The sequence below is a fragment of the Serratia sp. NPDC087055 genome, from assembly GCF_044900985.1.
Classification (GTDB): Bacteria; Pseudomonadota; Gammaproteobacteria; order Enterobacterales; family Enterobacteriaceae; genus Serratia.
Genome location: NZ_JBJDOG010000006.1, coordinates 115,344 through 173,014, shown reverse-complemented (window position 1 = coordinate 173,014; position 57,671 = coordinate 115,344). Strand labels below are relative to the sequence as shown.

At 55.1% G+C, this 57,671-nt stretch carries 45 protein-coding genes (2 of these 45 cut by a window edge); 24 read left to right on the top strand and 21 right to left on the bottom strand.

Annotation, left to right across the window (positions count from 1 at the left end):
* Nucleotides 1-650: the final stretch of a peptidoglycan glycosyltransferase/peptidoglycan DD-transpeptidase MrcA gene (gene mrcA / locus ACI2J2_RS21685; RefSeq protein WP_404760836.1), read on the top strand. It extends 1,909 nt beyond the left edge of the window; 650 of the gene's 2,559 nt are visible here — the last part of the coding sequence; its start codon lies off the left edge, out of view; it ends in the stop codon at nucleotides 648-650.
* 50 nt (nucleotides 651-700) lie between these two features.
* Here the strand turns inward: mrcA and nudE are convergent, their stop codons facing one another.
* A complete protein-coding gene (nudE, locus tag ACI2J2_RS21680) occupies nucleotides 701-1,255 on the bottom strand; it encodes an ADP compounds hydrolase NudE (RefSeq protein WP_209639145.1) in 555 nt (184 codons plus the stop codon).
* 465 nt (nucleotides 1,256-1,720) lie between these two features.
* Here nudE and ACI2J2_RS21675 point away from each other — a divergent pair, with 465 nt between their 5' ends.
* The 7 genes from ACI2J2_RS21675 to ACI2J2_RS21645 all read left to right on the top strand — a co-directional run bounded on the left by ACI2J2_RS21675 (nucleotide 1,721) and on the right by ACI2J2_RS21645 (nucleotide 8,602).
* Nucleotides 1,721-3,853 (top strand): intracellular growth attenuator family protein, encoded by a 2,133-nt coding sequence (locus ACI2J2_RS21675; RefSeq protein ID WP_404760835.1) that lies wholly within the window; start codon nucleotides 1,721-1,723, stop codon nucleotides 3,851-3,853.
* Nucleotides 3,854-3,944: 91 nt separating this feature from the next.
* Complete coding sequence (gene yrfG / locus ACI2J2_RS21670; protein WP_209639149.1) at nucleotides 3,945-4,622, top strand: GMP/IMP nucleotidase; 678 nt, start codon at nucleotides 3,945-3,947, stop codon at nucleotides 4,620-4,622.
* The gene (gene hslR, locus ACI2J2_RS21665) at nucleotides 4,623-5,030 is read left to right on the top strand and encodes a ribosome-associated heat shock protein Hsp15 (RefSeq protein ID WP_209639151.1); all 408 of its coding nucleotides are present in this window, start codon (nucleotides 4,623-4,625) and stop codon (nucleotides 5,028-5,030) included.
* Between the two features lie 25 nt (nucleotides 5,031-5,055).
* Nucleotides 5,056-5,934, top strand: a complete 879-nt coding sequence (hslO, locus tag ACI2J2_RS21660; RefSeq protein ID WP_404760834.1) for an Hsp33 family molecular chaperone HslO — start codon at nucleotides 5,056-5,058, stop codon at nucleotides 5,932-5,934.
* A gap of 196 nt (nucleotides 5,935-6,130) precedes the next feature.
* Nucleotides 6,131-7,750, top strand: coding sequence for a phosphoenolpyruvate carboxykinase (ATP) (gene pckA / locus ACI2J2_RS21655; protein WP_112364261.1), 1,620 nt, complete (start codon nucleotides 6,131-6,133; stop codon nucleotides 7,748-7,750).
* A 118-nt stretch (nucleotides 7,751-7,868) separates the two neighbouring features.
* Nucleotides 7,869-8,126 (top strand): FitA-like ribbon-helix-helix domain-containing protein, encoded by a 258-nt coding sequence (locus ACI2J2_RS21650; RefSeq protein ID WP_209639157.1) that lies wholly within the window; start codon nucleotides 7,869-7,871, stop codon nucleotides 8,124-8,126.
* Nucleotides 8,123-8,602, top strand: coding sequence for a type II toxin-antitoxin system VapC family toxin (locus ACI2J2_RS21645; RefSeq protein WP_404760833.1), 480 nt, complete (start codon nucleotides 8,123-8,125; stop codon nucleotides 8,600-8,602). The genes ACI2J2_RS21650 and ACI2J2_RS21645 overlap by 4 nt, the downstream gene beginning before the upstream one ends.
* A 23-nt stretch (nucleotides 8,603-8,625) precedes the next feature.
* On the opposite strand, the gene envZ is transcribed toward ACI2J2_RS21645, so the two are convergent.
* Nucleotides 8,626-9,996 (bottom strand): two-component system sensor histidine kinase EnvZ, encoded by a 1,371-nt coding sequence (gene envZ, locus ACI2J2_RS21640; protein ID WP_209639161.1) that lies wholly within the window; start codon nucleotides 9,994-9,996, stop codon nucleotides 8,626-8,628.
* Nucleotides 9,993-10,712, bottom strand: coding sequence for a two-component system response regulator OmpR (ompR, locus tag ACI2J2_RS21635; protein WP_004709363.1), 720 nt, complete (start codon nucleotides 10,710-10,712; stop codon nucleotides 9,993-9,995). The genes envZ and ompR overlap by 4 nt, the downstream gene beginning before the upstream one ends.
* Before the next feature lie 416 nt (nucleotides 10,713-11,128).
* Between ompR and greB the strand changes: the two genes are divergently transcribed.
* From greB to ACI2J2_RS21610, 5 genes are all read left to right on the top strand, one after another.
* A complete protein-coding gene (greB, locus tag ACI2J2_RS21630; RefSeq protein WP_209639163.1) occupies nucleotides 11,129-11,602 on the top strand; it encodes a transcription elongation factor GreB in 474 nt (157 codons plus the stop codon).
* A gap of 157 nt (nucleotides 11,603-11,759) precedes the next feature.
* Complete coding sequence (locus ACI2J2_RS21625) at nucleotides 11,760-14,090, top strand: Tex family protein (RefSeq protein WP_265556040.1); 2,331 nt, start codon at nucleotides 11,760-11,762, stop codon at nucleotides 14,088-14,090.
* 648 nt (nucleotides 14,091-14,738) lie between these two features.
* A complete protein-coding gene (gene feoA, locus ACI2J2_RS21620) occupies nucleotides 14,739-14,963 on the top strand; it encodes a ferrous iron transporter A (RefSeq protein ID WP_209639167.1) in 225 nt (74 codons plus the stop codon).
* 71 nt (nucleotides 14,964-15,034) lie between these two features.
* Nucleotides 15,035-17,350 carry a Fe(2+) transporter permease subunit FeoB gene (gene feoB, locus ACI2J2_RS21615; RefSeq protein WP_209639170.1) on the top strand — a complete coding sequence of 772 codons (2,316 nt, stop codon included), beginning with the start codon at nucleotides 15,035-15,037 and terminating at the stop codon, nucleotides 17,348-17,350.
* Nucleotides 17,350-17,589: a FeoC-like transcriptional regulator gene (locus ACI2J2_RS21610; RefSeq protein ID WP_209639172.1), complete on the top strand. Its 240-nt coding sequence runs from the start codon at nucleotides 17,350-17,352 to the stop codon at nucleotides 17,587-17,589. Before feoB ends, ACI2J2_RS21610 begins: the two co-directional genes overlap by 1 nt.
* Before the next feature lie 44 nt (nucleotides 17,590-17,633).
* Here ACI2J2_RS21610 and ACI2J2_RS21605 read toward each other — a convergent pair whose 3' ends face one another.
* Nucleotides 17,634-17,918: a YdgH/BhsA/McbA-like domain containing protein gene (locus ACI2J2_RS21605; RefSeq protein ID WP_209639174.1), complete on the bottom strand. Its 285-nt coding sequence runs from the start codon at nucleotides 17,916-17,918 to the stop codon at nucleotides 17,634-17,636.
* A 247-nt stretch (nucleotides 17,919-18,165) separates the two neighbouring features.
* Complete coding sequence (gene bioH / locus ACI2J2_RS21600; protein ID WP_209639176.1) at nucleotides 18,166-18,960, bottom strand: pimeloyl-ACP methyl ester esterase BioH; 795 nt, start codon at nucleotides 18,958-18,960, stop codon at nucleotides 18,166-18,168.
* A 41-nt stretch (nucleotides 18,961-19,001) separates the two neighbouring features.
* Here bioH and gntX point away from each other — a divergent pair, with 41 nt between their 5' ends.
* Complete coding sequence (gene gntX / locus ACI2J2_RS21595; RefSeq protein ID WP_404760832.1) at nucleotides 19,002-19,685, top strand: DNA utilization protein GntX; 684 nt, start codon at nucleotides 19,002-19,004, stop codon at nucleotides 19,683-19,685.
* Nucleotides 19,686-19,752: 67 nt separating this feature from the next.
* Nucleotides 19,753-20,328, top strand: coding sequence for a Fe-S biogenesis protein NfuA (gene nfuA, locus ACI2J2_RS21590; RefSeq protein WP_012147309.1), 576 nt, complete (start codon nucleotides 19,753-19,755; stop codon nucleotides 20,326-20,328).
* A 188-nt stretch (nucleotides 20,329-20,516) separates the two neighbouring features.
* Here nfuA and malQ read toward each other — a convergent pair whose 3' ends face one another.
* Nucleotides 20,517-22,607, bottom strand: coding sequence for a 4-alpha-glucanotransferase (gene malQ / locus ACI2J2_RS21585; protein ID WP_404760831.1), 2,091 nt, complete (start codon nucleotides 22,605-22,607; stop codon nucleotides 20,517-20,519).
* Between the two features lie 9 nt (nucleotides 22,608-22,616).
* Nucleotides 22,617-25,022: a maltodextrin phosphorylase gene (gene malP / locus ACI2J2_RS21580; protein ID WP_265556043.1), complete on the bottom strand. Its 2,406-nt coding sequence runs from the start codon at nucleotides 25,020-25,022 to the stop codon at nucleotides 22,617-22,619.
* A 542-nt stretch (nucleotides 25,023-25,564) separates the two neighbouring features.
* Between malP and malT the strand changes: the two genes are divergently transcribed.
* From malT to glpD, 5 genes are all read left to right on the top strand, one after another.
* Nucleotides 25,565-28,279, top strand: a complete 2,715-nt coding sequence (gene malT / locus ACI2J2_RS21575; protein WP_404760830.1) for an HTH-type transcriptional regulator MalT — start codon at nucleotides 25,565-25,567, stop codon at nucleotides 28,277-28,279.
* Between the two features lie 83 nt (nucleotides 28,280-28,362).
* The gene (glpE, locus tag ACI2J2_RS21570) at nucleotides 28,363-28,689 is read left to right on the top strand and encodes a thiosulfate sulfurtransferase GlpE (RefSeq protein ID WP_020837374.1); all 327 of its coding nucleotides are present in this window, start codon (nucleotides 28,363-28,365) and stop codon (nucleotides 28,687-28,689) included.
* Between the two features lie 164 nt (nucleotides 28,690-28,853).
* A complete protein-coding gene (gene glpG, locus ACI2J2_RS21565; RefSeq protein ID WP_209639186.1) occupies nucleotides 28,854-29,690 on the top strand; it encodes a rhomboid family intramembrane serine protease GlpG in 837 nt (278 codons plus the stop codon).
* 36 nt (nucleotides 29,691-29,726) lie between these two features.
* Nucleotides 29,727-30,485: a DeoR/GlpR family transcriptional regulator gene (locus ACI2J2_RS21560; protein WP_020837378.1), complete on the top strand. Its 759-nt coding sequence runs from the start codon at nucleotides 29,727-29,729 to the stop codon at nucleotides 30,483-30,485.
* Between the two features lie 257 nt (nucleotides 30,486-30,742).
* Entirely contained in the window at nucleotides 30,743-32,251 is a 1,509-nt protein-coding gene (gene glpD / locus ACI2J2_RS21555) for a glycerol-3-phosphate dehydrogenase (RefSeq protein ID WP_278431632.1), read from the top strand.
* Between the two features lie 42 nt (nucleotides 32,252-32,293).
* Here glpD and glgP read toward each other — a convergent pair whose 3' ends face one another.
* The 6 genes from glgP to asd all read right to left on the bottom strand — a co-directional run bounded on the left by glgP (nucleotide 32,294) and on the right by asd (nucleotide 43,837).
* A complete protein-coding gene (glgP, locus tag ACI2J2_RS21550) occupies nucleotides 32,294-34,741 on the bottom strand; it encodes a glycogen phosphorylase (protein ID WP_404760829.1) in 2,448 nt (815 codons plus the stop codon).
* 350 nt (nucleotides 34,742-35,091) lie between these two features.
* Nucleotides 35,092-36,525, bottom strand: a complete 1,434-nt coding sequence (gene glgA / locus ACI2J2_RS21545) for a glycogen synthase GlgA (RefSeq protein ID WP_209639192.1) — start codon at nucleotides 36,523-36,525, stop codon at nucleotides 35,092-35,094.
* A gap of 253 nt (nucleotides 36,526-36,778) precedes the next feature.
* On the bottom strand, nucleotides 36,779-38,056 hold the full coding sequence (gene glgC, locus ACI2J2_RS21540) for a glucose-1-phosphate adenylyltransferase (protein ID WP_209639194.1): 1,278 nt from the start codon (nucleotides 38,054-38,056) through the stop codon (nucleotides 36,779-36,781).
* Nucleotides 38,057-38,071: 15 nt separating this feature from the next.
* Entirely contained in the window at nucleotides 38,072-40,054 is a 1,983-nt protein-coding gene (gene glgX / locus ACI2J2_RS21535; protein WP_404760828.1) for a glycogen debranching protein GlgX, read from the bottom strand.
* On the bottom strand, nucleotides 40,051-42,237 hold the full coding sequence (glgB, locus tag ACI2J2_RS21530; protein ID WP_404760827.1) for a 1,4-alpha-glucan branching protein GlgB: 2,187 nt from the start codon (nucleotides 42,235-42,237) through the stop codon (nucleotides 40,051-40,053). The genes glgX and glgB overlap by 4 nt, the downstream gene beginning before the upstream one ends.
* A 496-nt stretch (nucleotides 42,238-42,733) precedes the next feature.
* Nucleotides 42,734-43,837: an aspartate-semialdehyde dehydrogenase gene (asd, locus tag ACI2J2_RS21525; RefSeq protein WP_209639197.1), complete on the bottom strand. Its 1,104-nt coding sequence runs from the start codon at nucleotides 43,835-43,837 to the stop codon at nucleotides 42,734-42,736.
* A 182-nt stretch (nucleotides 43,838-44,019) separates the two neighbouring features.
* Between asd and ACI2J2_RS21520 the strand changes: the two genes are divergently transcribed.
* Nucleotides 44,020-44,613, top strand: a complete 594-nt coding sequence (locus ACI2J2_RS21520) for a YhgN family NAAT transporter (protein WP_209639198.1) — start codon at nucleotides 44,020-44,022, stop codon at nucleotides 44,611-44,613.
* 47 nt (nucleotides 44,614-44,660) lie between these two features.
* On the opposite strand, the gene gntK is transcribed toward ACI2J2_RS21520, so the two are convergent.
* The 4 genes from gntK to ACI2J2_RS21500 all read right to left on the bottom strand — a co-directional run bounded on the left by gntK (nucleotide 44,661) and on the right by ACI2J2_RS21500 (nucleotide 48,820).
* Nucleotides 44,661-45,188 (bottom strand): gluconokinase, encoded by a 528-nt coding sequence (gntK, locus tag ACI2J2_RS21515; RefSeq protein ID WP_209639199.1) that lies wholly within the window; start codon nucleotides 45,186-45,188, stop codon nucleotides 44,661-44,663.
* A gap of 150 nt (nucleotides 45,189-45,338) precedes the next feature.
* Complete coding sequence (gene gntT / locus ACI2J2_RS21510) at nucleotides 45,339-46,655, bottom strand: gluconate transporter (protein WP_037425035.1); 1,317 nt, start codon at nucleotides 46,653-46,655, stop codon at nucleotides 45,339-45,341.
* A gap of 342 nt (nucleotides 46,656-46,997) precedes the next feature.
* Complete coding sequence (gene gntR / locus ACI2J2_RS21505; protein ID WP_404760826.1) at nucleotides 46,998-47,993, bottom strand: gluconate operon transcriptional repressor GntR; 996 nt, start codon at nucleotides 47,991-47,993, stop codon at nucleotides 46,998-47,000.
* A gap of 131 nt (nucleotides 47,994-48,124) precedes the next feature.
* Nucleotides 48,125-48,820, bottom strand: coding sequence for a pirin family protein (locus ACI2J2_RS21500; RefSeq protein ID WP_209639201.1), 696 nt, complete (start codon nucleotides 48,818-48,820; stop codon nucleotides 48,125-48,127).
* A gap of 387 nt (nucleotides 48,821-49,207) precedes the next feature.
* Between ACI2J2_RS21500 and ACI2J2_RS21495 the strand changes: the two genes are divergently transcribed.
* Together ACI2J2_RS21495 and ACI2J2_RS21490 are read left to right on the top strand one after the other, a co-directional pair.
* On the top strand, nucleotides 49,208-49,726 hold the full coding sequence (locus tag ACI2J2_RS21495; RefSeq protein WP_404760825.1) for a GNAT family N-acetyltransferase: 519 nt from the start codon (nucleotides 49,208-49,210) through the stop codon (nucleotides 49,724-49,726).
* Nucleotides 49,723-50,901, top strand: coding sequence for a P1 family peptidase (locus tag ACI2J2_RS21490; protein WP_209639204.1), 1,179 nt, complete (start codon nucleotides 49,723-49,725; stop codon nucleotides 50,899-50,901). Before ACI2J2_RS21495 ends, ACI2J2_RS21490 begins: the two co-directional genes overlap by 4 nt.
* Before the next feature lie 57 nt (nucleotides 50,902-50,958).
* Here the strand turns inward: ACI2J2_RS21490 and iolE are convergent, their stop codons facing one another.
* The 4 genes from iolE to iolD form a co-directional block, all read right to left on the bottom strand.
* On the bottom strand, nucleotides 50,959-51,855 hold the full coding sequence (iolE, locus tag ACI2J2_RS21485; RefSeq protein ID WP_209639206.1) for a myo-inosose-2 dehydratase: 897 nt from the start codon (nucleotides 51,853-51,855) through the stop codon (nucleotides 50,959-50,961).
* 87 nt (nucleotides 51,856-51,942) lie between these two features.
* Nucleotides 51,943-52,827: a sugar phosphate isomerase/epimerase family protein gene (locus tag ACI2J2_RS21480; protein WP_209639209.1), complete on the bottom strand. Its 885-nt coding sequence runs from the start codon at nucleotides 52,825-52,827 to the stop codon at nucleotides 51,943-51,945.
* Between the two features lie 39 nt (nucleotides 52,828-52,866).
* A complete protein-coding gene (locus ACI2J2_RS21475) occupies nucleotides 52,867-53,880 on the bottom strand; it encodes a Gfo/Idh/MocA family protein (RefSeq protein ID WP_209639211.1) in 1,014 nt (337 codons plus the stop codon).
* A gap of 64 nt (nucleotides 53,881-53,944) precedes the next feature.
* Nucleotides 53,945-55,885, bottom strand: coding sequence for a 3D-(3,5/4)-trihydroxycyclohexane-1,2-dione acylhydrolase (decyclizing) (gene iolD, locus ACI2J2_RS21470; protein ID WP_404760824.1), 1,941 nt, complete (start codon nucleotides 55,883-55,885; stop codon nucleotides 53,945-53,947).
* Nucleotides 55,886-56,419: 534 nt separating this feature from the next.
* On the opposite strand from iolD, the gene iolC reads away from it, so the two are divergent.
* A protein-coding gene (gene iolC / locus ACI2J2_RS21465; protein WP_404760823.1) for a 5-dehydro-2-deoxygluconokinase crosses the window boundary here: on the top strand, nucleotides 56,420-57,671 show its 5' portion. The gene runs 677 nt beyond the window's last position; only the first 1,252 of its 1,929 coding nucleotides appear in the window; it begins with the start codon at nucleotides 56,420-56,422; its stop codon lies off the right edge, out of view.

The window sequence follows — 57,671 nt, the reverse complement described above, 5'->3', positions numbered from 1 at the left end:
ATGTCGCGACGTCGCAGGAAGGCAACAATGGCAACGTGCCAATGCCGCAATTGGAGCAAGTGACCCCAGCTCAGGTGCAGCAGGACGGCGATCAGCAATATGCGCCACACGTTATCAGCACGCCGCTGGCATTCCTGATGCACGATGCGCTGAACAGCAATATCTTCGGCGAACCGGGCTGGATGGGCACTGCCTGGCGTGCGGGTCGAGACCTTAAACGCCATGATATCGGCGGTAAAACCGGTACCACCAACAGCTCAAAAGATGCCTGGTTCTCCGGCTATGGCCCGAACACCGTGACATCAGTATGGATTGGCTTCGATGACCATCGGCGTGATTTGGGTCGTTCAACGGCTTCCGGCGCGATCCCGGATCAAATATCTGGTGGTGAAGGCGGTGCCAAGAGTGCACAACCGGCATGGGATGACTTTATGAAAATCGCACTGGAAGGTATCCCAGAGCAGAAGGTCACCCCACCACCGGGCATCATCAGCGTAACCATCGACAAGAGCAGCGGTAAGCTTTCAGGTGGTGGTGGCGGCAGTCGCTCCGAGTACTTTATCGAGGGGACTCAGCCGACAGACTATCCATCACGGGATACCGGCACAACGCTGACGGACCCCGGTGGCGAGAGTCACGAGTTGTTCTAACAAAAAATGGCCAGAGAAATCTGGCCCTTTTTTTATTTGGCTATCGGCACTTAACGTGAGCCGCGTAGAAATGCCTCGGTAAGGAACAGCGCACAAACATTGCGTGCCTCGCGGAAATCAGGCTCCGCCAGCAGCGCCATCATGTCAGCGATGGGCCAACGCACCTGCGGCAATGGCTCAGGCTCATCCCCTTCCAGGCTTTGCGGATAGAGGTCCTGTGCCAAGACGATGTTCATTTTGCTGGAAAAGTACGACGGCGCCATGGTCAATTTACTCAGAAAATCAAAGTTTTTTGCACCAAAGCCCACTTCTTCCATCAGCTCACGGTTGGCCGCTTCCAGCACACCTTCACCGGGATCAATCAACCCTTTGGGGAAACCCAGCTCGTAAGATTCGGTGCCCACTGCATATTCGCGGATCAGCAGTAAATCGTCACCGATCACCGGCACAATCATCACCGCCTCACGTTCTGAAGGCCGCATCCGCTCGTACACCCGCCGCACACCGTTACTGAATTCCAGATCGACCGACTCAACGTTAAATAAACGCGAACGTGCGACCGTTTCCACTTTCAGAATTTTAGGTTTTTGCAGGTGTTTATCCATGATTGCCTCAAATGAGTTATCCGGCGGTACGCCACAGCACCGGGCGTGATGAGACGGATAACCAGAATAATGACTGGTGTGACGCGCACTTCATATACGCTTAAACGCTGACCAAATCCGATCTTGATCACATTGTGCGTTAATGAGAACCTTTGCTGCAACGAGCACAAGCAGTAATTTACTTTTTTTTAACAAGCGTAGCCAGCACCCACCAACTTTCTATCTTCTTTAAGCAAAAAACAGGGCATTAAATAAGATAATGCCGATATCGATAGGGCAACCAGGTTGCTATCATCACGCAGGTAAGACACAACCATAAAACCAAGCGTTTTATGAAGAAATGAGATCCCGGTGGAGAATCTGTTCTCCCACGACTGTTCAGGGTGTCTCTTGGTCATTTGACTGCGTATAATGCGCCACGATTCATCAGGTTGGTGAGGTTCACGGGTACAGAATGGGGATAGCATGAGCACAATAGCGTTGATATTGGCCTTAGTGCTTGCCTGCCTGATTGCTGCCGGCCTGTATCTTTGGTTTAAAGCTCGCAATCAGCCGCTGCTGACGCGCGCCCTGCCCTTTATCAAACCTACTCACCGTAAGCTGACCGGCGAAGAACGCGCCGCTGTTGAGCACTATCTCGGCCGGCAAAATAAGCCGAGCAACAAGCTGTTGCCCGGCAGCACAGCGTTGCCGTCCGCCAAACTGGCGTTAACGCCGCAAAGCGACAACGTCTACCCCATTACCCACGCGATTACCCGCTACGGCTTGGCCAGCGATGAACCCAATAAGTGGCGCTATTATCTGGACGCTGAAGAGGTGCATCTCCCCCCGTTTTGGGAACAGTACATCAGCGCCGATAACCATGTCGAAGTGATTAAAACCCAAACGCTGCCGCTGGTGATCTCGCTCAATGGCCATTCACTGAAAGATCATATTCACGATCGGCCACAGCCGCCGGTGGTGAAGGCCGCGCCGAGCCAAAACGCATCGATCCGCAAGGAAGAAAGCGAGCACGTCGAGCTGGTCAATATCCGCAAGGAAACCCAGGAAGAGCATGCGCTAAATCGTCCGAACGGCATCAAAGAAGCCGCGATCATTTCAGCGGCCCTGCTACTGCTGTTCTTCAGCCTGATTAGCCCGGTCGTGGTCATCCCCTGGATGATTATCGTCGCCGTGCTGATGATCGCCTGGGGCTGTTGGAATCTGTTCCGCCGGCCATCTGCACGCGAGCTGAAAGAAGTACACTGCCTACGGGGCACGCCCAAGCGCTGGGGATTGTTTGGTGAATCCAACCAGGGGCAGATCAGCAACATCTCGCTCGGCATTATCGATCTGATTTACCCGCCGCACTGGCAGCCTTACATCACCCAGGACTTGGGTAAAACGACTGACGTAGACATCTATCTTAACCGCCAGGTGCTGCGCCAGGGGCGGTTCCTTTCGCTGCATGATGAGGTCAAAAACTTCCCGCTTCAGCAGTGGGGAAGAAACGCAGTGTTGATGGCCAGTTCGCTCTTGGTTCTGGTACTGTTGTTGACCTATATCCCACTGAGCCTGCCGCTCAAGCTAAGCATGGCTTGGTTACAGGGCGCGCAAAAAATTGAAGTGAACACCGTACAGGCACTGGAAGGTGCGACGTTGCGGATCGGGGATACCCTGAAAGCCCAAGGCAACGGTATGTGTTATGTGCCGCCGCTGGTCAATGGTGCGCGTGACGCCAACTTTATGCCTTTCGACTGTTCAGGTATTTACTGGAACAATGCCGCACCATTGCCGCAGCCAGAGTCGGAAGTCATCGACAAGGCCTCGGCACTGCTGGCAACGGTCAATGCCCAGTTACACCCTGACGGCACAGAACAAAAGCTCAATCCACAGTTGGCCAGCGCCATTGAAAAATCCGGCATGATCCTGCTGGATGACTTTTCCGATATTGTGCTGAAAACGCAGGATCTGTGCCAAACGGACAATGACTGCGTCCGGCTGAAGAACGCACTGGTGAATCTGGGCAACGTTAAAAACTGGGCCACGCTGGTGAAACGCGCCAAATCGGGTGCGCTGCAAGGCGTTAACGTGCTGCTGCGGCCGGTAAGTGCCGAATCCCTGGAAAGCCTGGCCAAAGTTGCCGCCTCGTCGTTTGTGTACAACGAAACGCGACAGGCTGCTGCTGCACTCAACAGCCCACCACCCGGCGGTTTTTTGATCAGCAGCGACGAAGGTAAGCAGTTGGTGAATCACCCGCAACCGACCGTGCCGCTAAACGAGTACAATGCACTTGACCAATGGAATGAGCTGCAGCGCCTGTCCAGCATGCTGCTGCACACGCCGTTTGAAGCGCAGGGCATCATCACCAATATCAGCGTAGATGCCAACGGCACGCGCCACATTGCGCTGCACAGCGAGCCGGATATTATCACGCTCTGGCGTTTTCTCGGCACCAGTCTGCTACTGCTCGCGGTCGCCGTCATTCTGGGTTACAACACCTGGCGACTCATAGAACGTCGCCGCAGCAATCAACACAGAATCACCGATATCCAGCGCTACTACGAAAGCTGCTTTAACCCGCAGCTCTCTCCGATGTCATTAAGGCCAATGCCCTAAACCACATTCGTCGGTCTGCGCTCTGTCATCTGCTTATGTTAGGCTATCCACTGTTCCTGCGGACCGCAGGCGGTTCGCCTATGGAGTTTTCATGGTTCCCAAATTTGACTGGTCAGAGATTGATACCGTACTGCTGGATATGGACGGTACTTTGCTCGATCTGGAGTTCGACAGCCACTTTTGGCTCAGTCTGGTGCCACAAGCCCTGAGCGAGCAGCGCGCGATTCCCTTTGAAGAAGCGCGTAGCATTATCCATCAGGAATATCTGGCGGTGCAGCACACCATGAACTGGTACTGCTTCGACTACTGGAGTGAGCGGCTGGATCTTGATATTTACCGCATGACCAGTGAAGTGGGCAGCCGCGCCCGTCTGCGTGAAGATACCGAACCGTTTTTACAGGCATTACGTGCGGCAGGTCATCAGACTATTTTGTTGACCAACGCCCATCCACACAGCCTGGCGGTAAAAATTGAGCATACCGGTTTAGATCGACACCTTGATTTATTACTTTCTACCCACACATTTGGTTATCCGAAAGAAGATCAGCGTTTGTGGCAGGCAGTACAGCAGCACACCGGTTTCGATCCTCAGCGCACGCTGTTTGTCGACGACGGTGAACCCATTTTGGATGCGGCCCGCACCTTCGGCATTCGCTACTGCCTGGGCGTACAAAACCCGGACTCCAGCATGGCGGAGAAAACCTTCCAGCATTACCCGTCAATGCGCGATTACCGCCTATTGATTCCGGCGCTGGCCAAGGGGGAGTGAATGAAAGATAAAGAAACACGTGAGGACAGCGTCCGGCTGGACAAATGGCTTTGGGCGGCACGTTTCTACAAGACCCGTGCGCTGGCGCGGGACATGATCGATGGCGGCAAGGTGCACTACAACGGACAGCGCGGAAAGCCGAGCAAGCTTGTTGAGCTCAACGCCGAGATCAAATTGCGTCAAGGTAATGAAGAACGCACGGTGATTGTACTGGCGTTAAACAGCCAACGGCGTGGCGCCGACGAGGCGCAGCAAATGTATCAGGAAACTGAGACCAGCATCGCCAACCGAGAAAAAGTGGCGCTCGCACGCAAGATGAATGCGCTGACCATGCCGCATCCGGACAGACGTCCAGACAAGAAAGAGCGGCGTGACCTGATTAAATTTAAATTTGGTGAGCAGGAATAAACCCTCACCGCAATGAGAGAAAACTATGTCTAACCATGACCAATTGCACCGTTACCTGTTTGAAAACTACGCGGTGCGCGGTGAGCTGGTTACCGTCAGCGAAACCTATCAGCAGGTTCTGAACAACCATGACTACCCGGCTCCGGTAAAAAAACTGCTGGGTGAACTGCTGGTAGCCACCAGCCTGCTAACCGCCACCTTGAAGTTCGACGGCGACATCACCGTGCAATTGCAAGGCGACGGCCCGCTGAAACTGGCGGTGATTAACGGCAACAACCGCCAGGAAATGCGCGGTGTAGCTCGCGTACAAAGCGAAGTCGCCGATGACAGCACGCTGCACCAGATGATCGGCAATGGCGTCATGGTGATCACCATCGCACCAACCGAGGGTGAACGCTATCAGGGCGTGGTGGCACTGGAAGGTGACACACTGGCGGAATGCCTCGAAGCCTACTTCCGTCAGTCAGAACAGCTGCCAACCCGTCTGTTCATCCGTACCGGTGAATCCGAAGGTCAACCGGCCGCAGGCGGCATGCTGCTGCAAGTGTTGCCAGCGCAGGACGGCAATGCCGATGATTTCGATCATCTGGTGCAACTGACCAACACGGTGAAAAGCGAAGAGCTGTTCGGCCTGCCCGCCAACGAAGTGCTGTATCGCCTGTACCATCAGGAAGAAGTCACCTTGTATGAACCGCAAGACGTGATCTTCCGTTGCACCTGTTCACGTCAGCGCTGCGCCGATGCATTAATCACGCTGCCAGCGGAAGAAGTGGCTCAGATGCTGGAGCAAGATGGCAACATTGATATGCACTGCGATTATTGCGGCAATCACTATGTCTTCGATGCCATGGATGTGGCCGCTTTGTACACCGGTAACACCGGCGAAAGCGACCAGTTGCACTAAGTAGCACCTCATATCGGCGGGCGCACCCAGCGCCCGCCTGCTCACGCCGTTTGCACGTTTGCTTTTTTCCGTGTGCTATCTCTCATAACGTAACGAAAAACCGACTAAAACGTTAATTATTTGATACCTATCGCGGTTACTCGCGGCTGAATCCCTACAATTGGCGCCAGAAATTCTGTGACCAAGGAGTAGTGACATGCGTGTTAAAGGTATAACCCCTCAGGATCTGGCCGCTTATGGGATTCATAACGTTGGCGAAATCGTTCACAACCCGAGTTATGACTTGCTGTTCAAGGAAGAAACAGACCCATCTCTGGAAGGTTTTGAGCGTGGGGTCGTAACCAAGCTGGGTGCTGTATCCGTCGACACCGGTATTTTTACCGGCCGTTCCCCGAAAGATAAGTACATCGTCCGTGACGACATCACCCGCGACACCGTCTGGTGGGCCGATCAGGGTAAAGGTAAAAACGACAACAAACCCCTTAGCCCGGAAACCTGGGCAGACCTGAAACAACTGGTCACCACGCAACTCTCCGGCAAACGCCTGTTTGTAATGGATACCTTCTGCGGCGCCAATGCCGACTCCCGTCTGAAAGTCCGCTTTATTACCGAGGTTGCCTGGCAGGCGCACTTCGTTAAAAACATGTTCATCCGCCCGACCGACGAAGAACTGCAGGATTTCGAGCCAGACTTCGTTGTCATGAACGGCGCCAAATGCACTAACCCGAACTGGCAGCAACAGGGCCTGAACTCGGAAAACTTTGTCGCCTTCAACCTGACCGAACGCATGCAACTGATTGGCGGCACCTGGTACGGCGGCGAAATGAAAAAAGGTATGTTCTCTATCATGAACTACCTGTTGCCGCTGAAAGGCATCGCCTCCATGCACTGCTCGGCCAACGTGGGCGAGAAAGGTGACGTGGCCGTATTCTTCGGCCTGTCCGGCACCGGTAAAACCACCCTGTCTACCGATCCAAAACGCCAACTGATTGGCGATGACGAACACGGCTGGGATGACGACGGCGTGTTTAACTTTGAAGGCGGCTGCTACGCAAAAACCATCAAGCTGTCTGAAGAAGCGGAGCCGGATATCTATCACGCCATCAAACGCGATGCGCTGCTGGAAAACGTCGTCGTTCTGGCTGACGGCACAATAGACTTCAACGACGGGTCGAAAACCGAGAACACCCGTGTTTCCTACCCGATCTATCACATCCAGAATATCGTGAAGCCGGTTTCCAAAGCGGGCCATGCCACCAAGGTGATCTTCCTGACCGCGGATGCTTTCGGCGTATTGCCGCCGGTATCTCGCCTGACAGCTAACCAGACTCAGTACCACTTCCTGTCTGGCTTTACCGCCAAACTGGCCGGTACCGAGCGTGGTGTAACCGAGCCTACCCCAACCTTCTCCGCCTGCTTCGGCGCAGCCTTCCTGTCGCTGCACCCAACGCAGTACGCTGAAGTGCTGGTGAAACGCATGCAAGCGGCTGGCGCTCAGGCTTACCTGGTCAATACCGGTTGGAACGGCACCGGCAAACGCATCTCCATTAAGGATACTCGCGGCATTATCGACGCGATCCTCAGCGGTGAAATCGATAAGGCAGAAACCATTACTCTGCCTATTTTCGACCTGGCGATGCCAACCTCACTACCAGGCGTTAACCCGGATATCCTGGACCCACGCGCCACTTACGCCAGCATTGAGCAATGGCAAGAGAAAGCACAGGATCTGGCCGAGCGTTTTGTCACCAACTTTGACAAATACACCGACACCCCAGCGGGCGCAGCCCTGGTCAGCGCCGGTCCAAAACTGTAATACCTTCTTTTAGAGCTTCAGCTAAGGCGTGGATACCACGCCTTTTTTTTGATGGTTGTTTTTAGCCAGGCCAAAGTGGTAATAATGCAGTGCAATCATTGATAGCAAAGGGGGGTCAATGGCGACCATAACCGTTAGAAATCTGGACGACGAAGTAAAGGAGTTACTGCGGATCTCGGCAGCGAAAAACGGCCATTCCATGGAAGAGGAAGCACGAATGATTCTGAAACAGGCCTTAGTGAAACAACCACCGCGCTATGGTTTGGGCACCTGGATGCATCAACACTTTGCCGAGTTGGGCGGTGTTGAACTGGAGATCCCGCCGCAAGATGAAACGCCACCCCGCACGGCCACCTTTGACGACGACCAGGTATGATTATTCTCGATACCCATGTGATTGCAGAAACGTTGCGCCCCAACCCACACTACAACGTCCTCACATGGCTGAATGAAAAAGACAACGATGAACTTTATCTGAGTGCGATAGTTCTCGCCGAGTTATTCGGTGGCGTTGCCTGTATGCCCGATGGGAAACGGCAGCGCATACTCAAACATAAGCTGGCGGAGGCGGTACAGATAAGATTTGACGAGCAAACTCTGCCCTTTGATACACTCTGCGCACTGCAATATGCGGAACTTATGGGTAAAAATCAGCGTGAGGGCCGGTTAATGAGCAGGGTGGATACTCAAATTGCCGCGACCTGCCTGCATTACGGTGCCGCCCTGGCCACGCGTAATACCAAAGACTTTATCCATTGCGGAATTGAATTAATCGACCCTTGGCAGGCCAGTACAGACCGTCGTCTGCATGAAGATGCGGCGGAATACTACGTCATGAGCAGAAAACCCTGACAGGGCAGCTTCACTGTCAGGGATTAGGCGTTGTCTTTTGCTGCCTGATGCCCGTTAGACGACTCTTTTCTCTCCATCGGTAACGGAATATACGCCCTGATCAACAGCCCGCCACGTTCGCTGGTGCCTATTTCCAACGCGCCATGGTGCCCATCTATAATGCGCTGAACGATAGCCAAGCCCAGACCGGTGCCACTGGTACTACGCGCGCTGTCACCGCGGACAAAGGGTTGCAGCAGATGTTTCAACTCTTCAGGTTTAATGCCTGGGCCGTCGTCTTCCACCTGGAACCAACCGCGTTGCAGTTCACGACCGCTGCTGACTTTGATCCAGCCGTTGCCGTAACGTGCCGCATTCACCACCATGTTGACTGCCGCGCGCTTGATCGACAACGGATGCACATTCATCATCAGTTCACCCGGTGCCATGGCCGTTTCGATAACCCGCTCATAACCACTCTCGGCCGCGACCACTTCGCCCAGAATGCCATTCAGATCGCAGAGCTCCGTTTGCATTTCCTGGCCGGTGCGCAGGTAATCAATAAACTGCTCAATGATGGCATTACACTCTTCAATGTCTTTATTGATCGACTCCGCCAGATAACCGTCTTCGGCGCTCATCATCTCGGTGGCCAGGCGAATGCGCGTCAGCGGTGTGCGCAGATCGTGGCTGACCCCCGCCATCAACAGCGTACGGTCATCCGCCAGCTGCTTGACGCCCGACGCCATCTGATTAAAAGCCCGCGTGACCGAACGCACTTCGGATGCGCCATACTCACGTAACGGCGGGGGAATAATGCCTTTGCCGACCTGCAAAGCGGCGTGCTCAAGTTCAACCAGAGGACGGTTCTGAATGCGTATAAACAGCCAAGCGCCACCTATCGCCAGCAGCATGATCGCCAGGGTATAACGGAACAGCGGCGAGAAATCGCCCTGGTGAATTTCAGTTAACGGGACACGAACCCAAATATCCGGCTGCAACCACGTCTTCAGCCACACGACCGGCGAGTTCTTGTTCACTTCCACACGAACGTCGGTCGGCCCACCCAGTTGCTGTGCCATTTGCTGACTGAGGAATTGATAGTGCTGCGCCCAGCGCAGACCGCTCTCCTCCGCCGCCGAGTTGGTGTAGAGAGAAATTCCCAGTTCGCGATAGATTTCGCGGCGGAATGCCGGTGGCACTTCCAGCAAGGTGCCATCCTCCAGTTGCAGCCGGTCAGTCATCAGCATACGAACTTCGTAGGCCAATACCTTGTTGAACTGCTGCAGACTGGGCAAGATGGCAAAGTTTAGCACCACCAGATAGGTCGTCACCAAGCTGACGAACAGCAAGGTGACGATCAAGAGCAGGGTTCGGGCAAACGAGCTACGCGGTGAAAAGCGCAATCGCCTCATGCCTTGCTGCCGTCCGGGACGAAGACGTAGCCAAGACCCCAAACGGTCTGGATATAACGTGGATGCGCGGGATCTTCCTCAACCATGCGACGCAGACGAGAAATCTGCACGTCGATGGAGCGTTCCATTGCACTGTATTCACGACCACGAGCCAGGTTCATCAGCTTATCGCGTGAAAGCGGCTCACGCGGATGGCTTACCAGCGCTTTGAGCACGGCAAACTCACCGCTGGTCAACGGCATCGGCTCGTCTTCGCGGAACATTTCGCGGGTACCCAGGTTCAGTTTGAATTTGCCAAAGGCTATCACCGCCTCTTCTTGTGAAGGGGCGCCCGGCAGTTCATTGGCCTGACGGCGTAAAACCGCACGGATACGGGCCAGAAGTTCACGCGGGTTGAACGGTTTTGGAATGTAATCGTCGGCACCAATTTCCAGGCCAACGATACGGTCGACTTCTTCACCTTTGGCGGTCACCATAATGATCGGCATAGGGTTGCTTTGGCTGCGCAAACGACGGCAGATGGAAAGCCCATCTTCGCCAGGCAGCATCAGGTCCAACACCATCAGGTGGAAGGATTCACGTGTCAGCAAGCGATCCATTTGCTCAGCGTTGGCGACACTGCGAACCTGAAAACCCTGTTCGGTTAAATAACGCTCTAAAAGCGCACGCAGGCGCATGTCATCATCGACGACCAGAATCTTATGATTCTCTTGCATTGTATTACTCCCAAAGGCTTTATTGCCTGACGTGAATATTGTTAAAAAACCCTGTCATTTCGGACAGCGTTTAATGGTATATATTCTAGACGAAATTGTTACAAAGCTTATTCTTTTGCCCATTTATCAACAATTTTCATCAAAATGCCCGCGAAGGTTCGCCAAAATCCCGATGCTCATTGGTTAAATTTATGATCGCTGTCTCTTCGCCCAACGGGCACGCCCGGTATTTGATTCGCAGTGTAACTCAGCCAGCGCGATAAGAAACGCGAGCGCCAGCAATTTTGCGCACTGCGGATGGTTGAACTCACATTTCTTTATGCAACGGCAGCCTACAGCCCGGCGTGAGTTTGTGCGACACTCTGCCAACGCAATGACTCCCTTCCCTTTGATATGCTCATGAAGGCGGAAAAACGATGAGAACGCAGCTGATAACCCGTGAAGGTTATGACAAGCTAAAACAGGAACTGGATTTCCTCTGGCGCGAAGAACGGCCCGAAGTCACCAAGAAAGTGACCTGGGCAGCCAGCCTCGGCGACAGAAGTGAAAACGCCGATTATCAGTACAACAAGAAACGGCTGCGGGAAATCGACCGCCGGGTGCGTTACCTGACCAAATGCCTCGAGCAATTGAAGATTGTCGATTACTCACCGCAACAAGAAGGCAAAGTGTTCTTTGGCGCCTGGGTTGAAGTGGAAAACGAGGGCGGTGAAATTAAACGATTCCGCATCGTCGGCTATGACGAGATTTTTGGTCGCCGCGATTACATCTCCATCGACTCACCCATGGCCCGCGCCTTATTGAAAAAAGAAGTGGGTGACGCTGCCACCGTCAACACCCCTGTGGGTGATGCATTGTGGTATGTGAACGAGATTGAGTACGTTAAATAAGATTTCAGTTTTATCCGAGCGGTCGCCCACCGCCGCAGTACAGGCCGCTTTGCGCGTCATGACTACCGAGAGGCGGCCTGCTCCACTGGCATTTTCCCCGATCAATCCGTATAACTGTCCCCCTGTTTACTCACCGTTCTCAACAGATACCAGACTTATGAATGACCCACTGAGCCGCATTATTGCAACAGAACTGCAGGCCCGGCCGGAGCAAGTTGACTCCGCCATCCGTCTGCTGGATGAAGGTAATACCGTGCCTTTTATTGCACGCTATCGTAAGGAAGTCACCGGGGGTTTGGACGATACCCAACTGCGCCAGCTGGAAACCCGCCTGGGTTATCTGCGTGAACTGGAAGACCGCCGTCAGACCATCCTTAAATCGATCGACGAGCAGGGCAAACTGACCGAACAGCTGGCGGGGGCGATCACCGCCACGCAAAGCAAAACCGAACTCGAAGACCTTTACCTGCCCTACAAGCCCAAGCGCCGCACCCGCGGTCAGATCGCGATAGAGGCCGGCCTGGAGCCTTTAGCGGACACATTGTGGCAGGACCCTCAGCAGCAACCAGAACAACTGGCCGAAGGTTACGTTGACGCAGACAAAGGCGTTGCAGACGTGAAAGCCGCCCTCGACGGCGCGCGTTATATCCTGATGGAACGCTTTGCCGAAGATGCTGCATTGTTGGCCAAGGTGCGTAACTACTTGTGGAAACACGCACATCTGGTCTCCAAAGTGGTGGAAGGCAAGGAAGAGGCTGGCGCCAAGTTCCGCGACTACTTCGATCACCACGAACCTATTTCTCAGGTGCCGTCACACCGTGCGTTGGCGATGTTCCGTGGCCGCAACGAAGGTGTACTGCAACTGGCACTGAATGCCGATCCCCAGTTTGAAGAAGCCCCGCGCGAAAGCCAGGCGGAGCAAATCATCATCAGCCACCTCGATCTGCGCCTGAATAACGCCCCGGCGGATGCCTGGCGTAAAGCGGTGATCAACTGGACCTGGCGCATCAAGGTGCTGCTGCATCTGGAAACCGAACTGATGAGTACGGTGCGCGAACGTGCGGAAGACGAAGCGATCAACGTCTTCGCCCGTAACATGCATGATCTGCTGATGGCGGCACCTGCCGGCATGCGCGCCACCATGGGGCTGGATCCCGGCTTGCGTACCGGCGTAAAAGTCGCCGTCGTGGATGCGACCGGCAAGCTGGTCGCCACCGACACCGTCTACCCGCACACCGGTCAGGCCGCTAAAGCCGCCGCGATCGTCGCTGCACTGTGTATCAAACATAAAGTGGAGTTGGTGGCTATCGGTAACGGTACCGCATCACGCGAGACCGAGCGTTTCTACCTTGACCTGCAACAGCAGTTCAGCGAGGTCAAAGCACAAAAGGTGATCGTCAGTGAAGCTGGCGCTTCGGTGTACTCCGCTTCCGAGCTGGCGGCGCTGGAGTTCCCTAACCTTGACGTTTCGCTGCGTGGTGCCGTCTCCATCGCCCGCCGTCTGCAAGATCCCCTCGCCGAACTGGTAAAAATCGACCCGAAATCCATCGGCGTCGGCCAGTATCAACACGATGTCAGCCAAAGCCAATTGGCGAAAAAGCTGGATTCCGTCGTCGAAGACTGTGTAAACGCCGTCGGTGTCGATCTGAATACTGCCTCCGTGCCGCTGCTGACCCGTGTGGCTGGCCTGACACGCATGATGGCGCAAAACATCGTTACCTGGCGTGATGAGAACGGCCGCTTCAGTAACCGTGAACAACTGTTAAAGGTCAGCCGTCTGGGGCCAAAAGCCTTTGAGCAGTGCGCTGGCTTCCTGCGCATCAACCACGGCGATAACCCTCTGGATGCCTCAACGGTTCACCCGGAAACCTACCCCGTGGTCGAACGCATTCTGGCCGCCACCCAGCAAGCGCTTCAAGATCTGATGGGCAACCCGACTGCCGTACGTAACCTGAAAGCCGGCGACTTCACCGATGAGAAGTTCGGTGTGCCGACGGTAACCGACATCCTGAAAGAGCTGGAGAAGCCGGGCCGCGACCCGCGTCCTGAATTCAAAACGGCGACCTTTGCCGACGGCGTTGAAACCCTCAATGACCTACAGCCGGGAATGATTCTGGAAGGTTCGGTCACTAACGTCACCAACTTCGGTGCCTTTGTCGATATTGGCGTTCACCAGGATGGCCTGGTGCACATCTCCTCACTGGCGGACAAGTTTGTCGAAGATCCACATACCGTGGTGAAAGCCGGCGACATCGTTAAAGTGAAGGTGATGGACGTTGACCTGCAGCGCAAACGTATCGCGCTGAGCATGCGTCTGGATGAGCAACCGGGCGAAGGGTCTCCGCGCCGGGGCGGCAATACCGCACCGGCCAAAGACAATGCAACCCGTGCACCGGCTAATAAGGCCAAGCCGCGTGGCGGCAACACACCTGCGGGCAACAGCGCAATGGGTGATGCACTGGCGGCAGCATTTGGCAAAAAAGGCTAAAGACGCCGCAAATTTGAACGACCAAAGGTACCAAGGGCGGAGTTAACTCCGCCCTTTCCCGCAAAAATATCCCCCAGCCTTTTTTGACCCGCCTCAATAAAGCTGCAATTTTTTTGATCTTCCCGGCGGAAATAATATTCGGGTGCATTACGCCATAAAAGAGTGGTGAATAGCCATTTGTTAACATCGTTATTAACACCGCGTTCTCATTTCAGTATTTCCCTGCGAAACACAAATGGTTACTGCTCGTATTCAGCCCGAGAAATGTTGCCAAATAAATACGGATTTTGACGCTGTCGGATCAAAGCTGCCTAATCTGTCGCTAATTTTTTCAAAGTAGAAAAAAACGCTGCAATTACGTAACTGATTTAACTCGCCATTCGCATTTGCACCCCACGAAACCGGGTGATAAAAGAGTCCTGCCAGGCAACCCTGAGCGCTAAATGTGATCGCTACAACCTTTGGTTACCAATACCCCTATTTTTTGTATTGAATACGATAATTATTCTCACTATTATTATTTTGCGTGTTCACTGCATAGCCTCATGGATTGAAAACGTCGGTAACCCTGTGTGGTTACTGCGGCATTTCCTTTAGAACGTTCTTTTATCATCACCAGCCCAATAACAAGGGCTCAGAGAAGGTTATATGCATCTTCTGCCTAAACGGTCATATAAGATTGCCGGCTTCGCTACTGACATTGGCCCCGCTTATCGCCAGAAACTTCTCTCACTCGGCATGCTACCGGGGTCGTCATTTGAGGTCGTCCGCGTCGCGCCATTGGGCGACCCGATAGAAATCAAAACTCGCCGCGTCAGCCTGGTGCTGCGTAGAAAGGATCTGGCCTTGATTCTGCTCGACGGCCAATCCTGATCCTGAGCCATTTTGCCTTGGCCATGCGCATCGCCTGGCCCAATTTCCATTGACTGATATCACGCTAAATTATGAAAAAACTCACTATTGGCTTAATAGGCAACCCCAACTCCGGTAAGACTACGCTGTTCAACCAGCTTACCGGGGCGCGCCAGCGGGTCGGTAACTGGGCAGGCGTGACGGTAGAGCGTAAAGAGGGCCTGTTCACTACACCACAGTCACAGGTCAAACTGGTTGATCTTCCCGGTACCTACTCTCTGACCACCATCTCGGAACAAACCTCACTCGATGAGCAAATCGCCTGCCACTACATTCTCAGTGGCGACGCCGATTTGCTGATCAACGTGGTCGATGCGTCCAACCTGGAGCGTAACCTGTACCTGACGCTGCAACTGTTGGAACTGGGTATTCCCTGCATTGTCGCGCTGAATATGTTGGATATCGCCCGAAGCCAAAAGATTGAGATTGATATCGCTGCGCTATCTGCCCGCCTTGGCTGCCCAGTGGTACCGCTGGTGTCCACCAAAGCCGACGGCATTGGTGTGCTCAAGCAAATGATCGACAATCATCAGTTCAACGAATTAAAAGCGCTGGTGAACTACCCGCAGCTCCTGCTAAAAGAAGTGGCAACGCTGACCGATGCCATGCCGCAAACCCTTCCAAACGAGCAACGCCGTTGGTTGGCCCTGCAAATGCTGGAAGGCGATATCTACAGTCATACCTTAGCCGGTCCTGCGGCTGCACTGCTGCCGGCCGCTCGGCAGGCGCTCCAACAGCAACATCAGGAAGACCCGGCACTGGTAATAGCCGATGCGCGTTATCAGTCGATTGCCTCCCTGTGTGACGCGGTCAGCAACTCACAACACGCCATGCCAAACCGCCTGACCGAAGCATTGGACAAGGTGATCCTGAATCGCTGGCTGGGCGTGCCTATCTTCCTGCTGGTGATGTATTTGATGTTCCTGCTGGCGATTAACCTCGGCGGCGCCCTGCAGCCGATTTTCGATATCGGCTCGGCAGCGATCTTTATCCAGGGCATTCAATGGCTGGGTTACACCCTGCATTTCCCTGAATGGCTGACCATTTTCCTGGCTCAGGGCGTCGGCGGCGGTATCAACACCGTGCTGCCACTGGTGCCGCAAATCGGCATGATGTACCTGTTCCTGTCTTTCCTCGAGGATTCCGGCTATATGGCACGGGCGGCATTCGTGATGGACCGCTTGATGCAAGCGCTCGGGCTGCCGGGCAAATCTTTCGTGCCCCTGATTGTCGGCTTCGGCTGCAACGTGCCATCCATCATGGGTGCCCGTACGTTGGATGCGCAGCGGGAGCGTTTAATTACCATCATGATGGCCCCGTTCATGTCCTGCGGTGCCCGATTGGCGATCTTCGCCGTGTTTGCTGCCGCCTTCTTTGGTCAGGACGGCGCAGGCGTGGTGTTCTCACTGTACATGCTCGGCATTGTGGTCGCGATCCTTACCGGATTGGTGCTCAAATACACCATCATGCGTGGGGAAGCGTCTCCCTTCGTCATGGAACTGCCGGTTTACCATGTCCCACACTTGAAGAGCCTGCTATTGCAGACCTGGCAACGCCTGAAAGGCTTCGTGCTGCGCGCAGGTAAAGTGATCGTGATTGCCAGTATCTTCATTGGCGGCTTGAACAGCTTTTCGTTCAGCGGCAAGCCGGTAGATGACATCAATGATTCCGCGTTGGCGTCGGTATCCAAGGTGCTGACACCGCTGCTGCAGCCAATGGGCGTACATAACGATAACTGGCAGGCCACCGTCGGTCTGGTGACCGGTGCTATGGCAAAAGAAGTTGTGGTCGGCACATTGAACACCCTGTACACCGCCGAGCGCATCAATAATACCGAGTTTGATGCCGCTAACTTTAATCTGTTGGACGAACTGGGCGGTGCGGTGGAAACCACCTGGCAGGGTCTGAAAGACACGTTCAGCCTGAGCGTACTGTCCAACCCGATTGAGGCGAGTAAGGGTGACGGGGAAATGGACGTCGGTTCAATGGGGGTGATGAGCAGCAAATTCGGTTCCGGGGTTTCCGCCTACAGTTACCTGATTTTTGTGCTGCTGTACGTACCTTGCGTCTCGGTGATGGGAGCCATCGCCCGTGAGTCCAGCCGCGGTTGGATGACGTTCTCCATTCTCTGGGGGCTGAATATCGCCTACTCGTTGGCCACGCTATTTTATCAAACCGCCACTTTTGCCCAGCACCCGCAGTACAGCCTGACGGCAATCACCATTGTGGTGCTGTTCAATCTGTTGATCTTGTTTGGCCTGCGTCGCGCTCGCAGCCGGGTCACCGTGCGTCTGGGCAATGCTACCCCAGCGGCCTGTTGCCAGGGCAGCAAGGGTGACTGTCACTGATGGCAAGCCTGTTGCAGATCCGCGATGCCTTGGCGCTGCATGGCAGCGTGCAGGCGCTGCAGCTCAGCCGTCAGTTGGCAACCCCATTGCCGCTGGTGCAGGCCATGCTGGAACGGTTAATGGCGATGGGTAAAGTGGAGCGTATTGAGCAAGATAACAGCGCCTGCCTAAGCGGTAGTTGCAAAAGCTGTCCGGAAGGCCAGGGGTGCAGTACGGTGGTGTATCGTCTGAAGAAGTGAAGATTGGGGCGCAGCACAAAGGCGCGCCCCTTCTTAATCAATCGTTATTTCTTGTCTTTGTACACGTCAGCGATAGCGCTGAACTTGCCGTGCTCACGACCTGCCAGAATAACGTAATATTGACCACCTTTTTCATCGGCCAGTTTGGACAATTCCTCTTTCGCATCCATCGGCGACGTGGTTTGGGCGGTGGTGGTTACGGTACCCACTTTCTCGTATTTACCTGGGTTCTTGTCCAGATCTTCCTTGGTCAGCATGGTTGCTGCCAGGGTGCTGAAGGACACTGAACCCACAACCAACGCGGCAATAATCATTTTCAAAGATTTCATTACAATACCTCTCAATGGATAATTTATTTATTATGAAAGCCGTCCAGAGTAAATGCGTAATAACACCGGCTGCCGCGACATCTTCAGACCTCGTTGCTTTCCCTGACGAGAGCCGTTTTCCCAGAGACGAAACGTCAAAATGAAAAAACCGTGAGCGTTTTTTTCATTTTCCAGCCAACGCAGTTACCCCCCTAAGTATTGAACAGGTTTATTTTTTATCCACTAAGCGGCTCTTTTTTTTAGCGCTTTATTGTGCGTTTTGGCGTCGGATCCCGTTTTCAGCCACAAAGGTGCAAATAATTTCTGCGAACTCATCAGGATGGGAAATAAATGGCGCATGGGCCGCTTTCGCAATGATGACAGAGGGCGAGTGCGGCCACATGACATCCAGCAAACCAGCGACTTTACGTGGCACCAACCCATCCAAATAACCGTAAATGCGTAGTAATGGGAGCGTCAACCCCGCCAGCGGCTCGCGAAAATCGGTGGTACGCAGCATCTCCAACCCGCCGTTCAGAACCTCAACGCCAGGCATCGGCTGGTCAAGCACCACAGACTTCAACAAGCGGGCATCCTGCCGCGCGCTTTCCGTACCCAGCGTTTGTAATGCCAAGAAACGCTCTACGGTACGCTGAAAATCTTGCCCCAGCTGATGCTGAAAACCACTCAACACGTCAGGGCGGATCCCTGGCCAGTCTTCCTGAGCCGCAAAGCATGGCGAAGACGCCACGGTAATCAGCCCACGTACCCGTTGCGGCTGCATGAGCGCAATCTGGCTGGCCACCAGCCCGCCGAGCGACCAGCCTAGCCACCAGGCATTTGCCGGGGCGGCAGCTAACAGGGTCTCTGCCATCTGCTCAAGCGACATAGCCCCAAAACCTTGGCTACGGCCATATCCAGGCAGATCAACCAGATGCAGGCGAAAATGCGGCGTCAGTCGCTCTAGCATGCAACTCCACACCTGCGCATTCAGCCCCCACCCGTGCAACAGCACAAGATCGCGATCCCCTTCACCTAGGGTTTGCCAGTACAACGCAGTCATCAGTTATTGTCCTTCATTCTCATCCGTCAGGGAGGACGGCTATGCTATCAATCCAAAGCCGTTGTTGGCTATGCCGACAACCACTACGCCTTCATTGTCACGGCATCTGCAGCTACTGCCTGCGTCATTTACCCACCAAACCGCTTTGTTGTCCACGTTGCGGCCTGCCTGCAGGTGACACCGTGCGGCCCTGCGGTCGCTGCCTGCAACAACCTCCCCCCTGGCAGTCACTGGTGTTCGTCGGCGACTATCAAGCCCCGCTGCGCCAGTTGATCGGAAAATTCAAGTTTCAACACACACCAGAACTGGCCCCGCTGTTAGCACGGCTAATATTACTAAACTGGCAACAGGCACATCGAGAGCAATATCTGAACAGACCCGATGTCATTTTAGCTGTACCCTTACAGGCAAAACGTTGTTGGCAGCGCGGCTATAACCAGAGCGACCTCCTGGCACGGCCTTTGGCCTACTGGTTAGGGTGCGACTATCGCCCCGCGGCCCTGAGCCGGGTACGTAAAACCGCACCACAACAGCACCTGCCGGCTCGTGTGCGGCGGCGCAATTTGCGCGGTGCATTCCGCTGCAATGAACCCTTGATGGGTCGGCATGTTGCTTTGTTGGATGATGTGGTCACGACGGGCAGCACGGTGGCGGAAATCGCTAAGCTACTACAGCGGCAGGGCGTTGCATCAATACAGATCTGGTGCGTTTGCCGCACGTTGTAGTGCCACGGCAATGGGCGTATTATAACCTAGTATAGAAGTCAACTATTTGAACTAACGAGCTAATGCCATGATTCGTATAACAGATACTGCACAGGAACACTTTGCCAAACTATTGGCAAACCAAGAGGAAGGCACCCAAATCCGCGTATTCGTGATCAATCCGGGTACGCCTACGGCCGAATGCGGTGTCTCTTATTGCCCGCCGGACGCCGTTGAAGCGACAGACACCGAGCTGAAGTTCGAAAAACTGTCTGCCTATATCGACGAGCTGAGCAAACCGTATCTGGACGATGCCGAAATCGACTTCGTCACCGACCAATTGGGCTCCCAGTTAACACTGAAAGCGCCAAACGCCAAAATGCGCAAGGTTGATGACAATGCCCCGCTGATGGAGCGTGTTGAATACGTGCTGCAGTCACAGATTAACCCACAGCTGGCAGGCCACGGCGGCCGCGTGACGCTGATGGAAATCACCGACGACAGCTTGGCTATCCTGCAATTCGGCGGCGGTTGTAACGGGTGTTCCATGGTCGATGTGACCCTGAAGGAAGGCATCGAGAAAGAGCTGCTGCAGAAGTTCCCTGAACTGAAAGGCGTGCGCGATCTGACCGAACACCAGCGCGGCGAGCACTCCTATTACTGATACCCTTTTGACGTGAAGTTGCAGCGTTGTTGGCCAGGTGCGTCCCCCCAGTCACTTACGAAAGTAAGCTCCTGGGGATTGAGGCACTTGCCGCCTGGCTGCAACTCCAATTAATTCGGGTATCCCAACATTAAGGATAAGAATCATAGTGTTCAGATCTCATCTTTAATGCAATCTTGGACCCATGATTAGCCTACCGACACCTTACGCCGCCGCTTGTCCAAATCCTTAAGCAGCCGGTTAACCTGCTGATCGGCAAACATTTCCTCCAAAGTGTGCGTCAGTTTTCGCCGCCAGTTAGGGTATTGATCGCTGGTCCCGGGAATATTGACCGGGTCAGCCATGTCCAACCAATCTTCCGGCTGAAGCCCCAATAACGCGCTGGCGCTGTCGGCAACATAGCGCTGCAAGCCCCGGTTAAGTAATGGGCTCATCTTCAACAATGCCGCCTTTTTACCCACCTTCAGCGGTACACAGCCATAGTGATGCAGCCCGTCCAACAACCCTTGCTTGGCACGTTCGCGATCGGCAAACAGCTCTTTCAAGACCTCGGCATCTGGATACAACCCCAGCGAGTTGCCAAGCTGCAGATCGCCACTTTGCCAATAGCCACGCAGCGTGGGCAGATCGTGCGTGGTGATGGTCGCCATGGCCTGCACAGGATAGGCCTGCGGCGCACGGAAGTGATTCTCACCGTCGCGTTCGAAATACAACACCTTATAGGAATAGACACCGCTGTCGCGCAGCTTGCCCACAATCTCAACCGGTACGGTGCCAAGGTCCTCACCAATCACCATGCAGCGATGGCGCTGGCTTTCCAGCGCCAATACCGCCAGTAAATCATCCACCGGATATTTTACATAGGCACCGTGAACGGCGGTTTCACCATAAGGAATCCACCACAGACGCAGTAGCGCCATCACATGGTCGATACGCAACGCACCACAACTGGTCATATTGGCGCGCAACAGATCGATAAACGGCTGGTAACCGCGCGCTGCCATTACGTGCGGGTCCATCGGTGGCAGGCCCCAGTTTTGTCCCAGTGGCCCCAAAATGTCCGGCGGCGCCCCGACAGAGGCTTTCAGGCAATACAGCTCACGCTCACACCAGGTTTCCGAGCCGCCTTCTGCCACGCCGACCGCCAAATCGCGGTACAAACCAATCGGCATGTGCTGTTGCTGGCTCTGACGAAAACAATCCGCAAACTGGCTGGCAGCCAGCCACTGCAACCACAGGTAGAAGGTTACCTGATCCTGCTGTTGCTGGCAGAACTGCTTAACTGCCGCGCTGTCCCCTTGCTGATAATGTTCCGGCCAGGCAGGCCAACCCCACAGACTCGTGTCTTCTGCGGCAAGATGGGCATGCAACGCGTCAAATGCAGCCTGCTGATACAGGCTGTCACCCCCCTCGATAACAAACTGTTCAAATGCCTGAAGCAGTCCGTCACCGGCTTTACGCGCCTGGAAAAGCGGGAACGCCAACTTCAGCGCCGCCAGCTTCAACTGCGTTACCGTACTGTAATCCACCAGCTTGCTGTTGCGCGCTTGGGCCAGCTTTTTTTGCGTGGCCGGCTTCAGCCACCATTTCTGTGCGGCGTCATTGCGCTGAAAATCCTCTACCGCGTTGACATCGATATAGATCACGTTCAGCCAACGGCGCGATGACGGGCTGTACGGGCTGGCGCTGTCGGGGTTGGCAGGGTACAACGCGTGGATCGGATTCAGCCCGACAAAAGCGCCCCCCCGCTCCCCCACTTGCTCAACCATCTGCCGCAAATCGCCGAAATCGCCAATGCCCCAGTTACGATCGGATCGCAAGGTGTAAAGCTGGACACAGGCCCCCCACAGTTTTTTCCCGGTCAGCAAGGCATCGGGCTCAAAGCAGCGTTTCGGTGCCACAATCAATCGGCACTGCCACTGCTGTTCACCCTGTGTCAGCGTCAGCTGGTGATAACCCGTCGGTAACTCACCTGGCAGGGTAAATGTTTTGCGTGCGCTGGCACGCCCCTGTTGTTGACCGCCGTCCTCGCGCTGTAACGCCCAGAGATATTCGCCACTGCCCGCGAGCGGTAACGCCACCGGCGCTCCTTCATAGAACACCTTCACCGCCGGAAGCGGCGTCATTACCGCTTCCAACGGGGCCGTACCCCGCCCCATTGCGTCTAGCAGTCTACGCTTGGTGTCCTCGTCAATTGCCTGTTGTTTACCATGAGCATTAATATAGTCAGCAGCGATACCCGCCTGAGCAGCCGCCTGATCGATGACCTTGCGATCCATTCACTCTCCTTAACGCTTGGCTTGCCAGATACGCTGCTGGTAGTCGCGGATCGAGCGATCCGAACTGAACATACCGACACGTGCGGTGTTAAGAATAGTACGTCGCGTCCATTCATCACGGTCACGGTAAAGTTCATCTACCTGCTGTTGAGCTTTGCAGTAAGAAGCAAAATCCGCCAGCACCAGATAAGGGTCCCCCCCTTCCAGCAGGCTGTGCAGCATCATGTCGAATGCATGCTTGTCGCCATGACTGAATGCGCCACTCGCCAGTTCGTCCAGGATTGCCTTCAAATGCTTGTCTTTCTTACGGTAACTGAGTGGGTCATAGCCTTTCGCCAGCAGCGCCTTCACCTGATCCACGGTATTGCCGAAGATAAAGATATTGTCTTCACCGACTTGCTCGGCGATTTCCACGTTAGCGCCATCCAGCGTGCCAACCGTCAGCGCACCGTTCAACGCCAGCTTCATATTGCCGGTGCCTGAGGCTTCCTTGCCCGCGGTGGAGATCTGTTCAGAGATATCCGCAGCCGGGATCATCAGTTCAGCAACAGACACGCGGTAGTCAGGAATAAACGCCACTTTCAGCCGATCCTTCACCAGCGGATCGTTATTGATCTTTTCCGCCGCCTGGTTGATCGCGTAAATGATGTTCTTCGCCAAATAGTAGCCCGGAGCCGCCTTGGCACCGAACAGGAACACGCGCGGCACAATATCCAACTGCGGGTTATCACGCAGTTGACGGTACAGCGACAGAATGTGCAGCAGGTTCAGATGCTGGCGTTTATATTCATGCAGGCGTTTGATCTGCACGTCGAAGATGGCGTCCGGGTTCAGCGTCAGCCCCATGACGTCGTGCACGTAGTTAGCCAACACCACTTTGTTATCACGTTTGATCTGCTGATAACGCTGGCGGAACGCCGCATCATCGGCGTATTTCTCCAGCCCTTTCAGCGCGTCGAGATCGTTAGCCCACTCCACCTTCAGCGTTTCATCAATCAGCCCTGACAGCGCCGGGTTACACTGCTTCAGCCAGCGGCGTGGCGTAATGCCGTTAGTGACATTATGGAATTTGTTCGGCCACAGTTGGTGGTATTCCGGGAACAGATCTTTCACCACCAGATCAGAGTGCAACTGCGCCACCCCATTGACCGCAAAACCACTGACGACACACAGGTTAGCCATACGCACCTGTTTATCATGGTGTACCGCCAGCTTGGCCCACACGGCGGCATCGCCCGGCCAGTGTTTATCCACCAGCTTTTTGAAATTGGCGTTGATCTGCTTAATGATGGAGAAATGGCGCGGCAGCAGGCTGCGTACCAATTTCTCATCCCAACATTCCAGCGCTTCAGGCATCAGAGTGTGGTTGGTGTAGGCGAACGTTTTGCTGGTGATTGCCCAGGCCGCATCCCAGTCCAACTGGTGCTCATCCAGCAAAATGCGCAGCATTTCCGGGATGGCGATGGTTGGGTGGGTATCGTTAAGCTGGATCACTTCGAATTTCGGCAGGTCTTCAATCTTGCGGCCCGCCAGATGGTGCTTACGCAGGATATCTGCCACCGAACAGGCGCATTGGAAGTATTGCTGCATCAAGCGCAGACGCTTGCCCGCCTGATGATTATCATTCGGGTACAGCACCTTCGTCAGTTTGGCCGCTTCTACACCCTGTTTCTCCGCCTGCAGGAATTTGCCGTCGTTGAAGTCGCTGAGATCGAATGGATGCTGATGGGTTGCCTGCCACAGACGCAGGGGCTGAGACACGCCATTACGGAAGCCCAGTACCGGCAGATCCCAGGCTTCACCGCGCAGGGTAAACGCCGGGCGCCACAGTTCGCGGCCATCGGCCAGTTTCTCCAGTTTGCCGCCAATGCCGACGTCGACGGATAACGCGGCATTGTGACGGAACCACGGGTAACTTTCCCGTTGCCAGTTATCCGGCGCTTCTTGTTGCTGCCCGCCGCTGAACGACTGACGGAACAGGCCATATTGGTAATTCAGCCCGTAACCGGTGGCCGGTTGCTCTACCGTTGCCATCGAATCCAGGAAACAGGCCGCTAAACGCCCCAGCCCACCATTGCCCAACGCCGGATCGGTTTCTTGCTCCAGCAGATCTGCCAGCTTGATATCCTGTTCCGCCAATGCCTGCTCGACGGTGTCATACCAGCCCAGGTTAATCAGGTTGTTGGCCGTCAAACGGCCAATCAGAAACTCCATCGAAATGTAGTTCACATGGCGTAGCGGCTTACTGCTTTTGCGCGGTGCCGGTTGTGCTGCCAACTGTTCGGCCAATGCGCGGCTTACCGCTTCCCACCATTGGTGCTGGGTCATCTGTTGTGCGGAACTGAGGCCAAACTGTTGCCACTGACGGGTCAGTGCCGCCAGAAAAGCATCCTTTTTAAGCGTAGGCTGTGACATAAGGAAAACTCTCTATCCAGTAAGTGGGTCAAATTACCGTTATCGTGCCGGGGAGAAAGCGTGAAGGCATCATCCCGCTTGAGGATTAGCTGGGGAGGAGGATTGGGGCGTAGCTAAAATTGTGATCTCAGGCACTTTTTGACTCCCTTGCATCATGCAAAAAAGCCCACCGACGAACGCGACGAGCACTGAGAATACGGTGAAAACTTGTTCAATAACGTTAGCATAGTTATTGCAGCGTCTGTAGTGTCGCACACACCCGGAAATGCTTTCCTGCACCTGCGTCACCAAACCGCGCCACTGCACTGCGATTCGGCAAGGAATTGCCTGCAAACGTAAAAAAGTGTGATCAATAGCAATATAACTCCAAGCCAATGCTGAACCTTGTTGCAATACGTTTAACGTTGTCAGAACTTAGGAGGGGGATTAATTACGAGCCATAAAATAATTAACCCCCTCAGATCCCGGCAGGCGTAGTGATGACATAAACGCCATCGGGCAAGCCTCGGCGGCGGGCACCGCGATTTTCACTCTGGAATACTATGCTGATCCCATCGAAACTGAGCCGTCCGGTACGGCTGCAAAATACCGTGATCCGCGATCGCCTGTTGGCCAAATTAGCCAGCACGGCCAACTATCGCCTGACATTGGTCAATTGCCCTGCGGGATACGGGAAAACGACGCTGGTCGCACAGTGGGCGGCCGGCAAGTCAGATTTAGGCTGGTATTCGCTGGATGAAAGCGACAACCAACCCGAGCGCTTCGCCAGCTACCTGATCGCAGCGTTGCAGCACGCCAGCGGTGGCCACTGTGTGAAGAGCGAGGCACTAAGCCAAAAGCATCAGTACGCCAGTTTGTCAGCGCTGTTCGCCCAGGTGTTTATTGAACTTTCTGATTGGCATCACCCCCTATACCTGGTGATTGACGACTACCACCTGATCACCAACGACGTCATCCACGAAGCCATGCGCTTCTTCCTGCGCCATCAACCAGAAAACCTGACGCTGATCCTGCTTTCGCGCACCCTGCCACCGCTCGGCATCGCCAACTTGCGCGTGCGCGATCAGTTATTGGAGATGGGCACGCAGCAATTGGCATTCACCCATCATGAAGCCAAGCAGTTCTTCGACTGCCGTCTGGTTGCCCCCATGGAACAGCAAGACAGCAGCCGCCTGTGTGATGAGGTCGAAGGCTGGGCCACTGCGCTGCAGCTGATTGCGCTGTCCGCACGGCAATCCACCTCTTCCGCACAGCAATCGGCCAAACGCCTGGCCGGGCTGAACGCCAGCCATCTGTCCGATTATCTTGTGGACGAAGTCCTGGATCACGTTGATGCCGATGCGCGTGCCTTCTTACTGCGTTGTTCGGTACTGCGCTCGATGAATGATGCGCTGATTGTGCGTCTGACCGGCGAAGACAACGGCCAGCAACGGTTAGAAGAGCTGGAGCGCCAGGGGCTGTTTATCCACCGCATGGACGATAGCGGTGAGTGGTTCTGCTTTCACCCTTTGTTCGCCACCTTCCTGCGTCAACGCTGCCAATGGGAGCTGGCGTTGGAATTACCGGGCCTGCACCGCGCCGCTGCCGAAGGTTGGCTGGCGCTGGGCTACCCGGCGGAGGCGATTCATCATGCACTGGCAGCCAGTGATGTCAGCATGCTGCGTGATATTCTGCTGCAACACGCATGGTCACTGTTCCACCACAGTGAATTGGCCCTGTTGGAAGAGTGTTTGAATGCACTGCCCTATGAGCGCTTGATCCAAAATCCTAAACTGGCGCTGCTGCAGGCCTGGTTAGCACAAAGCCAGCACCGCTATATCGAAGTGAACACGCTGCTGGAACGCGCAGAGCAAGCAATGCGCGAACAAAAAATTGACGTCGATCGCACCCTGCATGCCGAATTTGACGCCCTGCGTGCACAGGTCGCCATCAACGCAGGTAAGCCGGAAGAGGCCGAACGCTTGGCCACTGAAGCGCTGAAGTTCTTGCCGCTTTCCAGCTATTACAGCCGCATCGTCGCGACCTCGGTGACCGGCGAAGTCCATCATTGCAAGGGTGAGTTGGCCCGTGCGCTGCCGATGATGCAACAAACGGAACAAATGGCTCGGCGCCATCAGGCTTACCACTACGCACTGTGGGCGCTGTTGCAGCAAAGCGAGATCCTGATTGCTCAAGGTTTCCTGCAGGCCGCTTATGAAACACAGGACAAAGCCTTTGAACTGGTACGTGAACAGCATCTGGAACAGTTACCGATGCATGAGTTCCTGTTGCGCATTCGCGCGCAGATCCTGTGGTCATGGGCACGCCTGGACGAAGCGGAAGATGCCGCTCGCGAAGGCCTAAAAATCCTGGCGAACTACCAGCCTCAGCAACAGTTGCAGTGTATCGCCATGCTGGCCAAGTGTTCGCTGGCGCGTGGCGATCTGGATAATGCCAATGCGCATATGCAACGGTGCGAAGTGCTGCTGCACGGCACCCAATACCACCGCGACTGGCTCACCAACGCGGACAAACCACGCGTGATCCACTGGCAGATGACCGGCGATACTGCCGCTGCGGCTCAATGGCTGCGCCAGACGGAAAAACCCGGTATGGCGGATAACCACTTTATGCAGGGCCAGTGGCGTAATATCGCGCGGGTGCAAATCATGCTGGGTCAGTATGAAGAAGCCGAAGTGGTGCTGGATGAACTCAACGAAAATGCCCGCCGCCTGCGGCTGGTCAGCGATTTAAACCGTAACCTGTTGCTCAGCAACCAGCTTTATTGGCAGATGGAGCGCAAAAGCGACGCGCAAAAGGTCCTGATGGAAGCTCTGTCATTGGCCAGCCGCACCGGCTTTATCAGCCACTTCGTCATTGAAGGCGAAGCGATGGCGCAGCAACTACGCCAACTGATCCAACTCAATACGCTGCCGGAGTTGGAAAACCATCGCGCCCAGCGTATTCTGCGCGACATCAACCAGCATCATCGGCATAAGTTCGCGCATTTTGACGAGAATTTCGTCGATAAACTGCTGACCCATCCGCAGGTACCCGAACTGATCCGCACCAGCCCGCTGACGCAGCGTGAATGGCAGGTGTTGGGGCTGATTTATTCCGGTTACAGCAACGACCAAATCGCTGGCGAGCTGGACGTGGCGGCCACCACCATCAAAACCCATATCCGCAATCTGTACCAGAAGCTGGGCGTGGCCCATCGTCAAGAGGCGGTGCAACAGGCGCAGCAACTGCTGAAGATGATGGGCTACGGTGCCTAAAAACCACATTAATGCTCTGGTCTTAATTGCCGCGAAATTGACTACAATGGCGGCATATTCATATTACGAGGCAGTCCGAAGTCATGGAACAGTTTGAAGCGATCAACGTTGAGCAGGCGCACAGCCGTTGGAAAGATGACAGCGCCGCCCTGGTCGACATCCGCGATCCGCAAAGTTTTGAAGCCGGGCACACGCCAGGCGCCTTTCACCTTACTAACGCCAGCCTGCAAACCTTCATGCAGCAGAACGACTTCGATCGTCCGGTGATGGTGATGTGCTATCACGGCAACAGCAGCCGCAGCGCGGCGCAATATCTGCTGCATCAAGGGTTCGATGCGGTGTACAGCATCGACGGCGGCTTTGAAGCCTGGGCTCGTCAGTATCCGCAGGACGTTGAAACCTCTGCCTAATTTCTTCCCGCCGTCGGCGGGGTTCTTTCTCGCGTCGTTAGTGCGTGTTTTTGCTGGTTTTACGCAGATCCGTTGCCTGTGCTCAGGATTTCGACGGTATAATCAGCCGTCAACGCCGCCGGGGTAAACCGACGGCTAAAATCATCTCATTAAACGGAATACCTATGGTTCGAGTTATCGCCGTCTCCAATCCCCGCCTGGCGCAGGCCTTTGTCGATTACATGGCGACACAACACATTGAGCTTAGGGTGCACAATACTGACGAAGCGGCAGAAATCTGGCTGGCTGACGACAGCCATCTGGAGCAAGTACAGCACGAACTCCAGCAGTTCCTGGTCGATCCGCTCAATAGTCGCTATCGGGCGGCCAGTTGGCAGGCCGGAAGTACCAACGCCGAACTCCACTATCAGGGCTATTCCTATCTGCAAACGCTGTACAGCAAAGCCGGGCCACTGACGTTGAGTGTGATGGTGCTGTGCATTGCGGTGTATATCCTGATGCAAATACTGGGTGACGACACCGTGATGTACTGGCTGTCCTGGCCACAAGACAGCAGCCAATACCTGCAATTGTGGCGCTGGGTCAGCCACGCCTTCCTGCATTTCTCACTGCTGCATATTACCTTTAACCTGATGTGGTGGTGGTATCTCGGTGGTCCGATGGAAAAACGTCTCGGTGCCGGCAAACTGTTCGTACTGGCGGTGGTTTCGGCCTTCTTCAGCGGCTGGGCGCAGTCGCTGTTCAGCGGAGCCCTGTTCGGTGGCCTGTCCGGCGTGGTCTACGCGTTGATGGGTTACTGCTGGCTCAGCGGGGAGCGGGCACCGGAACGTGGCCTGATGCTGCCGCGCGGCCTGATGGTGTTTTCCGTTCTGTGGCTGGTGGCCGGGTATTTCGATATTTTAGGAATGTCGATCGCTAACGCGGCACACGTTGCCGGTTTAGTGTTAGGGTTATTGATGGCATTTTGGGACACGCGTCATCGCGCGCACAACGAACAATAACAGCCAGGTACAAGCCGGGCGTTTTAGGGGATTACCGTGAAGCAAACACAGCGTCATGACGCAATTATCGAGCTGGTGCGCCTGCAAGGTTATGTCAGTACGGAAGAACTGGTCGAACATTTTGACGTCAGCCCGCAAACGATTCGCCGTGACTTGAATGACCTGGCCGATCAAAACAAAATCCAGCGTCACCACGGTGGTGCGGCGTTGCCTTCCAGCTCAGTTAACGCCGCCTATAACGATCGCAAGGTGATGTGGTCGGAACAGAAAGCGCGTATCGCCCAACGCGTCGCCAGTCAAATCCCTGACGGCGCCACGCTGTTTATCGACATCGGCACGACCCCGGAAGCCGTGGCTCATGCGCTGATGAATCACAAGAACCTGCGCGTGGTAACCAATAACCTGAACGTCGCCACCCTGCTGACCGCCAAAGAAGATTTCCGTCTGATCCTGGCTGGCGGTGAAGTACGTACGCGTGATGGGGGCATCATGGGCGAAGCCACGCTGGATTTTATCTCTCAATTCCGTCTCGATTACGGCATTCTGGGCATCAGCGGCATCGATATGGATGGCTCACTGCTTGAATTCGACTATCACGAAGTGCGCACCAAACGCGCAATTATCGAAAACTCGCGCTGCGTCATGCTGGTGACCGACCACTCCAAATTCGGCCGTAATGCCATGGTTAACCTCGGCAATATGAACCTGATCGACTACCTGTTTACCGATCAACTGCCGCCGCCAAGCGTGATGAAAATCATCGAACAGTACGATGTGCAGCTGGAGTTGTGCTGAGTCTTTTACCGTTCATTTAACCCCACTCCGCCCCGCCAGACCTGCCGTTATAGACAGGGTTCAGCCTGCTGAACCCTGCAGTTCCAGAACGAAAAATACCCCTTCACTTTGTATAACTACCATCATCAAACTGTTACCTCTATCACGCCTAAATGTTTTTGTTTGGTTAAGTCTTGGCTTGTTTGTTGGTTTTTGATTACAATCATGAGCGAAAACGAACATGAAAGAGCTATTTCGAACATCTGGAGGAAGTTGACGTGGAAACCAAAGACTTGATCGTTATCGGTGGCGGCATCAACGGTGCCGGCATCGCGGCGGATGCTGCCGGGCGCGGCCTGTCCGTTCTGCTGCTGGAAGCGCAAGACTTGGCCTGTGCTACGTCTTCCGCCAGTTCCAAACTGATCCACGGTGGCCTGCGCTACCTGGAGCATTACGAATTCCGTCTGGTGAGCGAGGCGCTGGCCGAACGTGAAGTGCTGTTAAAACTGGCACCACATATTGCCTTCCCAATGCGCTTCCGCCTGCCGCATCAGCCTCACCTGCGTCCAGCCTGGATGATCCGCATCGGTCTGTTCCTGTACGATCACCTGGGTAAACGCACCAGCCTGCCAGGCAGCAAGGGGTTGCGCTTTGGACCAGAATCGGTGCTGAAGCCAGAATTGAAGCGCGGTTTCGAATATTCTGACTGCTGGGTCGACGATGCTCGCCTGGTGGTACTCAACGCCCAGGAAGTCGAAAAACGTGGCGGTGAAGTCCGTACCCGTACCAAGGTGACCCGCGCATGGCGTGAAAACGGGCTGTGGATGGTGGAAGCGGTTGACGTCGACAGCGGTAAAACCTTCACCTGGCGTGCCAAGGGCCTGGTGAATGCCACTGGCCCATGGGTGAAACACTTCTTCGATGATGGCCTGAAGCTGAAATCCCCTTACGGTATCCGCTTGATCAAAGGCAGTCACATCGTGGTACCGCGTGTGCATGACCAGCCGCAGTCCTATATTCTGCAGAACGAAGACCACCGTATCGTCTTTGTCATCCCATGGAACGATGAGTTCTCCATCATCGGTACCACTGACGTGGAATATCATGGCGATCCAAAAGACGTGAAGATCGACGATAACGAAATCAACTATCTGCTGAAAGTGTATAACGACCACTTTAAGAAGCAGTTGGGCCGTGACGATATTGTCTGGACCTACTCCGGCGTGCGCCCGCTGTGTGATGACGAGTCAGACTCGCCACAGGCCGTTACCCGTGACTACACGCTGGACGTGCATGACGAACAAGGTAAAGCCCCACTGCTGTCCGTGTTCGGTGGCAAGCTGACGACCTACCGCAAGCTGGCAGAGCATGCGATGGAAAAACTGGCACACTACTACCCTGGCTGCGGCCCGGCATGGACCAAAAACGGTTCACTGCCAGGTGGCGACATCGGTGGCGATCGCGACAGCTACGCGGCGAAACTGCGTCGTGAACACAGCTGGTTACCTGAGTCATTGGCTCGCCGCTATGCACGCACCTACGGCAGCCACAGCGAGCTGATTTTGGCCGATGCCAAAAGCCTCAGCGATCTGGGGGAAGAATTCGGCCACGGCTTGTACGAAGCTGAACTGCGCTACCTGATCGACAAAGAGTGGGTGGTGGAATTGGAAGATGCTATCTGGCGTCGTACCAAATTAGGTATGTGGTTGGATGAAGCACAGCAGGCACGGGTCAAAACCTGGCTGGCGGAACACGCGAAAGCGAAAACGCTGTCTCTGGCATCGTAAATCGCTAAACGTAAAAAGGGCCGGATATCCGGCCCTTTTGCATTACAGCTTGATGGGTTTGATGTTCCAGATTTCGTCTGCGTATTCCTGAATGGTACGGTCGGACGAGAAGTAGCCCATATTGGCAATATTCAATATCGCTCGCCGCGTCCAGTCATCCTGATTGCGATACACCTCATCCACCTTATCCTGCGTATCGACATAGCTGCGATAATCGGCCAGCAGTTGGTAGTGATCGCCCAGGTTCACCAGCGAATCAAACAGATTACTGTAGCGCTTTGGCTCTTCCGGGCTGAAAGCCCCGGTGGCAATCTGGGTCAACGCCTGATGCAACTCGGGATCCTGCTCATAATAAAGATGCGGGTTGTAACCGTTGCGTCGCAGCTCATCGACCTGCTCGGCGGTGTTGCCGAAGATAAAGATATTCTCCTCACCCACGTGCTCCAGCATCTCGACATTGGCACCGTCCAGCGTACCTATGGTCAGCGCACCATTGAGAGCGAACTTCATATTACTGGTGCCTGACGCCTCGGTGCCCGCCAGCGAGATCTGTTCAGAAAGATCCGCCGCCGGAATGATCATCTGCGCCAAACTGACACCGTAATTCGGGATAAACACCACTTTCAGTTGGGTATGCACCCGCGGATCGTTGTTGATCACCTTGGCCACGTCGTTGATCAGGCGGATGATCTGTTTGGCGGCGTAATAAGCCGACGCCGCCTTACCGGCAAAGATCACTACCCTCGGTACCCGTTCAGTTTCCGGATCCTCCAGCAGCCGGTTATACAGCGTGATCACATGCAACACGTTGAGCAGTTGCCGTTTGTATTCGTGAATACGCTTAATCTGTACATCGAATAACGCATCTGGGTTGACCACCACATTCAGCGTTTTGGCGATGTAAGTCGCCAGTCGCTCCTTGTTCTTTCGCTTGGCAGCCTGCACCGCCTGCAAGAAGCTCGGGTAATCAACATTCGCCTTGATCTCACTCAGCTGGCTGAGATCGGTGCGCCAGGTCTGGCCAATGCTGTCATCCAGCACGGCGGACAGCGGCGGGTTAGCCAACCCAAGCCAACGGCGTGGCGTTACCCCATTGGTTTTATTGCAGAAGCGATCGGGGAAGATACGGGCGAAGTCGGCAAACAGTGACTGCACCATCAGTTCGGAATGCAGCGCGGACACACCGTTAACCTTATGGCTGGCCACCACCGCCAGCCAGGCCATGCGCACCCGGCGGCCATTGGTTTCATCAATGATCGACACGCGTGCCAGTAATTCATTGTCGTCCGGTATCACCTCCTGCACGTGTTTAAGGAAGTGATCGTTGATCTCGAAAATCAGCTGCAGGTGACGCGGCAAAATCCGGCCGATCATATCCAGCGGCCAGGTTTCCAGCGCTTCGCTCATCAGCGTGTGGTTGGTATAGGAGAATACCTGCTCCACCACCGCCCAGGCATCAAGCCAGCTAAATTTATGCTCGTCGATTAACCGGTGCATCAGTTCCGGGATAGACAACACCGGGTGAGTGTCATTCAGGTGAATGGCAATCTTATCGACCAGGTTATCGAAGGTTTTGTGCATCAACCAGTGGCGGTTGAGAATATCCTGCACCGTGGCCGACACCAGGAAATACTCCTGTCGCAGGCGAAGCTCGCGCCCGGAAGAGGTTGAGTCGTCCGGGTACAGTACGCGTGATACGTTTTCCGAGTGGTTTTTATCCTCCACCGCCGCAAAGTAATCGCCCTGATTAAATTTGCCCAGGTTGATTTCATTACTGGCCTGCGCACTCCACAGCCGCAGGGTGTTGGTAGCATCGGTATCAAAACCGGGGATTACCTGATCGTAAGCGGTAGCAATGATCTCTTCGGTTTCCACCCACCGCGCCTTGGCACCCTCTTGTTGGATCCGACCGCCAAAACGCACCTTATAACGGGTATTATGGCGTGGGAATTCCCATGGATTACCGTATTCCAGCCAATAGTCTGGCGATTCCATTTGCTGGCCATTGACGATATTTTGTTTGAACATCCCATATTCATAGCGAATGCCGTAGCCACGCCCCGGCAATGCCAACGTTGCCAGCGAATCAAGAAAACACGCGGCCAGACGCCCCAGCCCACCGTTGCCCAGACCCGGATCGTTCTCTTCCTCCAGCAAGTCACTCAGACTCAGCCCCATCTCATTGAGTGCATCGTCGATATCCTGATAAATTCCCATCGACAGCAGGGCATTGGACAACGTGCGGCCAATCAGAAATTCCATCGACAGGTAATACACCTGACGCACATCCTGTGAAAGTTGTGCACGGTTAGAGCGTAACCAACGTTCCACCATGCGGTCGCGCACCGCGAACAGCACGGCGTTCAGCCAATCATGCTGGTTGGCGATAGCCGGGTCCTTGCCGACAATAAACATCAACTTATAAGCGATGGAGTGTTTCAGCGCTTCAACACTGACCGTGGGTGAGGTGTAACTAATCGGTGAAGTCATAGCTTTTCGATCCCAAGTTCGTGACTGCCCGTCGCCTTTCAAACCACAGCCGTGTTACCTGCACTCAGTTACGTGGCCCATCCGTGGGCCACACCCCTTAAGGGGCCGCTGCAAGCAGCGTTCAAATCTGTTCCCGACAGATTTGACACCCCAGTGACTGACTAAAGTAAGTATCTGGGGATGAGTAAGCTGGCCACCTGGCTGCAATTTGAAATTCATAGGGCATTACAATAGGTGTTGATATACCCAAAATAATTGGCGCTGCATCAAGGCGGCAAGGGAACTTATCCCGAATCACTTACACAGGTAAGTGATTCGGGTAAGTGAATGCAGCCAACACTGAGGTAGCGTCAAATATGACGGGAATAAAGCGACAAATATTCCTTTGCCGCGACTTGCCAGCCAAAATCCACGCTCATCGCGTGGCGCTGGACGTGACGCCAATGCTTAGGTCTACTCCACAGCACCATGGCGCGCCGAATGGCGTTGCCCAGTGCGGCGGCATCACAATCATCAAAGACAAATCCGCTGGCGCTGCCATCGGCCAGATTCTCCAGCGCGCAATCGACCACCGTGTCCGCCAATCCACCGGTGCGGCGCACCAGCGGCAGCGTGCCGTATTTCAGGCCATAGAGTTGGGTCAGCCCGCAGGGTTCGAAGCGACTGGGCACCATGATCACATCCGCTCCGCCGATAATGCGATGTGAAAAGGCCTCATGGTAGCCAATCTGAACGCCGACCTGTTCCGGGTAGTCCGCGGCCGCAGCCAAAAACGCCTGCTGCAACACCGCATCACCGGCCCCTAACAGCGCCAATTGGCCGCCTTGCTCCAGCAGTGCAGGCAGCGCTTCCAATACCAGATCCAGCCCTTTTTGGCTGGTGAGACGGCTCACTACCGCAAACACCGGCAGCGACTCGTCCACCTTCAGGCCCATGGCTTTTTGCAGGTGCAGCTTGTTCTTGGCTTTGTTTTTCAAATTGTCGGCGTCATAGCGGGCGGTCAGGCGCGGATCGTGGGACGGGTCCCAAATCTTGTCATCCACGCCATTGAGAATGCCGCTCAACCGCCCTTGCCGCTGGCGTTCTTGTAATAACCCTTCCATGCCGTAGCCGAACTCCGGTCGGGTAATCTCACGCGCGTACGTTGGGCTAACGGCAGTGATGTGATCGGCGTAATACAAGCCTGCTTTCAGGAATGACATCTGGCCGTAAAACTCCAGACCGTAAACATTGTAGAACGATGGCGGTAGCCACAATTCCGGTACGTGGTGGGCGGAAAACAGCCCCTGATAGGCCAGATTGTGCACGGTAAAAATGGAACGTGCAGGGTGGCCGTTAGCCGCCAGATAGGCGCAGGCCAGCCCGGCGTGCCAGTCATGAGCATGCACCACCTGCGGGCGCCAGTAGCGATCCAGCCCCTTAGCCAGTTCACAGGCTATCCAGCCCAGCAGGGCAAAACGCCGATGGTTATCGGAATAGGCATTCATGGATTGGTCGTGATATGGGCTGCCCGGCCGCTCGTACAGCCAAGGGGCATCAATCAGGTAGATGCCCACACCGTGGTAGGTACCGTAACGCAGGCCAACGCGACCGGCGAACGAATCGATCTCCGCCACCAGCACCGAATCCGGTATGCCGTTGCGCACGTCAGGAAAAGCGGGCAATAACACCCGAACATCGCCGCCTTCGGCGATCTGAGCCGCCGGTAATGCGCCAACCACGTCTGCGAGCCCTCCGGTTTTCAACAGGGGGAACATTTCAGAACATACGTGTAAAACCTGCATTATCACTCCTGAGAATCGGCTAAATTACTCTGGAAAAGCAGGCTTGCCGCTGTTATTAATCCCGCGTTGTGCAAGCCATCAGTCCGTTTATATATGGCGGCAGGTCTACCCTTCGCCTTTAAAACCGCTGTGTTGTTGGCTGTGTTGACTCGCCCCAGTCGCTTACCTGAGTAAACTCCCGGGGCTTCTCGTCCTGGCCACCTAGCCGCGACTAAAAATCCGTTGGGTCGTTATTGCTGCCGACTACCTTAACTCACAACTTTGACAACATTTCGCGCGTGACCAGCACGATGCCGCCTTCTGAACGATAAAAGCGTTTGCTGTCTTCGTCGGCGTTTTCGCCAATCACCATGCCCTCGGGAATATGACAGGCACGGTCGATGATGCAGCGCCGCAGACGGCAGGAACGGCCGACGTTAACGTCGGGCAGCAATACGGTAGAGTCGATGGTGCAGAACGAGTTCACCCGCACTCGCGGGAATAGCACCGAATGCACCACCACCGATCCGGAGACGATGCAGCCACCGGATACCAGCGAGTTCATGGTCATACCGTGGCTACCGGAACGATCTTGTACGAACTTGGCAGGTGGCAACGGCTCCATATGGGTGCGGATTGGCCAGGCGCGATCGTACATATCCAACTCCGGCGTCACGGAAGCCAGATCGAGGTTGGCACGCCAGTAAGCCTCCAGCGTGCCCACATCGCGCCAGTATGGCGGCAGATCGGGGTTGGACGTGACGCAGGACAACGTGAACGGATGTGCCCATGCCGCCTTTTGGGCCGTGATTTTCGGGATCAGATCCTTGCCGAAGTCATGGGTGGAGCCCGGCGTAGACATGTCCTCCTCCAGCAATTGGAACAGGTAATCGGCGTTGAAGATGTAGATCCCCATGCTGGCGAGCGACATATCCGGGTTACCCGGCATCGGCGGTGGATTACTGGGTTTCTCCAGGAACTCGAGGATCAGGTCGTTTTCGTCTACTTCCATCACACCAAACTCGCTGGCCTCCTCGCGCGGCACCGGCAAACAGGCCACGGTACATTGCGCCCCCTTTTCCACATGGTCGATCAGCATGCGCGAGTAATCCATCTTGTAGATGTGATCGCCTGCCAGGATCACCACATACTCGGCCTCGTAACGACGGATGATATCCAGGTTCTGGTATACCGCGTCCGCCGTGCCCTTATACCAGTGCTCGGTACTGAGGCGTTGTTGTGCCGGCAACAGATCGACAAACTCGTTCATCTCTTCATTGAGGAACGACCAGCCGCGCTGAATATGCTGTACCAAAGTATGGGACTGGTATTGGGTGATCACGCCAATGCGGCGGATCCCCGAATTCAGGCAGTTCGACAGGGCAAAATCGATGATGCGGAATTTACCGCCAAAATGAACGGCTGGCTTGGCCCGGGTTGAGGTTAAATCTTTCAAACGCGAACCGCGGCCCCCCGCCAGAATCAGGGCGACAGACTTAATCGGCAGTTGGCGTGCCAACATCAGGGGGTCTTTATTTTCAAACCTAACCATAGCTGACTCCTTTTATTATTTCTTTACCAGCACGCAAATCGAGTGCGCAGCCTGGTTCCAGGCGGGTAAAACCGCCCGCGAATCTTCCTGAGTAAAAGGGGCGACAAGCTGCCAATCGCCGTCGGGCAACGTCATCTCCGCGGCTTGCTGTGTGGCGTTTACCACCACCAGCCAGCGTTGCGACAAGCGGATCTGCAACTGCAGAGCCCCTTGCTCCCACTGTTGTGCGCCGAGCGGTTGCCCCTGCGCGTTCAGCCACTGCACGCTACCGTCGCCTTCCTGCCACCAGCGGTCATGCTGCAAAGCGGGGATTTGTTGACGCAGACGGATCAATGCAGCGGTGTACGTGGTGAGTGAGTCATCCGCCGTGGCCCAGTCGAGCCAGGTGATAGCATTGTCCTGACAATAAGCATTGTTGTTGCCCTGCTGGCTGTGTCCATGCTCGTCGCCGGCCAGCAGCATCGGCGTACCCTGGGACAATAACAGCGTGGCAAGCAGTGCCCGCTGGCTAGCCCTACGGCGTTGCAAAATGGCGTCGTCGGCAATCGGGCCTTCAACACCGTGGTTATTGCTAAAGTTACGATCACTGCCGTCACGGTTACCTTCACCGTTCAGTTGGTTGTGTTTGCGGTTAAAACTGACCAGATCCTGCAGGGTAAACCCGTCATGAGCGGTCAGCATGTTGATGCTGGCGTACGGCGCACGCCCGCGTTGGTTAAAATGATCGCTGGAAGCAGCGAAACGTTGGGCGAATTGCCCCAGCGATACGCCGTCCTGCAACCAAAAACGGCGTATATCGTCGCGATAATGATCGTTCCACTCGGCGAAGCGCCCTGGGAATTGGCCTACCTGATACCCACCGGGGCCTATATCCCACGGCTCGGCAATCAGTTTGCAGCGCGACAGCAGATCGTCCGCCAGCATCGCCTGGAACAGCGGTGCATCACGATCAAACGCCGGCGTGCGACCGAGTACGCTGCCCAGATCAAAGCGGAAACCATCAACATGGCATTCGCCGACCCAAAAACGCAGGCAGTCCATCACCCAAGCCACACCTTGCGGCTGATCCAATCGCAGGGTGTTACCACAACCGGTATCGTTCACGTAGCCGCCATCCGGTGTCAGCCAGTAGTAGCCCGGGTTATCAATGCCGCGTAACGACAGCGTTGGCCCGTCGATATCAAGCTCGGCGCTATGGTTGAACACCACGTCGAGGATCACTTCAATGCCGGCTTTGTGCAGCGCTTTAACCGCATCGCGAAACTCACGCAGCGGCGTCATCTCTGTCCGCAAACTGGAATAGCGGTTGTCCGGCGCAAAAGGCGCCAGCACGTTATAGCCCCAGTAGTTAATCAACCCGAGGCGCTGCAAACGTGGCTCGGAGCTGTGCTGCTGGACCGGCAGCAGTTCCAGCGCGGTGATGCCAAGGCGCTTGAAATAGGCGATCATTACCGGATGGCCGAGCGCAGCGAAACTGCCGCGCAACACCGGCGGAATATCCGGGTGCTGCAGGGTCAGACCGCGCACATGCGCTTCGTAGATCACCGTTTTCCCCCACGGCGTGGCCGGGGGACGATCATCTTGCCAGTCGTAAACCTCGTCGATCACCACGCATTTCGGCATCAATTCAGCGCTGTCATGCTTATCCGGCCGATCATAACCCCCATGCAGGTAAGGATCGTCCGCCACGGGTCCCTCTACCGCACGGGCAGCGGGATCCAACAACAGTTTATTAGGATTAAAACGCAACCCGTGCGCAGGATCGAACGGGCCATGCACCCGGTAACCGTAACGCTGACCCGGCTTGCCACCCGGTAAGTAACCGTGCCAGATATCGCCGCTCCGCGTCGTCAGCGGCAGGCGGATTTCGCGCTGCTGTTCGTCAAACAGACACAGTTCCACGCCCGTGGCATGGGAGGAATACAGGCTAAAGTTGATGCCATTACCGTCATAATGCGCCCCGAGAGGCGCGGCGATACCCGGCGTCAGCTCAGTCATGGCGCCTCCCGCAGCAGGTAGATGGTCGCCAGCGGCGGTACGGTCACGCTAATAGAATGCTCGCGGCCGTGATGGCCAGTTTGCTCGGACACTACGCGGCCCTGGTTGCCGGTATTGCTGCCGTGATAATGGTGTGAATCGGTATTGAGAATTTCTCGGTATTCACCGGCGCGTGAAATACCGATGCGATAATGATGGCGCGGGACTGGGGTAAAGTTGCTGACGGCGATCAGTTCATTGCCATGTGCGTCATAGCGGGCAAAGGCAAAAACCGAGTTATCGTGGTCATCCACCACCAGCCACTCGAAGCCGTCTGGGCGGTAATCCCGCTCATACAACGGGGCGTGTTGCTGGTAGCAATGGTTCAGATCTCGCACCAGCCGCTGCACACCGTGATGCCAGTTATCTAAGCCTTCCAGCAGATGCCAGTCGAGGCTGCTATCAAAATTCCACTCGCGCCCTTGGGCAAACTCACACCCCATAAACAGCAGTTTCTTGCCTGGGTGCGCCCACATAAAGCCGTAATAGGCGCGCAGGTTAGCGAACTTTTGCCAGGCATCGCCGGGCATGCGATCGAGAATGGATTTTTTACCGTGCACCACTTCATCGTGAGAGATTGGCAGCACAAAGTTTTCGGTGTAGGCGTACAACATGCCGAAGGTCATCTGATTGTGATGATACTTGCGGTGCACCGGGTCACACTGCATGTAGGTGAGCGTGTCGTGCATCCAGCCCAGATTCCATTTGTAGTGGAATCCCAACCCGTTGGATTCCGGCGGCAGCGTTACGCCCGGATAGTCAGTGGACTCCTCCGCCAACGTGACTGCACCGGGGCGCTCCTTACCAAGGGTATGGTTGGTGTAACGCAAGAAGGCGATGGCCTCCAGATTCTCGTTACCGCCGTAATAGTTTGGCACCCACTCACCGTCAGCGCGGCTGTAGTCACGGTAGATCATTGAAGCCACCGCATCGACACGCAACGCATCTATGCCATAACGCTCAAGCCAATAAAGCGCATTGCCCGCCAAATAGTTGCGAACCTCATGCCGGCCATAGTTATAGATCAGGGTATTCCAGTCTTGATGGAAACCTTCACGCGGATCGGCGTATTCATACAATGCAGTACCGTCGAAGTTCGCCAGACCATAGGTATCGCTGGGGAAATGCCCCGGCACCCAATCCAGGATCACGTTAATCCCTGCCTGGTGTGCGGCCGCCACAAACACCTTGAAGTCGGCCGGGGTACCGAAACGCCGGGTCGGGGCATACAGCCCCAATGGCTGATAACCCCAGCTGCCGTCAAACGGGTGCTCGTTAATCGGCAGCAACTCAATATGGGTGAATCCCATATATTTAACGTAATCGATCAGCTGTACGGCCAGTTCGCCATAGCTGAGCCAGAAGTTATCGTCGGTGTGACGACGCCACGAGCCAAGATGTACCTCGTAGATCGAAATCGGTCGGTCAAAATCATTCGCACGCCGCCGTTCTGGCGCGTTTTCCACCACCGCAGGTAACGGCGCCACCAGCGACGCGGTATCCGGTCGCATCTGCGCTTCAAAAGCGTAGGGATCGGCCTTCAACTGGGTATTGCCATAGCAATCAATGATTTCGTACTTGTACAACTGCCCGGCTTTCACCCCCGGCAGGAACAGCTCCCAAATGCCGTTTTCACGGCGCAGTCGCATTGGGTGACGTCGGCCATCCCAGAAGTTGAACTCACCGACCACCGACACACGCTGGGCGTTCGGTGCCCAGACCGCAAAGCTGACACCGTCAACGTCATCAAGCGTAGCGAGATGCGCACCCAAGCGTTCATAAGGACGTAAATGGGTACCTTCGGCCAACAGCCAGCTATCGATATCTTGCAGCAGCGTGCCAAAACGGTAGGGATCGTCGACGATCTGCTGGTGATCGTGCCAGCGGACGTCGAGTTGATAGCGGAACGGGGTTTTGCGGCGTGGGACCGTGGCGCTGAAAAAGCCGCGCTCATCGTCGCAGTTGAGCTGTACCAACCGTCGGCCTGTTTGCTGTTCCAGCAACCAGACTTCACTGGCGTCAGGCAATAGTGCACGTACCTGCAGGCCGTTATCAGCCGCATGCATGCCCAGCAGAGAAAAGGGATCGGCAGAGTTGCCGGAGAAAAGCTGATCAATCACGTCACGATCGGGAAGTACAGGCATAGTCTTCTTCCTAAGATTAAGAGCATGATTTATAAGAGGCCGCGCAAGCCCATCGCCTTTCAGGTTACAGCGAAGAAGCTGTACCTTGAGATCCACAGGGCATAACGCTTAATCCATAGCCGTTTTGGTTATCATGCAATTCATTCGGTATCTAAAGCGTGATTGCGGTCGGTTATTGATCAATTCTCACCTTCCCGGTCCGAATTCCGCTCTTTATGCTTATTTTTAGCGCTGGTTGAAATTTATCCGCCAGTCCTTTAAGCATAGCTAATGTCAGTTAAAAACATTGCCCATTACCAAGGAAAACTCTTCATTAAGAAAACTGCCAGCCTGACAACGTCTTTGCGCTGCTGCCCGCATGGAGATGTACCGATGTCTGGTGCGCTTTATCTCCTTTACAACGGCATAGACCATAGCGCGCAGAAACGGAGAAAAAGGAAGAAAATAAGGCTTTTGGGGGCTGAAAGAGGCCAGCCCCCGGGAAGTACGGTTCAGGTTACAGCAGGATGCGCAGCATGCGGCGCAGCGGTTCAGCCGCGCCCCATAGCAACTGGTCACCCACGGTGAACGCAGACAGATATTCCGGCCCCATATTCAGCTTACGCAGACGGCCGACCGGCGTATTCAACGTCCCGGTTACCGCTGCTGGCGTCAATTCACGCATAGTCAGTTCGCGGTCATTCGGGATCACGCGTACCCAGTCATTGTGCGTCGCCAGCATCTGTTCGATTTCCGGCAGTGAAACGTCTTTTTTCAGCTTCAGGGTGAACGCCTGGCTATGGCAGCGCAGCGCACCAACACGCACGCACAAACCGTCGACAGGGATCAGGCTACCGCTGTTCAGGATTTTGTTGGTTTCCGCCTGGCCTTTCCACTCCTCGCGGCTCTGGCCGTTATCGAGTTGCTTGTCGATCCACGGAATCAGGCTACCGGCCAGCGGCACACCGAAATTATCGGTGGGCAATTTACCGCTGCGGGTCGCGGCGGTGACTTTACGTTCGATATCCAAAATGGCCGAAGCCGGGTCCTGCAGCTCCTTCGCCACATCGGCGTGCAGCATGCCCATTTGGGTCAACAGCTCACGCATATGGCGCGCGCCGCCGCCGGAAGCCGCCTGGTAAGTCGCCACTGACGCCCACTCAACCAGATCATTGGCAAACAGGCCACCCAGAGACATCAGCATCAGGCTAACGGTACAGTTGCCGCCAACAAAGGTCTTGATGCCTTTATCCAGACCCTGCTGAATCAACGCACGGTTGACCGGATCCAGGATAATAATCGCGTCGTCTTGCATACGCAGAGAAGAAGCTGCGTCGATCCAATACCCTTGCCAGCCAGTTGCACGCAGCTTCGGGTAAATTTCGTTGGTATAATCGCCGCCCTGGCAGGTAATAATAATGTCGAGCGCGCTCAACGCCTCAACATCGTAAGCATCTTGCAGCGTGCCCTGCTGGCCGCCAAATACCGGCGCCGCTGAACCGTGTTGCGAGGTAGAGAAGAAGACCGGGCGAATGGCGTCAAAATCGCGCTCTTCCGTCATGCGTTGCATGAGTACGGAGCCGACCATTCCGCGCCAACCGATGAAACCAACGTTTTTCATAATGACTGTCCTGCCTTGGAGGATGACTGCTATAAGTTGTGTGCAATATCTCTCCACCTTACAAAATGTCGGCGCAGGCGCAAAGTGAATTTATTCGATGGGTGAGCGATTCTCAGCAATCCTTCTTATAGGCAAGGACGCCGTCGGGATGACCGAGGTGTTTTTCAGATCCAGAGGTAATGATGACAGAGATGATTTCAGTCACAGTTTTGCTGTTTTTAATCATGGACCCGTTGGGCAATTTGCCCATTTTCATGTCGGTGCTCAAGCACCTGGAGCCGCGCCGTCGGCGGATGGTGCTGATCCGCGAGCTGCTGATCGCCCTGTTGCTGATGCTGATTTTCCTGTTTGCCGGCGAGAAAATATTGGCGTTCCTCAACCTGCGTACCGAGACCGTGTCGATTTCCGGCGGGATTATCTTGTTCCTGATCGCCATCAAGATGATTTTCCCCTCGCAAGAGGGCGATAGCAGCGGGCTTTCCGCCGGTGAAGAACCTTTCCTGGTGCCGCTGGCCATCCCACTGGTTGCGGGGCCTTCGATTCTGGCATCGTTGATGCTGCTTTCGCACCAGTATCCAAACCACATTTCGTATCTGGTGGGGGCCCTGCTGATTGCCTGGGGGATTTCCGCCGCTATCTTGCTGATGTCTAACCTGTTCCTGCGCCTGCTGGGCAGCAAGGGGGTCAGCGCGCTGGAACGGCTGATGGGGCTGATTTTGGTGATGTTGTCGACCCAGATGTTCCTGGACGGCGTGCGGGCTTATATGAAGTTGTAATGGGGTACTGGCGCCAGCTCGGCGCCGGTACAAAATGGCAGCCCGGTTTACTGGGCTGCAACACGCCGAATATAAGCGAGCGTATCCGCGACCACAGCGTCCAGCGGTTGATCTATCTCGATCGCCTGCACGTCTTGTTCTTGCTCGTTAGGCTCTTCTAACGTGGCAAACTGGGAAACCAGCATCTGTGGCTTGAAGAAATGGCCCTTACGCTGTTTCAAACGCTCCTCAATGACCGCCTTGTCACCCTTCAAATAGATGAAATGCAGGTTGCGGTTGCCTTCACGCAGGCGGTCACGATAGCTTTTTTTCAGCGCGGAACACACTAACAGGGAAACGTCGTTGGTACGCTCCATGGCAAAGATCGCGTCATTTAATGCCGCCAACCAGGGGGCGCGATCGTTATCGTCCAGCGCATGCCCGGCCGCCATTTTGTTGATGTTGGCACGCGGGTGCAGGTAGTCGCCGTCCAGCATCGCGGCATTGGCTTCATGAGCGACGGCGTTGGCCACTGCGGATTTACCGCTGCCTGAAACCCCCATCAGAATAAATACGTGGTGCTGTGAATTACTCATATGTCATGCCCTTATGGGATCAGATGTACGTTCCGGCGGCGGGTTACGCCCCCTGCGCCATCAAATGCGCCCCAAACTCCAAAGAATGTCCGACACCCTGGGGGTGCCGGATAACCTCGCTATATACCGACTTGAAAGGCAGCGGATATATTAAACGACCGTCGCCAGCAGCAAACAGCCCACCAGGCCGCAGACTGAGATGATGGTTTCCAACACCGACCAGGACTTGATGGTTTCCATGATGCTCAGGTTGAAGTACTCCTTGAACAACCAGAAACCAGGATCGTTGACGTGAGAGAAAATCACGCTGCCCGACCCAACGGCAATCACCATCAGTTCCGGGCTGACTCCGGTAGTCGCGATCAGCGGTGCGACAATCCCCCCCGCGGTTATTGCTGCCACGGTAGCAGACCCCAACGCCAGACGCAGTGCGGCGGCAATGGACCAAGCCATCAGAATCGGCGAGACGTTGCTGCCTTCCATCAGAGCGGCGATGTATTTCTCTACGCCGCTGTCGACCAGTACCTGCTTGAATGCACCGCCACCGCCGATGATCAACAGCATCATGGCGATAATTTTGATTGAGTCGGTGATGGTGCCCATCACTTCATCCATGGTACGACCGCGGTTCAGACCAAAGGTGAAGATAGCGATCAGTACTGCAATCAGCGTCGCCATGACCGGATCGCCGAAGAACTCGGCAAAGCGCAACAGGCTATGGCCCTTCGGCAGCACCATTTCCGCTACCGCACGCAGTGCCATCAGGATCACCGGTACCAAAGAGGTGGCAACGCTGATGCCAAAGCTTGGCATTTCTGCTTCGGTGAAGATTTTTGGGTTATACAGGCCTTCAGGTACGGGCTTGTCGATGCCTTTCAGGAAACGGGCATAGACCGGGCCTGCCAGGATTACCGTTGGAATAGCCAACAGCGTGCCGTACAACAGCGTTTTGCCCATATCCGCATGGAAGATGGTGGCGATCGCCGTTGGGCCTGGGTGCGGCGGCAAGAAACCGTGGGTCACAGATAGCGCAGCCGCCATCGGCACGCCGACATACAGCAACGGCACGCGTGCAGAAGCGGCGATACTGAAGACCAGCGGCAGCAACAGCACAAAACCGACTTCATAGAACAGAGCAAAACCGACGGTAAACCCGGTCAGTACCACTGCCCATTGAATATATTTTTGGCCAAACTTCTCGATAAGCGTAGTGGCAATGCGCTGAGCACCACCGCAGTCCGCCAGCAGTTTGCCGAGCATGGCGCCAAAGCCCATGATTAACGCCAGGCTGCCCAACGTGCCGCCCACGCCGGCCTTGATGGAACCGATCACTTTATCGACTGGCATTCCCTGAGCGATACCTACCGCCAGAGCAACCAGAACCAGAGAGATAAAGCCGTTCAGCTTAAAGCGGATCATCAGCAGCAACAGCAGCGCTACCCCGCCAGCAACAATCACTAATGGCATAATTTTTCTCCAACCTTTTTATCGCAGACCCTCTTTACGATAGGCCGTAAAGCGCGCGTTTGTTGTATTTTTAGGCTCTTCCCGGTGTTAGAAGACGAGCTGTAGGTGGTGCTGAGGTAAAGGTTCTATCTTGAGCAAGATAACCGCACACTCATTGTTACCGGTATCATGATACCGGTAACAGCATGATTGCCGGAACCGGGGGGCGGGCTAAAATTCGCGTTCTGGGATAGAGATCAAACTTATGAAGGTAACGGGCGGCAAACTTACAGGCAGGAACGAAAACGCGCCAAACGGCGCGCTTTCATCATTAAAATCGTTCAAACATCGGGTTAAACCCGATCAGATGCTGCCGCCGGGGATCACGGTAAAACCGACATCCACCATGCGTGGGCTGACCGTTTCGCCACGCAGGCGAGCCAGCAGGCGTTCAGCGCCGATTTGGCCCATGCGTTCACGCGGCGTCAATACGCTCGCCAGTTTTGGCACCATCACCTGGCCGATATCGTGGCCGTGGAAACCGGCAATAGCCATGTCATTGGGGATCGACAGCCCTTGTCGCTGGCACTCAAAGGTCGCACCGATCGCCAGGTCATCGTTTGTGCAAAAGATACTGTCAATCTGCGGATAATCGCGCTGCGCCTGGCGCAACAGCTCACCACCGGCAGAATAGGACGACGATCGTGCCGTCATGACGCTGTAGGGTTCCAGACCGGATTCGCGCATCGCCTGCTCATAGCCCTGCTGTTTGATAAGGGTACGTTCATCCTGGCGTGCACCGAAGTACACCACGTGCCGATGGCCGTGTGCAATGATTTGCTGGGTCATCTGGCGTGCCGCCTCAAAGTTATTGAAGCCTACGGCCAGATCGAGACAAGGTGATACGCAGTCCATCAGTTCGACGACCGGGATCCCCGCAACCTCAATCATCTTCATGGTACGGGGTGTATGGTGCCGCTCAGACAGGATCAAGCCATCAATATTGTAAGACAGCAACGAAGTCAGGCGCTGTTCTTCGCGCTCCGGCAAATAGCCGTAGTGCGCCAGCATGGTTTGATAATTGTGCGCATCAGTGACGCTCTCAATGCCGCGTAGCACTTCGGCGAACACCTGGTTGGTCAACGATGGCAACAATACGCCAATAGCACGGCTGGTTGAGTTGGAAAGGATATCCGGCGCACGGTTGGGGATGTAGCCCAGCTCATCAAGCGCGACGGCAATTTTTTGCTGCAAGGCGACAGAAACCTGATCGGGATTACGCAGATAACGGCTCACCGTCATCTTGGTCACGCCTACCTTGTCTGCGACATCTTGGAGTACCGGCCGTTTTTTCTTCATTATCAATGAACTGGCTAACCGTGAATGGGCGCTCATTTTAGCAAAAAAAAACCGGGGCCGATATTGTTGGTTACTGGGAAGCGGAACGCAAAAAGGGCTCACCTTGTGAGCCCTTGATATTTACCGCTTAATCAGACGGGTGGCAGATCAAACAGCAGGATTTCACTGTCTTCATCGGCATGAATCGACAACTCGGCTTCATCCCACACAGCAAAAGCATCGCTGGTGCCGGCCTGCTGGCCATTAACCACAACCTTGCCACGTACCACCTGGATCCAAACACGACGCCCTGCTTCAATTGGGCACGCCGCCTGTTCGTCTTTATTCAACGCCCAGCGGGACAGTGTCATATCCTGGAACACCTTCAGCGAACCTTCACGCGCATCCGGTGACAACACCAACTGACGGCCCTGCGGCGCATCAAACATGCGTTGTTCATAGCGTGGCTCCAGCCCGACCTGATCAGGGATGATCCAAATCTGGTACAGGTGCAACGGACGATCGTTGTTACCGTTGTACTCAGAATGACGCACTCCGGTACCCGCGCTCATGATCTGGAATTCACCGGCCTGGATCTGCTCTTTGTTGCCCATGCTGTCCTGATGCTCGACCGTGCCGCTCAGCACGTAGGTCAGGATTTCCATGTCTTTATGCGGGTGAGTACCAAACCCCTGCCCTGCATCGATCATGTCTTCGTTGATCACCCGCAGCGCCGAGAACCCCATAAAATCAGCATCGTAATAGTTGGCAAATGAGAAGGTGTGCCAGCTGTCCAGCCAACCATGATTGGCATGACCACGATCTTCTGCCTTACGTAAATAAATCATATTCAACTCTCCTCAATGTTTTTTACAGTCTAGTCCTGGCAGCAGAATAAGAAAGCGTAAAAAACTCATCCCTCTGTTCAAAAAATTAGATGGAGTGGTGAAACCATTGGCAGAGAATTTGTTGAGGGCATGCCGGGCTGAAAACGGGCAAAAAAAAAGCCAGCACCCGAGCTGGCTAAGTAATACTTGGAAGCAATGTGAGCAATGTCGTGCCTTCGCAGTGAGGATATCAAAGGTTGATACTCTCCCCGGAACGCATCGCAATAATAATCATTATCATTCGCACCTGTAAAGCGTTTTTTTAACCAACACGTAATAATATTGACTCGACACAATAAACGGATAAATTCAGAGGTTATTCAACCGGTAAGCCAAAGGAGCAGCGTAATGAGTGAAATCGTAGTTCGTCACGTGGAAACAACAGATGCACAAGCCCTGCATCAGCTTTACTCTCAACCGCAGGCCTACCGTGACACGCTACAACTTCCACTACCGTCAATCGAGCTGTGGCACAAGCGCCTCGCCAATCTCGAACCGGGCACCCACAACCTGGTGGCTTGTATTGATGGGCAAGTCGTCGGCCAACTGAGCGTGATGCTGAACCAGCGCGTGCGCCGCCGCCATGTGGCGACCTTTGGCATTGGCGTCGATAGCCGCCACCACGGCAAGGGCGTTGGCAGCAGCCTGATGAAGGCAATGATCGATCTTTGCGACAATTGGGCGGATATCGAACGCATTGAACTGACAGTATTCACTGACAATCAGGCCGCGATTGCGCTCTACCGCAAGTTCGGCTTTGACATTGAAGGCACCAGCCGCGCCTATGCGATGCGCGACGGCAAACTGGTAGACTCCTATCACATGGCACGCTTTCGCGGTGAACAGCAGAAAAACGCATCATCATGAAGGATGCCAAAAGTAGATCAGGGGCGGTATACCGCCCCTTAGCCGTCAGCCGCCGCACCTTTGTACAAACGCTGGCCTGCGTAACGGGTGCTATTGGCATCCTTTCTCCTACTGCACTCTTGGGGGCTGCCATGCCAACCTCTCCTGCCGTACGTACCGGCACCCGTAACCTGATTACCGACGTGCCTGGCCTACGGGTCGGCATCGCCCAAGACAGCCGCGTACGAACCGGCACGACGGTGATCCTGCCGGATCACCCGGCGATCGCCGCGGTCGACGTGCGCGGTGGTGGCCCTGCCACCCGAGAAACCGATGCGCTGGGAGAGGATAATCTGGTGCAGACCATCGATGCCTTAGTGCTTAGCGGTGGCTCGGTATATGGCCTGGCGGCAGCGGATGGGGTGGCCGCCTGGCTGGGGCAGCAAGGCAGGGGTTACGCCCTTCGTCCAGCACCGGGTGTGCCGGTGTCCCCAATCGTCCCCACCGCCTGCCTATACGATTTAAGCAACGCAGGTGATAAAGACTGGCAGCTCACCCCGCCTTATCGCCAACTGGGGATAGAGGCCGTCGGCAAAGTGGGTCTCGACTTCCCGCTAGGTACCGTTGGCGCTGGCTATGGTGCCATGACCGGCATGGGTAAGCTGAAAGGCGGCCTGGGTTCAGCTTCTATCGTTGCTGCGAATGGTGCTACCGTCGGTGCACTGGTGGCGGTAAACAGCCTGGGCTCCGTCGTTGCCCCGGGCACTCGCGCGTTCTGGGCCACACCTTATGAAATCAACGGTGAGTTTGGCAACGGGGGTGCAGCCGCGCTCGCGCAATTGCACGGTCAGGGCGAAGACTGGATGCCGGAAGCGCCGACAGGCGGTAGAAAGAACACCACTTTGGCCTGTATCGCCACCGATCTGGCCCTCACTCGGGTAGAACTTAAACGCGTCGCGATCATGGCACAGGATGGCATGGCCCGCGCTATCCGCCCACTGCACAGCCCGTTCGACGGCGACGTGGTATTCGCCTTATCCACCGGGCAGCGCAACGTCGAGGGCAGCCGAGAACTGGCGGTGCTGCAAATTGGCGCACTGGCAGCGGATACGTTGGCACGAGCGATAGCCCGTGGCGTTTACGCAGCCACCCCCTGGCCTGGTGAACACGTCACTACCTGGAAAACGCTGAGCTGATACCCATTAAAAAGGGCGCATTGATTGCTCAAGCGCCCCTCGACATTCTCAACCCGGTTAAATACCGGCTGTCTCTTTGATATAACGACGCGCTTTCACCGCATATTCAAACGGGTTAGCCAACGCCGGATCCTGCTCAGCCTCGACCACCATCCACCCTTTGTAACCGCGCTCATCGAGTAATTTAAAGACCGGCAGGAAGTCGATCACCCCATCCCCCGGCACGGTGAAGGTGCCTTTCTTCACGCCGTCGAGGAAGCTCAATTTGTTGGCCTTCACCTCTGCAACAACCTCATCACGCACGTCCTTCAGGTGTACGTGATTAATACGCGGCAGGTATTTTTCCAGTATCGCCATCATCGCCTGCTGGCTGCCTTCCGAATAGTAAGCATGCCCAGTATCAAACAGCAGGTAGACGTCGTCGTTCACCATACTCATGTAACGATCGATCTCTGCGGTCGTCTGGATGCCGGTGCCCATATGGTGGTGCAGGCAGACCTGCATCCCCTTGTCGGCGGCAATTTTTGCCAGTTCATTGTACCCGTCGGCCACCCGCTGCCACTCTTCATCGCTGAAATACGGCTTCTCTTCAAACACCCCTTTGGTGGTGCCCTGAATACTCTTGCTCTGCTCGGAGCAGCCAATCACCTTTGCCCCCATCGCATGCAGGAAATTCATATGGTTAATGAATTCATCGACAGTTTTGTCTTTCAGGCCATCGGCAAAGAAGGTGCTGAACCAGGCATTGCAGATTTGAATGCCGCGAATGTCCAACATCGGCTTCAACACGGCCGGATCGCGCGGGTACTTGCTGCCCACTTCGCTACCGGTGAACCCGGCCAGTGCCATTTCACTGACGCACTGCTGGAAGGTGTTCTCTTTACCTAACTCGGGCATGTCGTCATTGGTCCAGCCGATCGGGGCGATGGCCAGTTTTACGTTGTCTTTATTCATTTTCAGCCTCAGTAATATACCGTCGTCTTTTAAGCCGCAGGGTATAGAGCCCGTCTGTAGGCTATTTTCACCCGCGCAGCCGGGAAATTATTTACCCAACAGCTCTTTTTCGATGCGCTCTCGGGTCGCTACAGCCTGGGTTTTCATTCTTTCCGGGTAACCAAACAGTGACGTGCAGATAATCGACTCGCCGCCGACCTTAAAGTTGCGGGTCGCAAACGCCATATCACGCAAGGTCTGGAACAAGGTTTCGAAGTCCACCTCCCCTTCGCCGATACCCATATGCTGATGTACGGCGGCGTCTACACCCGGCGGGTTGACGATATAGCGACAGTGTTTGGTATGGTTCATGGTGTCGGCAATCAGCACATGCGAGAGATCCTCACCGGCATATTGCAACATGCCAGCCACGTCACCCTGGCCTTTGTCGTAGTAGAAGGTATGGGGAACGCTGTAGAGGTATTTAACGTGATCGCTACGCAGCGACTTGACGATATCCGCGGTTTCGTTGCTCAGCTCGCAGAAGTCCCATGGGTGTGACTGGATCTCCATGCGGATACCTTCCCGCTCGATAATCGGCAACAGTTCCTCCATTGAGCGATACCACAACTCTTCACAGATTTCCGGCTCATTGGGATTGCCGGCCAGTTCGGTATTGATCACCTGCACACCCATTTCTACCGCGATTTCGATCATCCGACGCCAATTTTTGACTGCCGCCTGACGGCGATCTTCACCCGGGCCAGACCAGCGATAAACGACGATAAACGAGGAGATCTCCACGCCGGTAGCCTTCAGGACGTTTTTGTACTCCGTCATGACCTCACGCCCGGCTTTTGGATGCTTATAGAAAGGATTGATCTGCGGGTGCGGTGACTGCTCAATATATTGATAGCCCCAGTCCGCCACCTGCTGAACCATTTTCGTGATGCCCAGGTCCCTGATGACATCAACATCAAAAGCGATCTTCATGGTCATTCCTCGTTAAACGTGGATACGGCGGTCAGCACACTATTTGTTATAAAACGACGGACGTGGTGGCAAGGTCACAGGGACAATCTCACCGCTGAGCTGCGCGGCTATGCAAGCATCAGCCGTCACCGCCGCCGCATAACCGTCCCAAGCGGAGGGGCCTGTCAGCGAACCTGCCAGTACGTCATTGATAAAGCCTTGTAACTCAACGTCGTAAGCATCAATGAAGCGATCTTTCCAGTCGGTCAGAATTTCGGTCGACAGTTTGGCACCGCTGCGCATCTGCACTGATGAGGGTTCTGGCAGCTTGGCAATACCACTTTCACCCACGACCTCGCACTGGATGTCGTAACCGTATTGGCAGTTAACGAAGATTTCGACATCAATACGCGTGCCCTTCGCGGTTTCAAACAGCACAATTTGCGGATCTTTCAGGTGCGGGAACGCCTTGGGGCTTTTACGCGGGAACACGACCTGTACCGAAACATAGTCGTCATCCAGCAGCCAACGCAGGACGTCAATTTCGTGGATCAGGGTGTCGGTGATCGCCATATCCGTGGTGTAAGCTTCGCCAACGGTCGGGTTGCGGTGCGCGCAATGCAGCATCAACGGCTCACCAATTTGTCCACTGGTCAGCACCTGCTTGAGCGCTCGGTAGCCCTGATCGTAAGGACGCATAAAGCCCACTTGCACCAGACGTTTGCCGTGTTTTGCTTCAGCCTCAACGATGTTTTTGCATCCCTGAGCCGTCACCGCCAACGGCTTCTCGCAGAACACCGGCTTGCCGGCAGCAATGGCTGCCAGTACAAACTCTTCGTGGCTTGGGCCCCAGGATGTGACCAACACCGCCTGCACGTCCGACGCGTTGATCAGGTCGTGACCCTTGTCATAAACCTTGGCGTCCAGTTTCAGATCGCTCACCACCTTAGCGGCGTTGTCACGGTTGATATCGTTGACGGCCACGATACGACTGCCCTGCAACACTTTGCTGCAGCGACGAATGTGATCCCGACCGATTGCGCCGGTGCCAATAACCCCAATGTTCAGTGTCATTTTCGTTATCCTCTTCAAATAGTTGCGGCAGACGCAAGGTCTGGGTAATCAAGCAATGCGCAAATCAGTAGTCGCGGGCCTTGTCGATGTTCTCTTGCAGCTTGCGAGCCACGGCGACAATTTTTTCATTGTCGGCAACCTGGGCTCCCCCCACGCGCCACCAGCTGAGATATTTGTGCACCATGGTTTTTGGCAGCACCTTGATATCCAGCAGGGTAGATAGGGTCTGCCGACGGGCATCGGCCAAAGCGTCGATCAGCTGCTGTTCGGTCGTTATGCTGTAGGTTTTACAGCCGTAGGCTGCCGCCAGCATGGCGAAGTTGACCGGTACTAACTTGCCGTCAAGCTTGCCCCCCTGCGGGTTTCGGAAGCGGAACTCGGTGGTATAGCTGTCCATGCCATGTTCCATCTGCAGGTTATTGATGCACCCGTTGGTCATGTTGTCGAACAGCACGACGTTGATTTTGCACCCTTCCTGAATCGACGTGACCAGTTCGGAATGCAGCATCATAAAGGCACCATCGCCCACCATGGCGTACACCTCACGCTGCGGCTCGGCCAGTTTGACCCCCAGTGCTGCATTCACTTCGTAACCCATGCACGAATAGCCATACTCCACGTGGTAGCCATGCTCACCATGGTTCTGCCACACGCGTTGTAAATCGCCCGGCAAGCTGCCCGCGGCGGCCACGATCACGCTGTCCTGCGGCAAATGCTGATTCAGTACCCCCAGAACCCGGCTTTGGGTCAGCAGCGAGTCGGTTTTTTCGATGAACTCGGCAAACACGCTGTCGCGATCGAGATGATCGTCAATTTCCGGCACAAAACCCTCTCCGGTGTATTCCACCGCGTAAACGCGAGCTGTTTCTTGTTGCTGAGCGTGACGCGCGTCGCTAATCGCATTGCCCCAACCCGCACGGTAATCGGAAGGTGCCAACAGCGCAGCCAACGCGGACAGCGCTTCCCGGGCATCGGCCAGTACCTGCACGCCGTCGAGCTTGCCGGCATCAAAGGCACTGACGTTAATATTGAGAAAATCGACGTCGGCATTTTGGAACAGCCATTTTGACGAGGTGGTGAAGTCGGTATAACGGGTGCCCACGCCAATCACCAGATCGGCCTGCCGGGCAAGGGTATTGGCCGCCAGGCAGCCGGTTTCGCCAACGCCCCCCAGGTTAAAGGGATGGTTGGACGGCACGGTCCCCTTACCTGCTTGTGTTTCCACAAACGGAATCTGGAAACGTTCGGCAAACTCGCGCAGCGCCTGACCAGCCTGTGAGTATTTCACCCCACCGCCGCACACCAGTAACGGTTGGCGTTTGGTCGCCAGCAGCGCCAGGGCATCGGCCAGCATACCTTCCGTTGCCGGTCGGCGATCGAGCCGGTGCACTCGCTTCTGGAAGAAATAGTCAGGGTAGTCGTAGGCTTCGCCCTGCACGTCCTGCGGCAAACTCAGCGTCACCGCCCCCGTTTCAGCCGGGTCGGTCAACACACGCATCGCGTTGATACAGGCGCTCATCAGCTGTTCTGGCCGTACAATACGATCCCAGTACTTGCTCACCGCGCGGAAGGCATCGTTGGTGCTAATGCTGAGATCGTAAGTTTGTTCAATTTGCTGCAACACCGGATCTGGCTGACGCGACGCGTAAACATCGCCAGGTAGCAGCAATAAAGGAATACGGTTGGCGGTGGCGGTGGCAGCGGCGGTGATCATATTGGCGGCACCCGGACCGACGGAAGAGGTACAGGCGTAGATCTGCTGGCGCAGTTTCTGCTTGGCAAACCCCGTGGCTGCGTGAGCCATGCCCTGCTCGTTTCGCCCCTGGTGCACGATCAGGTCACCGCTGTCTTGTTCCAGCGCTTGCCCAAGACCGAGAACGTTGCCGTGGCCAAAAATCGCAAAGATGCCTTTAACGAATTTGGTTTCCACACCGTCGACCAGCAGATACTGGTTGTCGAGGAACCTGACGAGTGCCTGTGCCATGGTTAACCGAATCTTGCCCATTTACTCACCCTTTTAGATTAGTCACGCCCGCTCCGACACCACTCGCGTGCCGAACCCTGGAAACTCTGTGATGCCTGTCGTTTTCACGCGAATTGTTCAACTTAAGCGACGATGTGAAACGTGAAGCGATTATAAACAAATATATTTTTCATAAAATCACATTACAGAAGAAACATTTCATTTTGCGATAAAGATCGCATTATGATGAAAACCCCGTTTCATCCATGCCTTTATAATTCACTGACTTAGCCGTCCTTTCCTCCGTTGCAACCGACTGCCCGTCGTCGCTGAAATCACCGCAACCCTTGATAGGGTCTGGCCGTCATGCAAGGTCTGTCTCCGCCGTTGGCGGAGGCTTTCCCGGCAAGCAGGGCGCTGCTTTACGCTGATTTAACCGCAATAGTGAGGCTGTTTTAAATGCATCACATTTCCGGGGTATAAATTTCATTCAATCTTGAAATTGAAATTTTTATTCCTCATACTTCGAAATATGCTTTGCAGTCGGGGTTTGGCTTAATACAGAAGGAAACGGGTATGGCTACACAAGAAAAACAGCTTGATGTCATTTGTCTCGGGCGTATTGCCGTCGATTTCTATGCACAACAGATCGGCGCACGCTTGGAAGATGCCAGCACATTCTCAAAATATCTCGGCGGCTCTTCCGGCAACGTGGCCTATGGCACCGCAATCCAGGGCCTGAAGTCCAGCATGTTGGCCCGCGTCGGCGATGAGCATATGGGCCGTTTTCTGCGTGAAGAATTGCAACGCGTCGGTGCCGACACACAAAGCCTGATCACTGACCCACACCGTCTGACCGGGCTCGTGATCCTCGGTATCAAAGATCAGGAAACCTTCCCGCTGATTTTCTACCGCGAAAACTGTGCCGATATGGCGCTGACGCCGGACGACATCGACGAATCCTATATCGCGTCATCACGCGCGCTGGCGATTACCGGCACGCACCTGTCACACCCAAATACCCGCGCCGCGGTATTAAAAGCACTGGAATACGCCCGCCGCCACGGACTGCGCACCGCACTGGATATCGATTATCGGCCAGTACTGTGGGGCTTGACGTCCCTGGGCGACGGAGAAACCCGCTTTGTCGAGTCAGAAAAAGTGACCCGCGAGCTGCAGGAAGTGCTGCGCCACTTTGATCTGGTCGTCGGCACCGAAGAGGAATTTCATATTGCCGGTGGCAGTACCGATACCCTGACCGCCCTGAAAAACGTGCGCAAGGCAACACAGGCGACATTGGTCTGTAAGCGAGGCGCACAAGGCTGTTCAGTGTTCGAAGGCGAGATCGCCGCCGACTGGCAACAGGTAAAACTGCATTCCGGCGTGCGGGTTGAAGTCCTGAACGTGTTAGGTGCAGGTGATGCCTTTATGTCGGGTTTGCTACGTGGCTATTTGAATGATGAAGGCTGGGATCAGGCCTGCCGTTATGCCAATGCCTGTGGCGCACTGGTGGTTTCACGCCACGGTTGCGCACCTGCGATGCCCAGCAAACAGGAACTGGATGATTATCTGCAACGCGAACAGGAAGTGAAACGCCCTGACCGTGATGAGCGACTTAACCATCTTCACCGGGTCACCACGCGTAAACAGCAGTGGCCCGAACTGTGCGTGTTCGCCTTTGATCATCGCAAACAATTGGCGGATATGGCGCGAGAAGCCAACGTCAGTGAAGAACGCATCCCTAAACTGAAGACACTGCTGCTGACCGCGGCACAACAGGCCGCTGAAGTGGCCGGGCTACGGGGTAATAGCGGGATTTTGGCCGATA

Bases quoted from the DNA above. Each gene is read 5' to 3' on its own strand.
- nudE (WP_209639145.1), bottom strand. From the start codon at position 1,255: ATGGATAAACACCTGCAAAAACCTAAAATTCTGAAAGTGGAAACGGTC.
- ACI2J2_RS21675 (WP_404760835.1), top strand. From the start codon at position 1,721: ATGAGCACAATAGCGTTGATATTGGCCTTAGTGCTTGCCTGCCTGATT.
- yrfG (WP_209639149.1), top strand. From the start codon at position 3,945: ATGGTTCCCAAATTTGACTGGTCAGAGATTGATACCGTACTGCTGGAT.
- hslR (WP_209639151.1), top strand. From the start codon at position 4,623: ATGAAAGATAAAGAAACACGTGAGGACAGCGTCCGGCTGGACAAATGG.
- hslO (WP_404760834.1), top strand. From the start codon at position 5,056: ATGTCTAACCATGACCAATTGCACCGTTACCTGTTTGAAAACTACGCG.
- pckA (WP_112364261.1), top strand. From the start codon at position 6,131: ATGCGTGTTAAAGGTATAACCCCTCAGGATCTGGCCGCTTATGGGATT.
- ACI2J2_RS21650 (WP_209639157.1), top strand. From the start codon at position 7,869: ATGGCGACCATAACCGTTAGAAATCTGGACGACGAAGTAAAGGAGTTA.
- ACI2J2_RS21645 (WP_404760833.1), top strand. From the start codon at position 8,123: ATGATTATTCTCGATACCCATGTGATTGCAGAAACGTTGCGCCCCAAC.
- envZ (WP_209639161.1), bottom strand. From the start codon at position 9,996: ATGAGGCGATTGCGCTTTTCACCGCGTAGCTCGTTTGCCCGAACCCTG.
- ompR (WP_004709363.1), bottom strand. From the start codon at position 10,712: ATGCAAGAGAATCATAAGATTCTGGTCGTCGATGATGACATGCGCCTG.
- greB (WP_209639163.1), top strand. From the start codon at position 11,129: ATGAGAACGCAGCTGATAACCCGTGAAGGTTATGACAAGCTAAAACAG.
- ACI2J2_RS21625 (WP_265556040.1), top strand. From the start codon at position 11,760: ATGAATGACCCACTGAGCCGCATTATTGCAACAGAACTGCAGGCCCGG.
- feoA (WP_209639167.1), top strand. From the start codon at position 14,739: ATGCATCTTCTGCCTAAACGGTCATATAAGATTGCCGGCTTCGCTACT.
- feoB (WP_209639170.1), top strand. From the start codon at position 15,035: ATGAAAAAACTCACTATTGGCTTAATAGGCAACCCCAACTCCGGTAAG.
- ACI2J2_RS21610 (WP_209639172.1), top strand. From the start codon at position 17,350: ATGGCAAGCCTGTTGCAGATCCGCGATGCCTTGGCGCTGCATGGCAGC.
- ACI2J2_RS21605 (WP_209639174.1), bottom strand. From the start codon at position 17,918: ATGAAATCTTTGAAAATGATTATTGCCGCGTTGGTTGTGGGTTCAGTG.
- bioH (WP_209639176.1), bottom strand. From the start codon at position 18,960: ATGACTGCGTTGTACTGGCAAACCCTAGGTGAAGGGGATCGCGATCTT.
- gntX (WP_404760832.1), top strand. From the start codon at position 19,002: ATGCTATCAATCCAAAGCCGTTGTTGGCTATGCCGACAACCACTACGC.
- nfuA (WP_012147309.1), top strand. From the start codon at position 19,753: ATGATTCGTATAACAGATACTGCACAGGAACACTTTGCCAAACTATTG.
- malQ (WP_404760831.1), bottom strand. From the start codon at position 22,607: ATGGATCGCAAGGTCATCGATCAGGCGGCTGCTCAGGCGGGTATCGCT.
- malP (WP_265556043.1), bottom strand. From the start codon at position 25,022: ATGTCACAGCCTACGCTTAAAAAGGATGCTTTTCTGGCGGCACTGACC.
- malT (WP_404760830.1), top strand. From the start codon at position 25,565: ATGCTGATCCCATCGAAACTGAGCCGTCCGGTACGGCTGCAAAATACC.
- glpE (WP_020837374.1), top strand. From the start codon at position 28,363: ATGGAACAGTTTGAAGCGATCAACGTTGAGCAGGCGCACAGCCGTTGG.
- glpG (WP_209639186.1), top strand. From the start codon at position 28,854: ATGGTTCGAGTTATCGCCGTCTCCAATCCCCGCCTGGCGCAGGCCTTT.
- glgP (WP_404760829.1), bottom strand. From the start codon at position 34,741: ATGACTTCACCGATTAGTTACACCTCACCCACGGTCAGTGTTGAAGCG.
- glgA (WP_209639192.1), bottom strand. From the start codon at position 36,525: ATGCAGGTTTTACACGTATGTTCTGAAATGTTCCCCCTGTTGAAAACC.
- glgC (WP_209639194.1), bottom strand. From the start codon at position 38,056: ATGGTTAGGTTTGAAAATAAAGACCCCCTGATGTTGGCACGCCAACTG.
- glgX (WP_404760828.1), bottom strand. From the start codon at position 40,054: ATGACTGAGCTGACGCCGGGTATCGCCGCGCCTCTCGGGGCGCATTAT.
- glgB (WP_404760827.1), bottom strand. From the start codon at position 42,237: ATGCCTGTACTTCCCGATCGTGACGTGATTGATCAGCTTTTCTCCGGC.
- asd (WP_209639197.1), bottom strand. From the start codon at position 43,837: ATGAAAAACGTTGGTTTCATCGGTTGGCGCGGAATGGTCGGCTCCGTA.
- ACI2J2_RS21520 (WP_209639198.1), top strand. From the start codon at position 44,020: ATGACAGAGATGATTTCAGTCACAGTTTTGCTGTTTTTAATCATGGAC.
- gntK (WP_209639199.1), bottom strand. From the start codon at position 45,188: ATGAGTAATTCACAGCACCACGTATTTATTCTGATGGGGGTTTCAGGC.
- gntT (WP_037425035.1), bottom strand. From the start codon at position 46,655: ATGCCATTAGTGATTGTTGCTGGCGGGGTAGCGCTGCTGTTGCTGCTG.
- gntR (WP_404760826.1), bottom strand. From the start codon at position 47,993: ATGAAGAAAAAACGGCCGGTACTCCAAGATGTCGCAGACAAGGTAGGC.
- ACI2J2_RS21500 (WP_209639201.1), bottom strand. From the start codon at position 48,820: ATGATTTATTTACGTAAGGCAGAAGATCGTGGTCATGCCAATCATGGT.
- ACI2J2_RS21495 (WP_404760825.1), top strand. From the start codon at position 49,208: ATGAGTGAAATCGTAGTTCGTCACGTGGAAACAACAGATGCACAAGCC.
- ACI2J2_RS21490 (WP_209639204.1), top strand. From the start codon at position 49,723: ATGAAGGATGCCAAAAGTAGATCAGGGGCGGTATACCGCCCCTTAGCC.
- iolE (WP_209639206.1), bottom strand. From the start codon at position 51,855: ATGAATAAAGACAACGTAAAACTGGCCATCGCCCCGATCGGCTGGACC.
- ACI2J2_RS21480 (WP_209639209.1), bottom strand. From the start codon at position 52,827: ATGAAGATCGCTTTTGATGTTGATGTCATCAGGGACCTGGGCATCACG.
- ACI2J2_RS21475 (WP_209639211.1), bottom strand. From the start codon at position 53,880: ATGACACTGAACATTGGGGTTATTGGCACCGGCGCAATCGGTCGGGAT.
- iolD (WP_404760824.1), bottom strand. From the start codon at position 55,885: ATGGGCAAGATTCGGTTAACCATGGCACAGGCACTCGTCAGGTTCCTC.